Genomic DNA, 57,671 nt, shown 5'->3' with positions numbered 1-57,671 from the left:
CGTCGGCACCCGTCGCGCCGTACGGCGCTGCGCCCTTCGGGGCGGAGTCCTCGCACCACGGCGGACCCGGCGCAACTGCCCGCGCAACGACATGAGGTCGGCATGGGATCGCAGCAGTCTCACGGCACCGGAGCGGGCAGAGGCCCGGTCAGGCTCGCCCTCCGCCACTATCTTCGGGAGCTGACCCGCCAGCGTGCGCTCTCCGTCCCCGCGCTCGCACTCCCGGCCCTGGGCAACATCGGTATCACCTACGTCGCACCCCTGGTCGTGGCCAAGCTGGTCGGCCGGATCGCCGAGGACGGTGCCCTGGGCATCCGTGAGGCGCTCCCGTACGTCGGAGTGTTCGCGGGGGTGCTGCTCCTGGCGGAAGCCATGTGGCGGGCGGGGCTGCACTGCCTCAACCGCGTCGACGCGCGTGGCATCGAGCACCTCTACGTCACCGGCATGGACGAACTCTTCGCCAAGGACGCCTCGTTCTTCCAGGACAACTTCGCGGGGTCGCTGACCAAGCGGGTGCTGAGTTTCGCCTCCCGCTTCGAGGAGTTCGTCGATACCCTCACCTTCAACGTCGTCGGAAGTCTCGCCCCGCTGCTGTTCGGCACGGTGATCCTCTGGAGCTACGACCCCCTGCTGGTGGCCGGCCTGCTGACGATGATCACGCTGACCGCCGTCTGCGCGGCGCCCCTCATCCGCCGCCGCCAGAAGCTGGTCAACCGGCGCGAGGAGGCGATCGCCCGGGTCTCGGGCCATGTCTCCGACGCCCTGATGAACATGGACACCGTGCGGGCCTTCGGGGCCGAGGAGCGTGAGGCCGCCGAACACCGGTCGCGGGTCGCGGAGTCCCGGCGGCTGACGCTGCGCTCGTGGGACTACGGCAACCTCCGGATCGACACCCTGGTCGCCCCGCTGTCCGTGCTCACCAACGCGCTGGGGCTGCTCCTCGCCGTGAGCATCGGCGCCGGTGGCGGCAGCGTGGAGGCGATCGTTGTCGCCTTCACGTACTACACCGGGTCGACCCGCATCATGTTCGAGTTCAACCAGATCTACCGGCGCCTGGAGAGCTCGATGACGGAGGCCGCGCAGTTCACCGAACTGCTCCTCGCCTCCCCCACGGTGCTCGACCCGGCGACGCCCGAGCCGCTGGCCCCGGGCTCCGCCGACGTCCGCTTCGAGAACGTCACCTTCGCCCACGACGGGGGCGACCCGATCTTCGACGGCCTCGAACTGGACGTGCCGAGCGGGGCGAGGATCGGTCTCGTCGGACGGTCCGGCGGCGGCAAGACCACCCTGACCCGGCTGCTGCTGCGGATGGCCGACGTCCGCTCCGGGCGCATCCTGATCGGGGGGCAGGACATCAGCAGGCTGCGCCAGTCCGACCTGCGGAGCCTCATCGCGTACGTCCCGCAGGAACCGGCCATGTTCCACCGCACCTTGCGGGAGAACATCCAGTTCGCCCGCCCTGACGCCACCGACGCCGAGGTGCGGGCCGCCGCGGACGCGGCGCACGTCACCGAGTTCGCCGACCTGCTCCCGGCGGGCTTCGACACGATGGTCGGGGAACGGGGCGTCAAGCTCTCCGGCGGGCAGCGCCAGCGGGTGGCCCTGGCCAGGGCGATCCTGCGCGACGCGCCGATCCTGCTGCTGGACGAGGCGACCAGCGCGCTGGACTCGGAGAGCGAGACCCTCGTCCAACAGGCCCTGTGGCAGCTGATGGAGGGCCGCACCGCGCTGGTCGTCGCGCACCGGCTGAGCACGGTCGCGGCCATGGACCACCTCATCGTGCTCGACCACGGCCGCATCGTGGAACAGGGCACGCACCAGGAGCTCCTGCGCACCGACGGGGCCTACGCCAAGCTCTGGCACCACCAGTCCGGCGGCTTCCTCGTCGACACCGCCAACGGCGCGCCCGCCGCCGCGTCCGAGCGGTGACGGTGAGGCCACCCGGCGCGCATCGTGCCGGGTGGCCACGCCATGGCCGTACGGAGCCTTCCGGTGCCCCGTGCCAGGCGGGAGGCGTCCCAGCGACGCTCCGGATCATTGACATTCCGGACGATCAGCTTGAGACTCGATCGCATGTACGAGGTCCAGCCCCTTCCCAGCGAGCGCTGTCCCCGTCTCCTCCGCGCGTCGAGCGCCGGGTGTTGATCTTCACTCCACCCCTCGCCCCGCTGCTTCCGTACACCCGCACCTGATCCTGCCACGGCCTCATGTGCCGTACGGGCACGGCGGGTTGCCGTCCGGCCCGCACCGGCCGACGCCCTTCCCACCCTCGTCCCGGCCTGCCCAGCTCCGGCGCGCGGGCCTGCCAGCGATCGGAAGAGACGATGAGTCCGAAGTTCCTCTGGTACATCCCCAACACCGTCGAGCCGGGCCACCGGGGCGACGACACCACCACCGGCTGGGGGTCCGTCGAGTACTCGACCGACCTCGCCCGTGCGGCGGAGGCGCACGGCTGGAGCGGCGCTCTCCTCGGTACCGGCTGGGGTCGTCCCGACACCTTCACCGTGGCCACGGCGCTGGCCGCGCGCACCACGACGTTCGAGCCCCTGATCGCCGTCCGCCCCGGCTACTGGCAGCCGGCCCACCTCGCGAGCGCCGCCGCCACCCTCGACCAGCTCAGCCGCGGGCGGGTCCTGTTCAACATCGTGAGCGGGCTGGACAACCTGGACGCGTACGGCGACACGAACGTCGATCCGGCCCGAAGGTACGCCCGCACACAGGAGTTCCTACATCTCCTGCGGCGCCTGTGGACCGAGGAGTCCGTCACCTTCGACGGGGAGTACTTCCGGGTCACCGGCTCCACGGTCGCCCCACGCCCGTACGCGACCGCGGGGAGGGCGCATCCCACGCTCTACTTCGGCGGCGCCTCGCCGGCCGCCGAACAGGTGGCGGCGGCCGAGGCGGACGTCCAGCTCTTCTGGGGCGAGCCTCTCGACGGGGTGGCCGAACGCATCGACCGGCTCAAGGCGCTGAGCGAGCGGGTGGACCGCCGGCACGAGCCGCTGGAATTCGGACTGCGGATCACCACGCTGGTGCGCGACACCACCGAGGAGGCCTGGCGGGCGGCGGAGGAGAAGGTCGCCGCGATGGCGACCGCCGACGGGGCCGCCTGGACGGCCAACGGCCGGACGGCGGTCGGACAACGACGGCTCTTCGCCCTGGCGGCGCGGGGCGAGGTGCTCGACACCTGCCTCTACACCACTCCGGGCACCCTCGGGGCCGGCGGAGCGGCGACCACCTGGCTGGTCGGCTCCCCCACCGATGTCGCCGCGGCCCTGGAGAACTACCGCAAGCTCGGCATCACCCACTTCGTCCTCTCCGACACCCCGTACAAGCAGGAGATCGCCCGCGTCGGCGACCAGCTGCTCCCCCTGCTGCGCGAACCGTCCGCCTGACGGCCCGCGCCCGCCCCGTCCCACCGATCCCGCCCTGAAAGGGAGCACCACCATGACGACCTACCGGACCCTCGGCCGTACGGGTGTGAAGGTCAGTCCGCTGACCCTCGGCGCCATGAACTTCGGCGCCTGGGCCAACCGCGACCACGACGACGCCGTCAAGATCATCCATCAGGCCCTGGACTCGGGTATCAACGTCATCGACACCGCGGACGTCTACTCGCGGGGCGAGAACGAGGAGATCGTCGGCAGGGCCCTGGCCGACGGCCGCCGCGACGACGTGTTCCTGGCGACCAAGTTCCACGGCCAGGTGGACGACAACCCTCACCACCAGGGCAACTCGCGCCGCTGGATCCTCCAGGCCGTCGAGAACAGCCTGCGGCGCCTGGGCACCGACCACATCGACCTGTACCAGGTCCACCGGCCCGACCCCACCACCGACTTCGAGGAGACGCTCGGCGCCCTCGACGACCTCGTGCACCAGGGGAAGATCCGCTACTTCGGCACGACCACCTTCGAGCCCCACCAGCTCGTCGAGGGACAGTGGGCCGCCGAGCGCCTCCGTCTGCAACGCCCCGTCACCGAGCAGCCCCCGTACTCCCTGCTGGCCCGGGCGGCGGAGCGCGCCGTACTGCCCGTCGCCGAGCGGTACGGACTCGGCGTGCTGCCCTGGAGTCCGCTGGCCGGCGGCTGGCTGTCCGGCCGGTACCGCACGGGGGACCCGGCGCACGCCGAGTCCAGCCGTCTGGCACGTCAGCCGCACCGCCACGACCCCGCGCTGGAAGCCAACCGGCGTAAGCGCGAGGCGGCGGAGCAGTTCGGGGAACTCGCGGACCAGGCGGGCCTGTCCCTGATCCATCTGGCGCTGGCGTTCGTCCTGGAGCACCCGGCCGTCTCGACCGTGATCATCGGCCCGCGTACGCAGGAGCACCTGGCGAGCCAGCTCGGTGCCGCGGACGTACGTCTGTCACGGGACGTGCTGGACCGGATCGACGAGATCGTGGCCCCGGGAGTCACGATCAGCCCGGCCGACGAGGGCTACCGGCCCCCGTCCCTGACCGACGCGTCCACGCGTCGCCGCGGGACTTCCGGCCGCTGACCAGGCCTTCGGGGGCGTGCCGGACCGCACGGCGCGGCGGTGTGACACGCCCCTGCCCACTCCCCGCGCGCATCGGGCTCACCCGGGCCGGGCATGCGAACATGACCGGGCTGCGTACGGATACCGGCCCGGGCGCCGCCCGTCCGTCCCCGGCACGGGCACCCGGTGCAAGAGCTCGTCGATCGCAACAGGAGTGGAACACCGCCATGCCCACCACCCCCTCGTCCGGACCCACCGCACAGATCGGCGTCACCGGACTCGCCGTCATGGGCAGCAATCTCGCCCGTAACTTCGCCCGTCACGGCCACACCGTCGCCGTCCACAACCGCACCGCGGCCCGCACCCGGGCGCTCGTCGACACGTACGGCGAGGAGGGCGACTTCGTCCCCGCCGAGACCAGCGAGGAGTTCGTCGCCTCCCTGGAGAAGCCTCGCCGTATCGTCATCATGGTCAAGGCCGGTGAGGCGACGGACGCCGTCATCGAGGAGTTCGCCGCGCTCCTGGAGGACGGCGACGTCCTCATCGACGGCGGCAACGCGCACTTCGAGGACACCCGCCGCCGCGAGAAGGCCATGCGGGAGCGGGGCATCCACTTCGTCGGCACCGGGATCTCCGGGGGCGAGGAGGGGGCGCTGAACGGGCCGAGCATGATGCCCGGCGGATCGGCGGAGTCCTACACCTCGCTGGGGCCTCTCCTGGAGAGCATCGCCGCCAAGGCCGACGACGGAGCGCCCTGCTGCACCCACATCGGGCCGGACGGCGCGGGGCACTTCGTGAAGATGGTGCACAACGGCATCGAGTACGCCGACATGCAGCTCATCGGAGAGGCGTACCAGCTGCTGCGCGACGTGGCCGGCTACTCCCCCGCTCAGATCGCGGACGTCTTCCGCACGTGGAACACCGGGCGCCTGGACTCCTACCTCATCGAGATCACCGCCGAGGTGCTCTCGCACGTCGACGAGGCGACCGGGAAGCCGTTCGTGGACGTCGTGCTCGACCAGGCGGAGCAGAAGGGGACCGGCCGCTGGACCGTGCAGATCGCCCTCGACCTGGGCGTCCCCGTCTCCGGTATCGCCGAGGCCGTCTTCGCGCGCTCCGTCTCCGGCCACTCCGACCTCCGTGACGCCTCACGCCACCTGGCCGGTCCGACCGCCCGGGCACTCGGCGCGGACGAGGCGGCGGCCTTCGCCGACCAGGTCGAACAGGCGCTGTACGCCTCGAAGATCGTCGCCTACACCCAGGGCTTCCACGAGATCGCGGCCGGCAGCGAGCAGTACGACTGGAACATCGACCTGGGCAAGGTCGCCGCGATCTGGCGCGGCGGATGCATCATCCGGGCCGCGTTCCTCGACCGGATCACCAGCGCCTACGAGGCCCAGCCCCACATGCCGAGCCTCCTCGCCGACAAGAGCTTCGCGGAGGAGATCGCCGCCGCCCAGGACGACTGGCGCTCCGTGATCGCCACCGCCGTCACCCAGGGCGTCCCCACCCCGGCCTTCGCCGCCACGCTCGCCTACTACGACTCGCTGCGCGCCGAACGTCTCCCCGCCGCCCTCACCCAGGGCCAGCGCGACTACTTCGGCGCACACACCTACCACCGCACCGACCGCGAGGGCACGTTCCACACCCTCTGGGGCGGCGACAGGACCGAGATCGAGAGCTGACCGGCTGCCCCCGACGAAAGCCGGACGTCGTACCGGTGGCGGTGCCGTCCTGACGGGAAGCCGCGGGTGCGACGCCCGGTCGCCCCCGGTGTGGATGATGTGCTCACCGCGGCCCGGATCGGGCCGACGCATCCCGGCCCGGGCGCAGAACCGGCCGGCGTCGGCACGCCGCTCAGGCGTGGGCGGCACCGCAGCGGTCGGGAGTGAGGAGATAGGCGATCGCCATGTCGCCGAGCTCCTCCGCGTACCGGCTCCGGGCCGCCTCACCGGTGACCGGGTCGGGCCGCAGAGAGTTGTGGAAGCAGGCGCCCAGGATCGCGCGGGCCACGGTGTCCAGCGCCGCTTCAGGGTGGGAGCGCCGGATCTCGTGGGCGTAAGGGGACGCGGCTTCGAGCAGAAGCCGGTGGATCTTGAGGATGGTGTGTGCCCCGCGGTCCAGCGCACTGATCCCGCGCACCCGCAAGAGCTCGGGGAAGAGGTTGTTGGTGTCGGCGAACGACTGGAGCAACGCGTACGCGTAGGCATCGACAACTCCGGAGAGTGACGGCTCGGCCGCACTCAACCGCTCGGCGACGTACTCCTCACGCCGTTCCAGCATCCGCTCGGTCAGGGCGGCGACGAGTTGGTCCTTGCCCTCGAAGCGGCGGTAGATCGAGCCGACGGCAACGCCGGCGCGTTTCGCGACACCGGTGATCGTCATTTCCTCCAGGCCCGCCGAGGAGGCGATCTCCTCGGCGGCCTCCAGCACGCGAGCCAGCGTCTCGGCGCTGCGCGCCTGCCGGGGTTGCCGGTAGTGCGAGCGGGGGGTCGGCTCATCGGTCATGCCCCGCATCGTATCGGCGGCGGCCAGGACGGAAGCCCTTGACAGACGATGCGCCGCACTGGGTAGTCTCAATAATGCGAACATGAATTCACATTCGCATTATATGGAGGTTCGAGAATGACCGACTGCCAGACTTCGCCGCCCGTCGCCGTCACCCTCACCTCGGGGCCGGCCGGCCCCGGGAGCATCGACGACTTCGAGCTGTTCTACGCGCGCCGTGTCCTGCACCGCTTCAGGACGCGGCTGGGACGCCAGGGCCTGCTGGACCTCCTGGCAGCGGACATCGCAGAGGGCAACGCCTTCCTGCGGGAGAGCGCGCGCGCCTCCGACGGCGGCTTCACGGGCGGCACGACGGTGCTGACGACGCGGGGGCTGACGTCGGGCGAGTTCCTGGCCTGGATGGACAAGGCATTCGCAGCCGACGAGAACGAACTCCTCGCGGGGCACCCCGAGCACTACGTCATGGCCCCCGAGGCCGACGGATCGTTCCACGTGGTGGAGAACATCGGCCCCTATGTCTGCTCCTTCTTCATGAGCGGCTGGGGTACGGACGCGATGGCCTGGGCCACGGAGGCGGAGGAGCTCCTCCCGGAGGCCGAGTTCCCGCACAAGATGTCCTCGAACCTGTTCCTCGCCGACGGCACGGTCGTCGGGCGGGCGCTGACCCAGTTCGGTGACACCGCCGACGGCTTCACCGCGAGCCTCACGGTCCATGTGCCCGCCTCCTGCCCGGAGGAAGTGCTGGAGCACCACCTCCGGCACTACGCCGTCGAGTTCCGCAACTGGATCCTCGCCGCCGCAGCGGCTCGCGTCTGAGGGCTGAGGGGCTGCGGGGCTGCGGGGCCGACGGACTTCGTCGGCCACCGAAGCACCGCCCCCACACTAGGTTCCGCCCTGGTCCCTCGGGACGGCAGCGAGGTAGGCGAGAACCGCTCCCGATGTCTCGTGGTGCCGGCCGAGGACCAGAAGGTCCGGCCCCGAAGGCGATCCGTGCAAGGGGCGGTAGGCAAGGCCCGGAAGGGCGATGCGCTCAGTCGCGGTGGGGACGAGAGCCACCCCCGCACCGGCAGAGGCGAGAGCGAGGACTCCGAGGGTGCTGCCGACCAGACGGACCCTGGAGCGATCCTCCTCGAAGTCGGGCCAGAGCCGGGAGAGAACGGTCTCGTCCTCCTCGTGGCTCGCGAAGACGATGAGGTCGTGGGCGGTCAGCTCGGCGGTGGTCACCGCGGCGGCGGATGCCAGCTCGTGGTCGGAACGCACGGCGACGGACAGCGGAGTCGGCGCGCGAGGGGTGACGCGCAGGCCGCCGATGTCACCGAGACCGAGGTCGGGGCAGTAGCCGATGTCGAGTGCGCCGTCGCGCACCCCCTGGATCTGGGCCGCGGGCGGAAGCTCGGTCAGAGTGAGTCCGACCCGGGGGTGCGCCTGGGCGAAGGCGCTCAGGTCGTCCGAGAGGACGCCTTGCAGGACGGCGACGCCGGAGAAGCCGATCCGCACCGCCCCCGTCTCACCTCGCACGGACTGCCGAGCGACCTCCAGGGCGCGGCCGGCCTGCGCCAGGGCACGGCGGGCCTCGGGAAGCAGCAGCTCACCGGCCTCGGTCAGCTCGACGCGTCGGCTTGTCCGGGTGAACAGGCGTCCGCCCACCTCACGCTCCAGAGCCTGCACCTGAGCGCTGAGGGTGGACTGGGTGACGTGCAGCAGGGCAGAGGCCCGGAGAACACACGATGCACGCCGCGGTGGCCAAGGCCTCCGCCGCCCGGACGGCCACGGTGAGCCCCGGTTTCGGCGCGTCCTACGCTCCGGCGAGCGGCCTGCCCTACAGCCCGTCGGCCGAGGTTCTGGAGGACCTGGACGTGGGCCGGCTCGCCGCCATGGACGCCGACGGCATCGATATGCAGGTGCTGTCCAACCTCACCACCCAGTACCTGCCTGCCGCTGTGGCACCGGAGCTGGTCCGCGACGTCAACGACCGCCTCGCGGCTGCCTGCAGGCGCCACCCCGACCGCTTCGCCGCCTTCGCCTCCCTGCCCACCACCGCCGCCGGACACGCACCGGGCGAACTCCGGCGCGCGGTGGAGGAACTGGGCTTCGTCGGCGCCCTCATCCACGGCCGCACCGACGACGAGTTCCTCTCCGCGGAGCGATTCGACCCGATCCTGCGCACCGCCGCCGAACTCCGCGTGCCCATCTATCTCCACCCCGCCCCGCCGACCCGCGTCACGGCTGCCGACAGCTACGAAGCCGGCCTGGACGAGGTCGTCGCCACCCGGTTCGCGACCGCGGGCTGGGGCTGGCACAACGAATCCGGCATCCACTTCGTCCATCTGGTGCTCAGTGGCGTGTTCGACCGCTATCCCGAGTTGCAGTTCATCCTCGGGCACTGGGGCGAGGCGGTCCCCTGGTACGTCGATCGTCTCGACGAAGCCCTGCCGCGCAAGGCCACCGGCCTCGACCGCACCATCGGCGAGTACGTCCGCCAGAACGTCTACTACACGCCCAGCGGCATGTTCACCGCCCCTCACCTGCGCTTCTGTACCGATCTTCTCGGCACGGAGCGCATGATGTACTCGGTCGACCACCCCTTCGTCGGCCATGCCGGCGCCCGTGCCTTTCTTGCCGACTCCGGCCTTCCCGAGGACGCCCGGCACGACATCGCCCACCGCAACGCCGAACGCCTCCTGCGCCTGTGAGGGAGGCCGGCGGCGCGGACTGGACGGGCGACGACACCCGCACGTCGGTCGTGGCCCTCACAGCGTTCCGGCCGCGGGGGCGCAGGTACCGCATCCCCCTCGCCGCAGGTACTCACGACAAGGTCACCGCTTGACGCCTGCCCGGCTCCGGCCGTACGCCGCGAGCGTGCGGAAGGCGGCTTTGGGCTCCCACGGCAGGCCCGGGTACGCGGTGCCGGTGCGGCCGCCGTCGAGGACCTTGACCACGCCGAAGGACGCCTTGTCGAAGTCGCGGTCGTCGTCGGCGGGCGCGTGCGGGAGGTCGTAGCGGGCGAAGGTGTTCACGAAGGCCGCGTCGACGGCGGACTCCTCGAAGGTGTCGATGAGTTCGCGCAGGTAGTCGGCCTGCTCCTGTTCGTCCCGCTCGACGGGGGCGGTGAGCCGCACCGGACGGGCGCGCTCGTCCCACGCGACGACGGCGTCCCCCCGGCCACCGACGTCGGCGGCCCCCCGGTAGGTGGTGCAGCCGAATTCGGTGACGGCGGCCGGCTTCCCGTGTGCGGTCAGTGCCCGCAGGCCGTCGGCGAGCCGGTCGGCGGTCTGCGCGTCGCGGTAGCCGGCGTCGGTGGCGACCAGGTCGAACGGCGTCCAGTCGACGCCCTCGAAGGGCAGTGAGGCGTACCCGACCCGGCCGCCGAACCGGGCTCGCACCGCGGCGACCGCCGTGCCGAGGAAGGCGTTGACCTGGGCGGGGAGCCCGGGCAGCGCGGCCCGCAGCCGCTGCGGGTCGGTGAGGACGGCGGCGCGTTCCTCGAACGTGTCGCCGGGGAGCAGGCCGACGGTGAAGAGGGAGATCTCCGAGCCGGTGAGGAAGACGACCTCGGCACCCTCACGTCGCAGCCGTTCGGCGCGTTCGGCGCCGTCGGTGAGGAAGTCGAGGAGTTCTCCGGTGGTGAGTCCGTTGGTGAACGGCGAATACCACACCTCCAGTCCGGCGTCGGCCGCGTGACGCGCGGCCGTCTCCAGCCGGTCGCGGTCGCCGCCGGTGACGCGCACCGCGTCGCAGCCCAGCTCGTCGCGGATGATCCGCATCTCGCGGCGGACGACGCCGGGGTCGAAGGATTCTCGGGTGGTGCTTCCCGGGGTTCCCGTGGGTCCCGGGGTTCCCGCTGTGGTGAAGCCGGTGTCGTACGTGATGCCGAAGGTACGCATGACGGGTGCTCTCCTCACACTTTTACGGTACGCGTCGTACCGTATGCGGTACGAACCGTACCCTGTACTGGCCCCGGAGTGGGATGCGACGGGATACCGGAACGTACGATGCGTGCCGTGGATCCATTCCGGTGGAGCGAGAGAGGACAGCCGGTGGCGCAAGCGCGGGAAACGCCACGGACCCCGGTGACGCGGCGTCGCGGGGCCGAACTGGAGGAGGCCATCCTGCGAGCGGCCGCCGAGGTGCTGAAGGAGTCCGGCGTACCGGCCCTGACGATGGACGAGGTGGCCCGGCGGGCCGGGACGAACAAGAACGCGCTGTACCGGCGGTGGCCCAACCGCGTCGCGCTCGGGGTGGCGGCGTACCGCCGGCTGGCCGCGGCGGGGACCGCGCTTCCGGACACCGGCTCGCTGCGCGGCGACACCCTGGAGATGCTGCGGCGCGCGAACAGCACCTGGTCATCGCCGTACGGGGAGATCCTGCGCGGCCTGATCGCGGCGGCCGGCAGCGCTCCGGAGCTGCTGGCCGAGCTGCGCGACCCGGCCGCCGAGAGCGCGCACGAGGCGGCCTGGCTGACCGTGCTCGGCCGTGCGGTGGGGCGCGGGGAGGCCGCCCCCGAGGCGCTGCACCCCCGGGTCGCCTACACGCCCATGGCGCTGCTGCGCAACGAGTACGTGATGCTCGGCGTCCCGGCCGTGCCCGACACCGTCCTCGTCGAGATCGTCGACGAGGTCTTCCTGCCCCTGGTCCGTGGCCGGGGCCCGCACGGGCCCGCCTCCGGCTGATTCCTGGCCGAGCGTCTGATTCCTGGCCGTGCGTCGCCCGGCCGGGCCGGGCCCGGGTGCGGCAGGGGGCGTGGTGTGGATTAGTGGCAGGGAGCCCTGTCCACCGTCCACGGAGTGCGCGCATGTCCGAGGCCGTACCGGATCCCGTTGTGGTCCAGCCCGTCGTGGCACCGCTGACCAGTGCCGCGGTGGTGCTGGTCGCGACGATCGAGCCGGGCGGCGAACCGGCCGTACGTGAGGTGCTGCCCGATCTGGCGGCGTTCGCGCGGTCGATCGGCTTCCGGGTGCCGAGCGCCGGTCTCGCCTGTGTGACGGGCTTCGGCTCCGAGGCCTGGGACCGGCTGTTCGCGGGTCCGCGGCCGGCTCTCCTCCACCCGTTCCAGGAACTGCGGGGCCCCGTCCACCACGCCCCGGCCACTCCGGGCGACCTGCTGTTCCATGTACGCGCCGAACGGATGGACGTCTGCTACGAGTGGGCGTCCCAGCTCCTCGGACGGCTCGGCGGTGCGGTGAAGGTGGTCGACGAGGTCCATGGATTCCGCTACTTCGACCACCGCGACCTGCTCGGTTTCGTCGACGGCACGGAGAACCCGGTGGGCGACGACGCCAGGGCGGCGGCCATCGTCGGACCGGAGGACCCGGCCTTCGAGGGCGGCAGTTACGTCGTCGTGCAGAAGTACCTGCACGATCTGGCGGGCTGGAACAGGCTGAGCACCGAGGAGCAGGAACGGGTCATCGGACGTACCAAGTTCACGGACATGGAGCTCGCCGACGACGTCAAGCCGGCCGACTCCCACATCGCCCTGAACACCGTCACCGGCGACGACGGCACCGAACGCGACATCCTGCGCGCCAACATGCCCTTCGGCAGCTTCGAACAGGGCGAGTTCGGGACGTACTTCATCGGCTACGCGGCCGATCCCACGGTCACCGAAGAGATGCTCCGCAACATGTTCCTGGGGAACCCGCCCGGCACCCACGACCGCATTCTCGACTTCTCCACCGCGATCACCGGCACGCTCTTCCACGCCCCCAGCGCCGACTTCCTCGACGCCCCTCCGCCGCCGCCCTCCCCCGCCGGGACCACAGCCGTCCCGGAGCCGCAGCCCACGGAGCAGCGCTCCACGGCCGCACCTGCACCGGTGGTCCGCGACGGTTCGCTGCGTATCGGCAGCCTGCAAGAAAGCGGCCCGCGATGAACAACCTGCACCGCGAACTCGCCCCCGTCACCGACTCCGCCTGGGAGCAGATCGAGGAGGAGGCCAGACGCACCTTCAGCCGGCACGTGGCGGGCCGCCGGGTCGTGGACGTCAGCGACCCGCAGGGACCGGAGCTGTCGGCGATCGGCGACGGGCATCTGCGCGACATCGACCCGCCCACCCCCGATGTGATCGCCCGGGCCCGGACGGCGAGGCCGGTCATCGAGTGGCGGGTGCCGTTCACGGTGACCAGGGCGGCCGTCGACGACGTGGAACGCGGCTCCGAGGACAGCGACTGGCAGCCGGTCAAGGACGCGGCCCGCACCTGTGCGTTCGCCGAGGACATGGCGGTCATCGACGGGTACGCGGCGGCCGGCATCACGGGTCTGCGGGACGGTTCCTCGCACGCCCCGCTGCCGCTGCCGGCGGACGCGCGGGACTATCCGACGGCGGTGAGCCAGGCGCTGACCCGGCTGCGCCTCGCGGGGGTCGACGGGCCCTACCGGCTGCTGCTGGGCGCGGACGCGTTCACCGAGGCCACCGAGACCTCCGACCACGGCTATCCGGTGGCCACCCATCTGGCACGGCAGCTCGACGAGCCCATCCTGTGGGCGCCCGCCGTCGCCGGAGGGCTCCTGCTGTCCACCCGTGGCGGCGACTTCGAGCTGTGCCTGGGCCAGGACCTGTCCATCGGCTATCTGGACCACGACGCGACCAGCATCAGGCTCTACTTCCACCAGGCGTTCACCTTCCGGATGCTGACACCGGAGGCCGTGGTCCCGCTCATCGCCTGAAGCACCGACCTGCGAGGCTCCCATCGACGACACCCACCCCACACCGCCCCCGGGCGCCCCGGACGCTCCCGGCCTCCGCCCACCGCGTACCGCCAGATTCGCCGAGGCGCTGCGCCTCGCCGTGGCGGACGGCCTGCTGGGTGAGGAGCGCCCCCTCGCCGGGTTCCTGGACGCTGACGGGATCCGCGAGAGCGCAGAAGCGCTGCGGGAGGCGTTCGCAGCCGAGCCGGGCGTTCGGGTGCTGCACACCTTCGCCGCGAAGGCCGCGTCGCTGGTCCCGGTCCTGCGGCTGCTGGCCGACTGCGGCATGGGGTGCGAGGTGGCGGGCCCGGGAGAGCTGAGGCTCGCGGTCGAGGCGGGCTTCGCCCCGGCGCGGATCGTCCTGGACTCCCCCGCCAAGACCCGGGACGAACTCCGGCTGGCCCTGGCGCTCGGTATCGCCGTGAACGCGGACAGCTTCGGCGAGATCCGCCGTATCGAGGGACTCCGCTCGCCCGGCTCGGCCTCCGTGCTGGGGCTGAGGGTGAACCCGCAGGTGGGAAGCGGTTCGATCGACGCCATGAGCACGGCGACGGCCACTTCGAAGTTCGGTGTGGCCCTGCGCGACCCCGGCGCCCGCGACCGGGTCGTGCGGACCTTCGTGGAGCGTCCCTGGCTGACCCGGCTGCACGCCCACGTCGGCTCCCAGGGGTGCTCGCTGGAACTCATCGCCTCGGGCATCGCCGAGACGTACCGGCTGGCCGAGGAGATCAACGCGGTGCTGGGCACACGGCGGGTCACCGGGATCGACATCGGCGGCGGGCTGCCGGTCAACTTCGACGACGACGAGACCCGCCCCGCCTTCGCGGAGTACGTGGCGGCGCTCCGCGCGGCGGCGCCGGGCCTCTTCGACGGGCGCTACGACCTGGTCACCGAGTTCGGCAGGTCCCTGCTCGCCAAGAACGGCTTCATCGGGGCGCGGGTCGAGTACACGAAGGACGCGGGCGGCCGCCGCATCGCGCTCACCCACGCGGGGGCCCAGATCGCCACCCGTACCGTCTTCATGCCCGACGCCTGGCCGCTCCGGATCGGTGCGTTCGACGGCGAGGGCCGCCCCCGCGGCGGACCGCCGATGGTCCAGGACATCGCGGGGCCGTGCTGCTTCGCGGGGGACGTCGTGGCCCATGCCCGGGAGCTGCCCGAGCTGCGGGAGGGCGACTTCGTCGTCCTGTACGACACGGGGGCGTACTACTTCTCCACCCCCTGGGCCTACAACAGCCTGCCCCGGCCGGCCGTGTACGGCTTCGCGGGGGAAACCGGCGGCCTGCGCTTCGCCCCGGTGCGCGAGGCGCAGTCACTGGACTCGGTGGCGGCGGAGAGCGGACTGCGCCACGCCGACGCCCTGACGGGACTGCACGGCCGGCCGTAGGAACCCGGCGTCAGCCGGTCGGCTGCGGCGAGGGCTCCGGCTCGGGCACCGGTTCGGGGTTGGGGTTCGGCGGCTGCGGGATCGGGTCGGGCGCGGGACCGGGAGGCACAGGGCCCGGCGGCACGGGCGGCGGGGAGGGCACCGGTGTCGGCGGTCCCGGTACGGGCGGGGGCGTCGGCACGGGTACGGGGTCGGGACTGGGGTGTGTCATCTCGGTCCTCCTGGTGCGACGGACGGGACGAGTGGATCTCTCTCCACCGTCTCCCCGTGCGGCTTCCCTCGCCTGCCGAGTCCATACGTACACACGGTGACTCCTGGCCCGGAGGCCCTGGCGACCCCGGCGGCCTCAGACGGCCTCAGGACAGCTCGGGATGCGAGCCGAGCTGCCGCTCGGCTTCCCGCACCAGCTCCTCGGGGGCCTTCGGCGCCTGATCGGGGTGGCGCTCGGCCCAGGCGGCGAGGTACGGGCAGAGCGGGACGACGGGAACCCCCTGGCGGGCCGCCATCGCGTAGAACTCACGCGCGAGGGCGCCGGCGATGCCCTTGCCCTCGTGCTCCGGCCGGACGACGGTGTGCACCCCGACGAGGGCGCCGGGCGCGGGATCCATCACGAAGTACGCGATGGTCCCGGCGACCGAGCCGCCCTCGTCGTGGGCCACCAGTTCGCCGTGCTCCCGGTCGTCCCTGATCTCCACTGCGGTGTGCTCCTCTGTCATGGCGGGACTCCCTCGTACGGCGAAACTTCCGGGCGGATCAGCCCCGCGCGGGAACGGCCTGCGGACTGCGCTCGGTACGCGAGCCCGGCACGGGCGCCGAGGCGTCGGCCCCCAGGGCCACGATGCGGTTGGCCGCGTCCACGTGCACGACACTCGGCACGAGGGCCCGCGCCTCGGCGTCGTCTACCTGGGCGTAGCTGATGAGAATGACCAGGTCACCGGGGTGCACCAGGTGAGCGGCGGCGCCGTTGATCCCGATGACGCCGGAACCGCGTTCGCCCTCGATGACGTAGGTCTCCAGGCGGGCCCCGTTGTCGATGTCCACGATGTGCACGAGCTCGCCGGGCAGCAGGTCAGCGGCGTCCATCAGATCGGCGTCGATCGTCACGGAGCCGACATAGTGCAGGTCGGCCTGGGTCACGGTGGCTCGGTGGATCTTCGACTTGAACATGGTGCGCATCATCGAGGAACTCCTGGATTTTGGCTTCCTGCCTGCGTTTTTGCAGGTCAAGTGCTGTTTCCATACTCTACAACGATTCGCGTGCGCGGGCAGCTGTCCTCCGCGTCTTCCCGCCGCACCTGCCGCCTGCGCATAATCCAGGACCGCCGCGCCTTGAACCGTCGAAGGGCAAAGGCCGATCAGATGGAGCTGATGGAACAGATGACGTCCCAACCGGTCTCTGCGGCAGCCGCCGGCACGTGGATGCTCGGTGACCGCGAGGTCAACCGGATCGGCTTCGGCGCCATGCGCCTGACCGGCAGCGCCGCTTTCCACCAGGGCACCCCCAGAATCCGCAGCCAGGCGCTCGACACGCTGCGCCGCGCGGTCGAGCTCGGCGTCAACCACATCGACACCGCGGCGTTCTACTTCTCCCGGCTGCGCTCCGCCAATGAGCTGATCAACTCGGCGCTGGCGCCCTATCCGGACGACCTCGTCATCGCCACCAAGGTCGGCCCGGCCAGGGACGCCGGCGGCGAGTGGGCCACCTCGGCCCGGCCCGACCAACTGCGCGGCCAGGTCGAGGAGAATCTGCGCCAGCTCGGCCGCGACCACCTCGACCTGGTCAACCTGCGCCTCATGGGCCAGGACTCCATCAGCGAGCATTTCGGCGCCCTTGCGGAACTGCGCGACGCCGGGCTCGTCCGCAACCTCGGCATCTCCAGCGCCCGACCGGAACACCTGGCCCAGGCCCAGGAGATCGCACCGGTGGTCTGCGTCCAGAACCGCTACGGCCTCGACGCATCCGGCGGAAGTGACATGCTCCGGGCATGCGCAGAGCACGGCATCGCCTTCGTGCCCTTCTTCTCCATCGCCGGTCAGGGACGCGAGTCCGGAGCCGTCCGGGCCGAGCACGACGAGGTCCGAGCTGTGGCCCACGCGCACGGCGTCTCACCCGCGCGGGTCCGCCTGGCATGGATTCTGCAGCAGGGCGCCCATGTGCTGGCCATCCCCGGAACGGGCGACCCGGAGCACCTCGTCGACAACGTGGCGGCGGGCGCGCTCCGGCTCACGGCGGAGGAACTCCAGCTCCTCGACTCGATCGGCCGCCCCGGATCCTGAACCCGGCACGTCACTCCTGATGGAGCAAGCCCCAGCCGCACGTGATCGGGGAGACACGCCCTGAGTCATCCGTGCGGGTCGTGAGCGGCGGCGATCTCCCGGAACAACTCCATGACGGCTCTGGCGCGGGCGGTATGCCTCATGCCCTTCACGGACGCCAGCTTGACCTCCAGCGGCGGGCTGTCGTCGCGTAGCTCCAGTTCGGCGATCTCGCCGCCTCCGTAGGTCTGGCCGGTGGCCGGCCGCTGGTTCAGGACGGAGTAGCCGAGGCCGCGGGCGACGAGGGAGCGCACGGTCTCGTAGCTCCGGGTGCGGTAGCGCACGTCGGGTGCGGTGCCGGTGGCGGCCACCAGGGAGCGGAAGTAGTCCCGGCTGTGCGGCAGGTCGAGCAGGACGAGGGGTTCCGCCGACAGTTCGGCCAGCGCCACCGTGTCCCGGCCGGCCAGGGGGTGGTCTGCCGGGACGATGACGTAGGCGGGGGCGCGGGCGATGGTCTCGCTGGACAGGTCGGTCTCGGGGGCGAGGCCGAGGTCATAGGTGAGGGCGAAGTCGATGCGCCCGGCACCCAGGGCCTGGACCAGCTGGTCCGTCTCCGCCTCCACCACCTCGATCTCGATGCCCGGATACTGCCTGGTGCACTCGCTGAACAGCGGCGGCAGGTAGTACGGGGCCAGGGTCACGAAGCAGCCGATCGTCACCGGCCCGGAGAAGGTCTCGCCCTCTCCCTGGGCCTCCCGTTCGATCTCCCGGGCCCGGGCCAACAGCTCCCGTGCCTGCTGCTGGACCCTCTCACCCGCGGGAGTCAGGGTCAGTCCTCTGCCCCTTCGCCGGATGAAGAGCTGCACCCGTAGGTCGCGCTCCAGGTTGAAGATGGCCGCCGAGACCGCGGACTGCGCGATGTGCAGTTCCAGTGATGCCTCCGTGACCGAGCCGCGCTCGGCCGCGACCAGGAAGTATCGGAGCTGAACCAGTGTGAAGCCCACCGGTGACGTCATACGGGCCCCTCGCGCCTGCTGTTCCATTCCCGGGCCCCCCGACCCTATGCGGAAGTCGCCCGGTGGCGCTCGACGGGCGCGTCAGGCACGTCCTCGGGGCGCAACAGGGCGGAGCCCGCGGTCTCCTTCAGGGACAGGGCGGCCACGAGGCCGACTGCGGCGAACAGCATGAGGTAAGGGCCGGGGACCAGGGTGCTGCCGGTCGTGGAGATGAGCACGGTCATCAGGTAGGGCACGGTGCCGGCGAACAGGGCGGCGGTGAGGTTGTAGGCGATGGACAGACCGCTCTGCCGGGTGCGGGTGGGGAAGATCTCCGCCGACCACACCGCGTAGGTGCCGAGGATGGCGGCCAGGATCGCGCCGAGCAGCAGACCGGCGATCCACGTGCCGGTGAGTCCTGTCCGCATGAGGAGAAACGCCGGGGTGGAGAGGAGGAAGAGGGCCGCCGTGGCCGTGACGAACACCGGTTTGCGCCCCACCCGGTCGGACAGCCTGCCGAACAGCGGCACCAGCGCCAGGCCGAGGAGCGAGATGACGGTGGACAGCAGGGCGGCGCTGTCGGCGGAGTGCCCCAGGTGGTCGGTCTGGTAAGTGACCAGGTACGTCAGCACGGCGTAGAAGGGCACGTGCATCGCCGTCATCAGACCCGCCGCCTGGAGCAGCTGCCTCTTGTGGGTGCGCAGCAGTTCCCGCACGGGGCTGCGCGGGACCGTGCCGCCCGCCTCGAGCGCCCGGTACTCGGGGGTGTCCTCGATCTTGTTGCGGATGATGTAGCCGATGATCCCCAGCGGGGCGGCAACCAGGAAGGGGATGCGCCAGCCCCAGGAGGCCAGTTGGTCGTCGCTGAGCCCCGTCGACAGCAGCAGGAAGACGAACGAGCCGGCGAGGAAGCCGAGCAGGGAGCCGACTTCGAGCCAGCTCACGCCGAAGCCGCGCCGGCGCCGCGGCGCGCTCTCGGCGAGGAAGCTGGCCGCGCTGCCGAACTCACCGCCCGCGGCGAACCCCTGGATCAGACGCAGCGTGACCAGCAGCACCGGAGCGGCGACCCCGATCGTGCCGTAACCGGGCAGCAGGCCGATGGCCAGGGTGGCACCGGACATCATGAAGATGACCAGCGACAGGGTGCGCTTGCGGCCGATCCGGTCGCCGAGCGGTCCGAACACCATGGCGCCGATCGGCCGGATGCCGAACGAGACGGCGAACACGCCGAACACGGCGAGCAGCCCGGTGGTGCCGTCGTCGGACGGGAAGAACACGTCCGCGACGGTACTGGCGAGATAGGCGTAGGCAGCCCAGTCGAACCAGTGCACGAAGACGCCGACGGCTCCGGCCGCGACACTTCTGCGCAGGGTGACGGCGTCGGTGGCCGCCTCTGTCTCGTTCGCCGTGACAACGGGGGAACGGTCTGGCATGCGCGTCTCCTTGGAGCGGTGGGTGGAAGAAGCCGGAACTGTGCGGGTGCCGTCGACTTCGTGCCCTCAGAGGGCGGGTGGCCCGGTCAGGGACGCGGGACTGATCAGGGTCCGGAGTTCCACCTCGGTCAGCAGCGCGCGCTCGCGTACGAGGTCGAGCGCCGCTCGGGACGAACCGGCCTGACGGGCGGGGAGGTTGGTCTCGCCGAACCCGGCCTGCGGTCCCGAGGACAGCAGACGGACGTCGTTGCGGGCCTTGGAGAGTTTCACCGCGACGCGCTTGAGCACCCCGGAGAGTTGTACGAATACTCCGACGTCCTGCGTGGCCTCGATGAGGTCGGGTGCGGACACCGGGGTCGGGATTCGGGTCAGCCGGCGCGGCTGCTCCACCGCGCGCTCGCGGTAGCCCGGGCGGGCGTCGCGGCCGGTTCCGATCGCCCGACCGCCCAGGTCGAGTTCGTGCGGGAGCAGCCTCGCCTCCGTGGGGCGCAGTTCGTCCTCGGCGAGGGTCGCGGCGAATGCCCCGAACTCCTGGCCCAGCGTCATGGGCACGGCGTCCTCCAACCGGGTGCGGTTCGTCTTCAGCACGTCGGCGAACTCGTCCGCCTTTCCGCCGAAGGCCTCCCGCAGGCGGGCCAGGGCGGCGAGGGTCCGGTCGCCGCTCCGCGCGGCTTCGTGCCGGCTGTCCGTCGTCAGGGACATCGGGTTTCTCCGGTTCGTCGAGGTGCGGGGAAGCCACCGGGCGATGGAGCCGTCCCTGGCGTCCGGCCGGGGCGCGCGGTCACGACTGCGAGCGGTCCCGTCATGCCGCCGCTCCCCCACCCGGGACACCGCGGTCGATACCGGTCCAGGCGAGTGCCACGGCGGCGTCGAGCAGGGCCCGTCGGGCGGCGCCGCCCACGCAGTGTGCGGCGAACTCGCGCTGGTGGTTGGTGGCGGGCAGCGAACCGATGCCGATGTAGGGGTGGATGGCGGGCACCACCTGGGAGACGTTGCCCATGTCGGTGGAGGCACGGTTCATCCGGGCAGCCTGGCCGGCCGGCGCGAACTCCCGCCCCAGGGCGCGGGCGTTGGCGCGGTAGTGCCCGAGCGCGGTCTCGTCCGCCCGGAACTCCGCGTACGGCTTGCTCTCCGGCTCGATGTGGAGCTCGCAGCCGGTCGCCAGGGCGCCCGCCTCGAAGGCCCGCATGACGCGCGGCTCCAGCTCGGCGAGTTCGGCGAGCGTCTCGGCGCGGACGTACCAGCGTCCGGCCGCCCGTTCCGGGATGGCGTTCGGTGCGTCCCCGGCGTGTGTCACCACGCCGTGCACGCGCGCCGATCCCGGCAGTTGCTGGCGCAGCAGTCCGATGGCGACCTGGGCCACGGTGAAGGCGTCGGCCGCGTTGATCCCGCTCTCCGGGTAGGCGGCGGCGTGGGCCGACCTGCCGGTGTAGGAGATCTTGGAGTGGCTGACGGCGAACGGGCGTGCCTCGGCGACGTCGACCGGCGCCGGATGCACCATCATCGCCAGGTCGACCCCGGCGAAGGCACCCCGGTCCAGCATCTCGATCTTGCCGCCGCCGCCCTCCTCCGCCGGGGTGCCGTAGACCTCTACGGTGAGTCCCGCGTCATCGGCCACGGCGGCCAGGCCGAGTGCGGCGCCCACGGAGCTCGCCGCGATCAGGTTGTGCCCGCACGCGTGCCCGAGGCCGGGCAGTGCGTCGTATTCGGCGCACAGCGCGATCCGGGTGGGCCCGCTGCCGAAGCGGGCGTGGAACGCCGTGTCGAGGCCCAGGTAGGAGGAGGTGACGTCGAAACCGGCGCGGTCCAGAAGCTGGGGCACGGTGGCGGCGGCCCGGTGTTCCTCCCACGCGGTCTCCGGGTCGGCGTGCAGCCGCTCCGAGAGCTCGATCAATCCCTCGGCGTGGCGGTCGACCGCCTGTCGCGCGGCCTCCTTCAGCGTGCCCATCACAGATCGCCCGGTACGCCGTAGGAGGGGGCGGAGGCCGGATCGAGACCGCGGCACACGTAGTCGTCGCGCTGCGGCAGCCAGACGCCGACGAGGTCGGCGAGCCGCTCGATGGGGTCCTCGGCCCAGTCCACACGCAGGTCCGTCACCCGCCAGCCCACGTCCCCGACGACCGCGAGCCCCGCCGAGTACACGGGCCCCTCCTCGCCGCCGGCGGCGAGGGCGGCTCGCATGGCGGTGATCAGCCGCTCCTCCAGTTCGCCCGTGGCCGCGGCGTACGCGTCGAGGAGGACGGCCGGGATGTGCTCGCCACTCAGCATGTTGCCTGCCGCGACCGCGCCGTCCGTCGCGGCCGAGGCGTGCGTGCCGAGGGTGTGCGGGCCGCTGTGGGCGAAGCCGGGCCCGGAGCGGCCCAGCACGGTCAGCTGCCGGTAGGCGATGTCGTCCGCCGCCTCGGTGACCTCGGTGAGGGCCCGATGGGCGTCACCGTGCTCGGCCAGCCGCTCCAACAGACTCGTGCCGAGCGTGGGGTCGGTGATGTTCTGCGAGGCCGCCGCGCCGACACCGGGCCGCAGATGGGCGACGCGGGCGAAGACGGCGGGGCTGGAGGAGCTGGCCGCCATACCGAACCGGTCGCCGTCGCGTACGACGAGGGAGAAGGTCATGCCGGGTCCTCCTCGGAAGCCGCGGGGATCACGGCGATGGCGTCGATCTCGCACAGCCACTCCGGGCGGGCCAGAGCGGAGACCACCAGGCCGGTGGAGATGGGGTGGACGCCCTTGGTCCAGCGGCCGACCGTGCGGTAGACCGCCTCGCGGTAGCGCGGGTCGATCAGATAGATGGTCAGCTTGACCAGGTGCTCCATGCGGCTGCCCGCTTCCTCGAGGAGCATCCTGATGTTCGCCATGGCCTGTTCGGCCTGCGCCTCGACGTCGCCGATGCCGACCGATTCGCTGGTGTCGAGGTCCTGGCCGATCTGTCCGCGCACGTAGACGGTGTGGCCGGCGACGACGGCCTGGCAGAGGTCGTTGTCGAGGCTCTGCTCGGGATACGTGTCACGGGTGTTGAACGGACGGATGCGGGTGTGCCCGCCGGTGACGATGGGGGCCTTCACCTGGCGGCCCTCGCTCGTGGAAGTCATCAGCTGCTCCTCAGCTCTGCTGGGTCACCGGCGCGGCGCCGGACTGTCCGGTGCTGCCGTGGGAGAGGTAGCCACGCTGGGTGGCTATGTGGTCGGCGACGTAGCGGGCGTCGTGCCAGACACCCCAGATGAAGCTCGATCCGCGGCGGGACAGCCAGGGCAGGCCGAGGAAGTAGACGCCCGGCTCGGCGGACACGCCACGGCGCTGCACCGGCCGCCCCTTCTCGTCGAAGGTGTCGGCATCGAGCCAGCCGTAGTCGGCGGCGAATCCCGTCGCCCAGACGATCGAGGTCACGCCTGCCCCGGTCAGGTCGAGCTCCGACCGCGGTTCGGTCACGCACGCCGGGTCCGGCCCCAGGACATGTGCCTGGGGCTCCTCCGGCAGATCGAGTCCGTTGCGCTCGACGTACGCGTCGGCCGCCCGAAGGAGCTCCAGGTACTTCTCATCACCGGCCGCGATGTTCGTGGCGAGGTCCGGCGCGAAGCGCAGCACTCCGTCGTCGTAGGACGTGGTCAGGCCGACCAGCTCGATGCCGCCGGCGGCGAGGGCGCGGAAGTCCACGGTGTGACCGCCGCGGGCGCCGCTGACCGCGATGGTGACGTGTTCCGCGCCCTGGGGCGGCGTCTCCGCGTCCCAGCGGCCCAGCACACCGAGCCACCAGCAGAAGTCACGCCCGCGGTACTCCCGCGGCGGACGGTCGTGAGGCCCGACGGAGAGGAGGACACGCCGCCCCGACCGGCGCAGCTCGTCGGCGATCTGGACCCCCGAGGAACCGGCACCCACGACCAGGACCGCGCCCTCGGGCAGCTGCTCCGGGTTGCGGTACCCACTGGAGTGGATCTGGACGGGCACGGCACCGTCGGGGACGATGGGCGGAATCACCGGTCGCTGGAAGGGCCCGGTCGCCGCCACCACGAAGCGGGCGTCGATCGGACCCTGTGACGTCTCGACCCGGAACCCGGATCGGCCGGTGTGCCGGCGCACCGAGATCACCTCGACACCGGTGCGGACCGGGGCGCCGATCTTCTCGGCGTACGCCTCGAAGTAGGCGGCGACCTGTTCCTTCGAGGCGAAGGCATCGGGAGCGACGTCGGAGAATTCCAGGCCCGGGAACCGGTCGTGCCAGGCCGGACCGTTCGCGACCAGGGAATCCCATCGCTCCGAACGCCACCGCTCGGCGATCCGATGACGCTCCAGCACGATGTGCGGCACACCGCCGGCGCCCAGGTGCTCACTCATCGCCACGCCGGCCTGTCCCGCTCCGACGACGACGACTTCAGTCTCTTCACTCACCGTTCAGCCTCCACTAGGGCGGTAGTCCATCGGGGTGTCACATCGACAGGGCTACCGCTGCGAACATCTTTGGACGTGGCCGAAATTCTGTCCAACAGATGTTTCCGCTGAAGGTGATCTGTTTTTCAGAACGCGAGGCGCAGAAGGCCGTCGCCAACAACTCCCGTACGGTCCTCTTCACATGGAGCCAGCGGGAGACCACGAGTCCCGGGACCGCGGCGAGTTCCGCCGCGGTGGCGGCTCCGGCAGCGATGAGCACGGCGAGGCGCGGGCATGGGCCGGCGCACGTGCTCGCCGCGCGCCAACCTCGTGCGCGGTCGGTCAGGAGCCGTCCCGCACCATGCCCCGCTACGGAAGACGACAGAGAACTGATCAGATGACCCGTGCCTGATCGGATATGGTTTCCACGGAAGGCACTGTGCGGGCAGGGCCTCGGGACACCGGATTCGATCACAGGAGGAGTTCCGATGGCATCTCCGGCCGAACGACGTCGTTGGCGCATCCTCGATGTGGTACGCGAGACCGGTCCCATCAGGGTCGTGGAACTCGCCGAGCGTCTCGACATCCCGGCGGTCACCGTCCGGCGCGACGTCGCCGTCCTCGCCGACGAGGGAAAGGTCCAGCGGACCCACGGCTCCGTGGCCCTCGCCCCGGGCGCCTCCGGCGGGCAGTCCGCAGGCCAGGGCCGGGTGATAGGCATGCTGGTGCCCACGGTCGGCCAGTACTTCGACGAAGTGATCGCCGGGGCCAAGGCCGCGGCGACCGCGGCAGGGGCCAGGCTGGTCCTGGGCATCGCGCCGTACGGCACCGGCAATGACCGCGCCCAGGTCGAGCGGCTGCTGGAGGCGGAGGTCGACGGGCTGCTCCTCACGCCGGGCTGGACTCCCGACGGTGGGCTGGAGGGCGACGACTGGCTGGGCGAACTGCCCGTCCCCGCCACCTTGGTGGAACGCCGCGCAGCACCACTGAGCGCAGCGGCACAGCTGGACGCGGTCTGCTCCGACCACCGCCACGGTGTCCTGTTGGCCCTGCGCCGGTTCGTCGCGCTCGGACACGATGCGGTGCTGCTCGCCGCCCGAGCCGACACCCGCACCGCCTGTGAGGTGCGCGCGGGTTATGAGGAGGCCACCGGGCAGCTCGGACTGCCGACGCTGCCCGTGATCGACGTGTCCAGCCCCGGGGTGTCCCGCTCACCTGCGGCCGACGCGGACCTGGCCGCCCGGATCGCCGGAGCCGCACGCGAGGGCGTGCGGGCCGTGGTCGTGCACAACGACCAGGACGCCCTGCAACTGCCGTCGCTCCTGCGTACGCACGGTCTGGCGGTGCCCGAGGACGTCGCGGTCATCGCCTACGACGACGTGTACGCGTCGTTGTCGGAGCCGCCGCTGACGGCAGTGGCTCCGCCGAAGAAGGCGGTCGGCTCGGGCGCCCTGGATCTTCTGCTGCGGCGGCTCGATGCCGACGACTCCATGCCCGTCCACCGGATCGAGTTGCTGCCCACCCTCGAACTGCGCAAATCCTGCGGCGGGCCGGCCTAGCCGTTCCATGGCCGCCCGCATGCCGGGCCCCGGTGCCCGGCATGCCGTATCGGTCCTGCGCGGAGGGCGCACGGCCGCGCGAACCCTCAGGGGCGGGGCGGATCTGATCGAATAATCAGCCGGACAGAGCGGCACCCGCTCCCGTTCTCCCGGCGCTTCTTCCGGGGCCTGGAATGTATAGGGCGACCTCCGGGGGGCGACGGTTCGGGCACCCGCACGTCAGCCATCGATCATTTAGATCATTTGATCGAAAGGTATTGACTTCGATCGCCGGGCGACTCAGGATGGCGCTCATCTCAGCGTGACCTCGCAGCGCCCGGTCGGACGCCGGTGCTCGCGACCTCTCCAAGGAGCCGCGCCATGCCTTCCTCTTCGCTTCCCCGTCTCAGAACGTACGGTTCGGGCCTCGTCGCCGCCGCGACCGCACTGTGCCTCGCCACCCTCTCCGCCTGCGGCTCGGGCGACGACACCGGCACCTCGGCCGGGCAGGGACCTACCACCATCACGTTCTGGGGCTGGGCCAAGGGAACGAAGGAGACCGTGGACGCCTTCAACGCCTCCCAGAAGGACATCCACGTGAACTTCCAGGAGATACCGTCCGGCAACGCCGGCGGCTACGCCAAGATCTCCAACGCCGTGAAAGCGGGCAACGCCCCCGACGTCTTCAACGTCGAGTACCCGCAGCTGCCCGACTTCGTCAGCCGCGGCGCGGTCCAGGACATCAGCGAACACGTGCACGACGACCTGAAGAGCAAGTACCTGCCGCAGGCCATGCGGATGACCACGTTGGGCGGCTCCACCTGGGCCCTCCCGCTGGACGTCGCTCCGCAGACCTTCTACTACCGCAAGGACATCTTCGAGAAGGCGAAGATCACAACCCCGCCGAAGACCTGGGACGAGTTCCGGGCCGCCGCGGAGAAGATCAAGAAGACCGACTCCAGAGCACGCATCGCCACCTTCTTCCCCGACGACCCGAGCACCTTCGAGGCCATGGCCTGGCAGGCCGGCGCGCAGTGGTTCAAGCCGGGGAAGGACTCCTGGAAGGTCTCCTTCCAGGACGAGGCCACCAACAAGTCCTCCGCCTACTGGCAGAAGCTGATCGACGACGACCTGGTGGAGTACGCCCCCTCCTTCTCCCAGCAGTGGACGGCCTCCCTGCAGAAGGGACAGACCGTCGGCTACCTGGGCGCGAGCTGGGGAGCCGGCGTGCTGGGCGGCACGATCCCCGAACAGGGCGGCAAGTGGGCCGCCGCGCCGATGCCGACGTTTGACGGGACGCCGGCGAGCGGCATGCTCGGCGGGACCACGTTCGCCGTGTCCAAGGACAGCGAGAAGACCGAGGCGGCGGTGGAGTTCGCCGAGTGGGCGACCACCACCGAGGACGGCTTCAAGGCACGCATCGCCACAGGCACGTCCTCGGCCTACCCCGCCTCCCCCGGCCTCGTGCCGGTCGCCAGGAGCGCCTTCAAGAGCACCCTCTTCGGTGACCAGGACCTGTACGGCCTCTACGCGGACGCCGCGAAGTCCATCGGGGCCGACTGGACCTGGGGCCCCGTCATGGGCACCACCAACAACTCCCTCAAGGACGCCTTCTCGAAGGTCCACAACGGCAACGGCGACATCACGGCCGCGGTCCGCAACGCCGAAACCGCCACGACGAAGGAGCTGGAGAGCCGCGGGATCAAGGTGACCGGCTGATGGCCACCCCCGCGCCGCTGAAGGCCGACTCCCCGGCCGCCCGCCCCGCGCCCCGGCGGCAGCGGGCGCGGCCGGGGGCCCCGGCCCTCCTCCTGCTCCCCTTCTTCCTCCTCTTCACCGCCTGCACGCTGATCCCCATCGGGAACGCGATCTATCTCAGCCTCTACAGCGAGAAGCGATCCGGGCTCGGCTTCGGCGGCGTGGAGCGCGTCTTCAGCGGCCTCGGCAATTACACGGCCGCCCTGGGCGACCCCTCCTTCCGCGACGGCTTCCTCAACCTCGCCCTGTACTGCCTGCTCTACATCCCCCTGATGGTCGGCCTGTCGCTGCTGCTCGCCCTGCTGCTCGACTCGACCCTCGCCCGGGCCAAGCGCTTCTTCCAGCTGGCACTCTTCCTTCCGCACGCGGTGCCCGGCATCATCGCGGCCCTGATCTGGATGTACCTCTACACGCCGGGGGTCAGCCCCGTGGTCGATGCCCTGGACTCGGCCGGCGTCCAGGCCGACATCCTGGGCACTCCCGTACCGGCCGTGGTCAACATCGCGCTGTGGGAGTGGACGGGCTACAACCTGATCATCTTCTTCGCAGCGCTCCAGGCCATCCCGCGCGAGGTGCTGGAGGCGTCCGTCGTCGACGGCGCCGGCCCGCTGCGCACCGCCCTGAACATCAAGCTGCCGCTGATCCGGCCGTCGTTGGCCATGGTCGGCCTCTTCACCGTGATCGGCTCACTGCAACTGTTCACCGAACCCATGATCCTGCACGGTGCCGCCCCCGGCGTCGTCACCACCTGGACACCCAACATGTACGCCTACACCGCGGCCTTCGAGCGCGACGACTACGGCCTGGCCGCCGCCGCCTCCGTCCTGCTCGCGCTGGCGGCCGCCGCCCTCTCCTACCTGGTCACCCGGTTCTCCGGCGGCCGCTCCACCGAGCCGAAGGGAGCCGAGGCATGAGCACCGTCGCTCCCGTGAGGCCTCAACACCGTCGAGGTCGCACCGCTCCCCCGGCGCTGGACACCGGGCGGCGCCACTGGTCGATGTCGAAAACCGCCGTCAACGGCGTCCTCGTCCTGGCCGCGCTCTACATGCTCCTCCCTCTGCTGTGGCTGCTGACGGCCGCGGCGAAGAACACCGGCGACCTGATCGGCGGCCGTACCCTGACGCCCGGCCGCTGGCACCTGGGCCAGAACCTCGCCGACCTGGCGGCCACCGGGGACGGGGTCTACTTCCGCTGGTACCTGAACTCACTGCTGTACGCGGGGGTCGGCGCCGCGCTCTGCGCCTTTGTCTGCGTCGCCGCCGGCTATGCCTTCCACGTCTATCGCTTCCCCGCCAAGGAGCCGCTGTTCGGCCTGGTCCTGTTGGGGGTGCTCGTGCCGACGACGGCGCTCGCGCTGCCGATGTACCTGCTCGCCTCGAAGGTGGGAATCGTCAACAGCTTCTGGGCCGTCTTCCTACCGTCGTTGGTCAATCCGTTCGGCGTGTATCTCGCCCGGGTCTTCTGCGGCGGGTACGTGCCCGGGGAGGTGCTGGAGGCGTCCCGGATGGACGGTGCCGGGGAGCTGCGCACCTTCTGGTCGATCGGGCTGCGGATGGTGATGCCCGGCTTCGTCACCATCTTCCTGTTCCAGTTCACCGCGATCTGGAACAACTTCTTCCTGCCTCTGGTGATGCTCTCGGACAGCAAGCTCTTCCCGGTGAGCCTCGGGCTCTACTCCTGGAACACCCAGACCCGCTCGTTCCCCGAGTACTACCCACTCGTGGTGACCGGTTCGCTGCTCGCGGTCGTCCCCCTGGTCGTCGCCTTCATCGGGCTGCAGCGATTCTGGAAGGCGGGCATGACGGCCGGAGCCGTCAAGTAGCACCCCTTCCTCCCCGACCGTCTCCACGCCCGACCTCACCCGGGAGAACCCGTGCACCATCCCGCCCCCGTCACCGACGCCTCCTCGGCTCCGGTGCCCGGCCGCCGGCCGCGGGCCCTGCTCGCCATGCACGCCGGTCTGGCCTCGAAGCTGATCGACGCCCCGACGATGCGCCGGCTGACCGAACTCTCGGATCTCGACCCGGACCTGGTCGCCGACGACTTCACCGCACCTGCGGCCTCCGCGGCACTGAGCGAGGCCGAGGTCCTCATCAGTTGCTGGGGATGCCCGCCCCTGACCGAGGAAGTCCTCGCCCGGGCACCCCGCCTGCGGGTGGTCGTCCACGCCGCCGGGTCCGTCAAGCACCACATCACCGATGCCTGCTGGCGCCGGGGCATCGCCGTCACCTCGGCGGCCTCGGCCAACGCCGTGCCCGTCGCGGAGTACACCGTCGCCTTCGTCCTCCTGGCCGGCAAGGATCTGCTGCGCATCCGGGATGACTACCGCCGCCGCCGAGCCGACCACGACTGGCAGTCGGCCTACGCCACCGCCGGGAACCACCGCCGCACCGTGGGCGTCGTGGGGGCGTCCCGGATAGGACGCCGGGTCCTGGAACTGCTACGGCCGTACGATCTGGACCTGCTGCTGTACGACCCGTACCTGCTGCCGGGCGAGGCTGAACGGCTGGGTGCGACGGCCGTCGGCCTCGACGAACTCTGCCGCAGAAGTGACGTGGTGAGCGTGCATGCTCCCGAACTGCCCACGACACGCCACCTGGTCAGTCGCGAGCGGCTGGCGTCGATGCGCAACGGGACGACGCTGATCAACACGTCCCGTGGCTCGCTGGTCGACCAGGAGGCGCTCACCGAGGAACTGGTGTCGGGGCGGATCGACGCGGTTCTCGACGTGACCGTCCCCGAGGTGCTGCCGCCCGACTCCCCGCTCTACGGCCTGCCCAACGTGGTACTGACCCCCCACGTCGCCGGTTCTCTGGGCACGGAGCTCCACCGCATGGCCGCGTCGGCCGCCGACGAGCTGGAGCGCTACGTGACCGGTCGGCCTTTCGCCCACCTCGTCTCCGCCGATGAATGGGAACGGTCGGCCTGACCGTCTCTCCGAGACGCGTCGCGGGAGAAATCCATGGCCGGACCCCTCCCCCGACGCGTGTCGGGTCCGCGGCCGTAACCCATCGACGAAGGACACACCTCGTGCCACTGCCTCCCGAAGACAGACAGCTGAGCCCGCATACCGGCTGGACCAGGGAGCATTGGGAGGTGACGGCCGACGAGCTCCTCGCCGCCGTCCGCCCGTACGCGAGCCCGGGCCACGCGCTCATCAACCTTCCCGGCGACCGTCCCAGCTGGTCCGGTCGCCGCTCCGACGGGCTCGAGGGCTTCGCCCGGACCTTCCTGCCCGCCGCCCTGCGCATCGCGGGCGCCGCCGGTGCCGACCCGCACGGTCTGCTGGAGGGGTACGCCTCCGGACTCGACGCGGGCACACGCACGCCCACGTCCGAGCGCGACCTCGCGAACGGCGACCGGGAGTCCTGGCCGCCGATCACCGATCGCGGCCAGGCCATGGTGGAGGCCGCCTCCATCGCCTTCGCACTCCGCCTCACCCGGCCCTGGCTGTGGGACCACCTTGACGGGCCTGTCCGGGAGCGGGTGGGACGCTGGCTCGCGGACGCCTTGCACCGGGCCCCCAACGACAACAACTGGCACCTCTTCCCGCTCTCCGTCGGCGGCTTCCTCGCCGAGGTCGCCATCGAGGAGAAGGACGCACAAGCGGCGGTCCGCCGGGGCCTGGAGAGCATCGACCGCTTCTACCTCGGCGGTGGTTGGTACACCGACGGACGGCCCCGCGCCTTCGACCACTACAACGGCTGGGCCCTCCACCTCTATCCGGTCCTCCACGCCCACCTCTCCGCCGACCGGGATCTGCTGGCCGAGTACGGAAGCCGGCTCGCCACCCACCTCGCCGGGTACGCGCACACCTTCGGCGGTGACGGAGCACCCGTCCACCAGGGCCGTTCGCTCACCTACCGCTTCGCCGCCACGGCAGCCCTGTGGGCCGGAGCGCTCACCGGACACACCCCGCTCCCTCCCGGCGCCACCCGCCGCCTGGCCTCCGGGGCGCTGCGCTACTTCCTCGACCGCGGAGCCCTCGACCCGAACGGGCTCCTCACCCTCGGCTGGCACGGACCCGAACCACGCCTGGTGCAGCCGTACTCCGGCCCCGCTTCCCCCTACTGGGCGGGCAGCGCCTTCCTCGGGCTGCTCCTGCCCCCGGACCACCCGGTCTGGAGCGAGACGGAGCGTCCGGCTCCGGCCGAGATCCGCGACACCGTGATCGCGCTGCCCCAGCCCGGATGGCTGCTGCAGTCCACCGCTGACGACGGCCTCGTCCGCCTCCACAACCACGGCAGCGACGATCAGCCCGCCGACGCGGTACTGCCGGACAACCCGCACTACGCCCGCCTGGCCCACTCCACCGCCACCGGCCCCACCCACGGGGGGATCGCCGACAACCACCTCGCCCTCCTCGTCGACGGACAGCCCACCGAACGCGGTCGCATCGGTTTCCTCGGAGCCGGAGACGGCTGGGCCGCCTCCACCTGGCACCCTCGCGCCGGGGGCCGGGAACTCCCCGGCGTCACGGTCACCTCGCTCACCCTTGCCCACGGCCCGGACGACGTTCGCGTCCACCTGGTCACCGGGGCCACCTCCGGCACCCCCGTGCGACACGGCGGCTGGGCGGTCGCCGGCGCGGAGACGGAGGCGGGCCCCGCCGCGTCCGCCCACGCCGACGGGCGGCTGAGCAGCGAACTTCGCGATCTGCACGGCTTCTCCGCCGCCGGGACCACGGCCGTCCCCGGAGGCACCGCCTACGGCTCCAGCGCCCTCCTGCCCTTCCTGACCGGAACTCTGCCCGGTGACAACGCGCTGCTCGCCTGTGCCGGCCGGCTGACCGGCACCGACGTGCTTCGTCCTCTCGACGTGCTCGGCTTCGACGCCGAGCCGGGTAGAACCTGGCGGTTGAGCATCCGCTGGCCGGACGGATCGACCCGATGCGTGTACATCGCCCCCGGAACGGTTTCCCTCGATCCGGAGGGCTGGAGAACCCGCCCCGAGTCTCACTCACCGATCATTTGATCAATATTCCGTTGCATTGAGCGAATGTATTGACCTGATCAAGTGCGGCCTCTAATTTTCAGGCCACCCGCTCCAGGAGGTATGCGCATGGGAACCAGAGTCACCGTCACCGGAAAGCGCACAGCCCGCCGGCTGCTCATCGCCGCGTCCGTCGCACTCGTCGGCACCGCCCTCGTCCCGGGCCAGCCGGCTCTCGCCGCCGACTCCACCACCTACGTCGACTGCTCGCGCACCAGCGCGGGCAACGGCACCCGGCCCAGCCCCTTCAACAGCGTCGCTCAGGCCAACAGCAAGACCTACGGGCCGGGTGACACGCTCGCCTTCGCGTCCGGGACCACCTGTACGGGCGCGCTCGCCCCGAAGGGCAGCGGCACCACGGGCCGGCCCATCACGCTCACCCGCTACGGCACGGGCGGTCTGCCCGTCCTGAACGGCAACGCCGGCACGGACGCCGTCTCCCTGACCGACCAGGACCACTGGACGATCAGCCACCTCAAGATCACCAACCCGGCCGCCTCTCTCGCCCGGCGCACCGGCCTGCGGATCTCGGCCACCGACGGCAAGGCCCACACCGGATTCGACATCGGGAACCTCGTCATCGACCGCGTCGCCGGCCAGACCGACAAGAGCGGTTCCCTCACCGAGGACTACGTGCAGTCCGGAGCCATCGTCACCGGTGCGACCGGCACGGACTCCACCCTCAACGAGGTGTACGTGCACCACAACACCGTCAGCAACACCGGTGGTGGCGGCCTGAAGATCCGTACCGGTTCCATGGCCGACAAGGGCGCCGACATCCTCGTCGAACACAACACCGTCAAGGACGTCGGCGGCGACGGCATCATCGTCAGCTACGCGAACTCCCCGATGATCCAGTACAACGCCGCCTCCGGCGTGGGCAACGGCGTGTACCCCTTCTCCGGCGGCAACTTCGCCGGGATCTGGGTGCTCGGTGACCACAATCCGACCATCCAGAAGAACGCCGTACACGACATCACCAGGATGTCCGTCGCCGACAGCCAGGCGTTCGACTGCGACTGGGGCAACACCGGCTACTGCACCGTTCAGTACAACTACAGCCGCGACAACATCGGCGGCTTCTTCCTCGACTGCGACGGCTGCGGCACCATCGGCGGCGCCAAGCAGATCATCCGCTACAACATCTCCGAGAACGACTGCCGGATGAGCAGCAACAGCGCCGGCCGGTCGGCGCTGCACATGTACAACAACGTCCTCTACTGCACGGACAAGAAGTTCGCCGTCACCCTTCCCGACGAGAGCGTCGTCGAGAACAACATCTTCGTCGGCACGTCCGACTCCCGACTGCCCACCGCGTCCGGGATCCAGTGGAACTGGAACGTCTTCCAGGGCGTACCCAGGCCCACGTCCAACGGCATCGCCGGCGACCCGCGCTTCGTCGCTCCGGGCACCGGCGGCAACACGATTCACGAGGTGGACGGCTACAAGCTGAAGTCCACCTCGCCCGCCCTCGGCAACGGCGCCGTCATCACGGACAACGGCGGCCGTGACTACTGGGCCAACGCGGTCTCGGCGACCACCAAGCCCAACCGGGGCGCCTATCAGGGTCCGGGTCTGTAGTTCCCACCAGCCAAGCAGCAGTCACCCCTACCCCTCAGAGCCCGAGGAGTGTCATGCCCAAACCAAACCGACGCGGTTTCATCGCCCTGTCCGCGGCGGCGGCAGCAGCCGCCGCCGGGGTGAGCAGGACCCAGGCGGACCGGGCGGCCGCCGCCGAGCCCCCGACGGCCACATCCGATGCGGCGGCCGCGACCGGCACGCTCAAGGACGCGAAACACATCGTGATCCTCATGCAGGAGAACCGCAGCTTCGACCACTACTTCGGGCTGCTCAAAGGCGTCCGGGGCTTCTCCGACCGCAGCACCGTCGAGATGGCGGGCGGCCACAGCGTCTTCGATCAGCCGAACGGAGCCGGCCGCCACTACCCCTGGCAGCTCAGCGCGACCAAGGCATCCGGCGGCTCCGACCCCGAACGCCTCGCCCAGTGCAGCGGGGACCTCGCCCACGACTGGACGAGCCAGCACGGGGCCTGGAATCACGGCAGGATGGATGCCTGGGTCTCCGCCAAGGGCCTGCGCTCCCTGGGTTACCTGACTCGCGACGACATCCCCTTCCACTACGCCCTCGCCGACACCTGGACCATCTGCGACGCCTACCACGCCTCCGGCCTGACCGCTACCGGCCCGAACCGCACATATCTGTGGAGCGGAAAGATCAGCAAGTCGTCCAAGGACGGCGGCAGCGCGTCCGGACTGACCTGGCAGACCTACGCCGAGGCGTTGGAGAAGGCCGGCGTCAGCTGGAAGGTCTACCAGTCGACGGACAACTACAGCGACAACGGGCTCGCCTACTTCGCGCAGTTCACCTCCGCGCCGAGCAGCAGCCCCTTGAGAAGCAGGGGCATGTCCACGGTCCCCCGTGGCACCACCGAGCCCGGCGATGTCGCCGCCGACATCTGCGACGCCCTCACCTCCGACGTACGGGCGGGCACACTGCCACAGGTGTCATGGATCGTCCCCGACCAGAACTACTCCGAACACCCCATGGCCACACCTGCCAACGGCGCCCACTTCGTCCACATGGTCATCAACGCCCTCAACGCGGACCCTGACGTCTTCAACTCCACCATTCTCTTCCTCAACTACGACGAGAACGACGGCTTCTTCGACCACGTGCCGCCTCCTGCCCCGCCTGCCGACACGGCTGACGAGTTCATCGACGGGACCAGCATCGGCCTCGGCTTCCGCGTGCCGCTGATCGCGATCTCCCCCTGGAGCCGTGGCGGATACGTCAACTCCCAGACCAGTGACCACACATCGGTTCTGCGCTTCCTGGAGAAGTGGACGGCCGCGATCGGCAAACCGGCCACCTGCCCCCACATCAGCGCCTGGAGACGCGCGGTCTGCGGCGACCTCACCAGCATGTTCGGCTTCACAAGCCCGGTCTACGGCCTGCCCGCCCTGCCGGCAACCACCACCACCGTCGACATCAGCCAGTGCAGCGGCCTGCCCAATCCGGCACCGGTCGACAACGAACTGCCCGCCCAGGAGGCAGGTACCCGCAAAGCACGGGCGTTGCCCTACCAGCCCACAGCCGACCTGACCGCCTTCACCACCTCCGGAGGGTCCGTCAAGGCCAACATCAGGATGGCCAACGGTGGCACAGCCACCTGCCACTTCGCCGCCTACACCAACGGCGCTCAGCGCTCGGGAGGCCCCTGGCAGTACACGGTCACCGCAGGCGGCAGTGCCACCGACTTCTACAACTGCGGTCCCGGCTTCGGCGACGGTCTCTACGACCTCACCGTCATCGGCCCCAACCGGTTCATGCGCCGCTTCAAGGGCAACGCCACCAAGGCCGGCAAGGACCTTCTCGTCGCCGCCTCCGTCGTCACCGTCTCCGGGGACGTCAAGCTCCGTTTCACACTGACCAACAACACCGCAGCCGCCGCGACGTTCACCATCCAGGCGAATGCCTACCGCACCGGCGGGCCCTGGACATACACCGTGCCGACCGGCAAATCCCTCACCGACGACTTCTCGGCCCTCACCTACGGCTCCGGCTGGTACGACCACACCGTCACCGCTTCTTCGGACGCCACCTGGTCACAGCGCTTCGTCGGCCACCTGGAGAACGGCCGGCCCAGCATCAGCGGCTGACACACCTCAAAACAGACTGCTGAATCACGCTTTTCGGGGCGCGGGCGTGCACAGCCGGGCGGCCATCTCATCGGCCGGTACGTCGGGCGCGGCCGGCTCCCGGACCCCGTGGAACAGAACCGGCACGGGTCGATGGACGTCCTCGCCTTCGGCGGGCGGATCTCTTCGGAGCGGCCCCCACCACCCTGGCCATGAGGAACGGACGAGAAGGGGCGACACCGCCGTGGGAGGCGTCTTCATCAACTACCGCAGGAGTGCGCGCGCCACACCTGCGGTACACCGGCTGCGTGAACAGCTCGGCCGCCACTTCGGCGACGCGCAGGTCTTCCTCGACACGTCGTCGATGCTGCCGGGCAACCGCTACCCGGACGACCTCAGACGTCGAGTGCACGAAAGCGAGGTTCTGCTCGTCACCATCCCGGAGGGCTGGCTGGAAGCGCGGGACCCCTCGGGCGAGCGATACCTCGACCGAGCGGGCGACTGGGTGCGGCACGAGATCGAGCTGGCGCTCGCCGCCGGGAAGACCGTGATCCCCCTGCTCCTCGACGCCGCGGAGCCGCCGCCGCCCGAGCTGCTTCCCACGTCGATCCGCGACCTCTCCCTGCGACAGGCGCATCGCGCCACCGAGGACGGATGGGACGAGGCCGTCGAGGAGCTGGTCGCCACGCTGGAGACGCTGGTGGCACCGGAGTGGGCACCGATCCCCTCCGAGGAGCAGCCGCCCCGACGGCTCGGCCGGCTGCTCGGCTGGGCCACCGGCCTCCTCGCCGCCGCGCTCTGCGTCCTCGTGCCGTGGGCCGCGACGGCCGCCCCGGGACCGGGCGACGACCCCGCCGCCCTGCTGCTGGCCCTCGCGTCCCTCGGGCTGATGAGCCTCGTCCTGGGCGCCGTGCTGCTGTCCTGCGGCCCCCTGCGCCGCTCCGTCCAGGCGTGGGAACGTGATTTGCAGGAGGCCACACAGGAGCACTACCTCCGGGCAACCTATCCGGTGCCGGTCTTCCTCCTGTTGTTCGCAGCGGCCGTCGTGATCCAGGCGTGGGGGCGGAGTCCCGGGTTCTCCGTCGTACTGATGCTGGGCACGTGCGTCGCCGTCGGCCCGATGGCGGCCCGCTTCGTGCGCTCCCTCAAGAAGGACCGCGAACGGTGGGTGCATTGGCCGGAGGCAATGCCCGCGACGGCTCCGGTGGCGGTGGTGCGGCGGGAGATCGCCCGGCTCGACGTACGTACGCAAGGGTGGAACGCGCCGATCCGGCGGGAGCAGCGGGACCGGGCACGGTTCGCGCTCGGAGAGCTGGCGGAAGCGGTGGCGGCTCAGGGACGAGCGGCGGAACGCGGACGGTTGCGGTGGCTCCGTGAGGCGCAGCCCTGGGCCTTCAGCGGGTACGTCCTGTGGCTGGCGCTCACCGTCGCCCTCACGCTCGCCTGGACCCTGCCCCTCGGAGGCGGGCTCGAAGGCTGGGACCGGGCACGGCTGTACGCGGCCCCCGTGGCCGCCGGCGCCGTGGGCTTCGGGCTGGCCTGGACGACCATGGAGTGCGCGTACCGGTACCAGCGGCGACAGCGCCGGATGTTCCACACGGAGGCGGCGCGACGGCTCGCGCTGCTGGAGGCACGAGTCGACACGCTGAGTTCCCCGTCCCGTACGCGGCTGGTGGCGGAGGGTAGAGGCCGGAGTGGCGGTTCAGAGGTTGACATCACTCGCTCACGTCCCGTCCGGTGGTGCCGGACGGGACGTGGCGAAGCGGACCGGTGCCTGGAAGCGGGCGCGTCGGGCCGCTCGGCGGAATGTGGTGAGTACGGCGGGCCCGGCCAGCATGACGCAGACAGCGTTGGTGACGGCCCGCCCGGTGTCCCAGCCGAGGGAGGTCGCGAGGTCGAAGGCCAGGTAGCGGTGCCACTGCTCGGTGAACGGCAGGCCGGGAAGGTAGGCGATGGAGCTGTTGGGGTCGAGCGAGAACGGCCAGAACGACAGGTTCAGCAGGAAGCCGAAGAGGTAGCCCGAGACCGATCCGTAGACGGCGAGCATCAGGACCTCGCGGCGGCCGGTCGCGCGGGGCAGGAACCCGGCGAGCATGCCCACGAAGGCGCAGCCGAACATCTGGTACGGCATCCACGGCCCGACGCCACCCGTGATCAGCGCGGACGTGAAGAGTGAGGTGCAGCCGAGGACGAACCCGAAGCCGGGCCCGTAGACGCGCCCTGCCAGGACGAGGACGAAGAAGACGGTCTCGATGCCCGCGGTCCCGGCACCCAGAGGGCGCAGGGCCGCGTTGACGGCGGAGAGCACGCCGAGCATGGCCAGGGCCTTGGAGTTGATGCCTCCTTCCGCGATCTCGGAGAGCACCACGCAGAGCACGAGGACGAGAAGGACTCCGAAGATGAGGGGCGGCGCGTAGTTCGAGCCGAACTTTCCGGGTGCGACGACGAAGGGCCAGAAGAACGCCACGAGCCCCACGAAGGCCGCCAGCGCGATCACGAGCGAGACGCGGACGCTGAGCCGGACAGCGGTCGCGGCGTCGATGCTCATGTCCGGTCCTCGGCGTCGGCCGTTGCGAGCGCCGTGGATGCCTGTTCCACGGTGAGGAAGGGCAAGGGTGCCAGAATCTTCGCGGTCTGCGGCGCGAAGACGGGTGAGGCGACGATGACTTCGGTGGTCGGCCCGTCCGCCACGATGTCACCTTCGGCCATGACGACGACCCTGTCCGCGGTGCGTGCCACGAACTCGACGTCGTGTGTGGAGATGACGACCGTACGGCGTTCCTCGGCCAGGGCGGCGACGATCTCCGTCAGCGCTGCCTTGGCTCGGTAGTCGAGCCCCCGGGTCGGTTCGTCGAGCAGGACGACCTGGGGGGCGGCGGCCAGCTGGATCGCGAGGACGAGCGAGAGTTTCTGGCCTTCGGAGAGATCCCGGGGATGGGTTGCGTCGGCGATACCGGGGGCGAGCCGGTCGAGGATCTCTCGCGCGTACGGGGTTCCGCTCCCGTCGGCCGACTCGCTGTCCGCCTGGTCGAGTTCCTGCTTGACGCTCTCGAGGTAGAGGAGGTCGGCAGGGGTCTGGGGGACAAGTCCGACGAGCCGGCGAGCGTGCGCCGCAGGCAGATCATGGGGATCGTTCGCTGCCACCGTCCCGGCGCCCGTGACGCGCACACGTCCGGCGCTGCGCGGGCCGGAACCCTGCAACGCCCACAGCAGCGAGGATTTGCCTGAGCCGTTGCGGCCCATCAGTGCCGTGATCTCACCGCCGCGCAGATCGAGATCGACCTCGCGGACGGCGGGGACGCCGTGGTAGCTGACGGTGATGCCGTTCGCGGTGAGCAGTGTGGGGCCGTCTGCCGGGCGGGCCGGGTGTACCTGGGCCGGAATCGCACCGGCCAGCCTCGCGCGGAGCGGTGCCGCCGCTCTGCGGGCGTCACGGATGGACAGGGGCAGCGGGTGCCAGTCGGCGGTACGGGCGAGTTCCACGATCGGCGGGGCGATGGAGGAGGTCGCGAGGATCTCGGCGGGAGGCCCGTGCACGACGCGGCCGTCGCCGGGCAGGTGGACCACGCGGTCGGCGTACTGGACAACGCGTTCGAGGCGGTGCTCGGCCATGAGGACGGTGACACCCAGGTCGTGGACGAGCCGGGTGACGGCCGCCAGGACCTCGTCCGCGGCGGTCGGATCCAGAGCGGACGTGGGTTCGTCGAGAACGAGGACGCGCGGATGCGCGGTGAGGACCGCTCCGATCGCCACGCGCTGTTGCTGGCCACCCGAGAGCTCGTGCAGCGCACGGTGGCGGAGGTCGGCGAGGCCCAGCAGGTCCAAGGTCTCCTCGACCCGTTTACGCATGACCGCAGGAGGGATCGCCAACTGCTCCATCGTGTAAGCGAGTTCTTCCTCGACCGTGTCGGTCACGAAGCCGTCGAGGGGATCCTGCCCGACCACGCCGACGGCATCGGCCAGCTCCCGGGGCGGATGGTGGGCGGTGTCCCGGCCGTCCACGGTGACGCGGCCGTAGAGGGTTCCGCCGGTGAAGTGGGGTACCAGACCGTTGACGGCCCCCAGAAGCGTCGACTTGCCGGCTCCGGTGTGACCGACGACGAGACAGAGCTCCCCCTCCTCGACGGTGAGGTCGACCTCGATGAGGGCGGGTCGGGCCGCATCGTCGTACTGGACGGTGACCTGGTCGAAGGTGATCACGTGGTTTCGGCTTTCTCGACGCGTGGCTTCGGGATGACAGCCGGGCGTGGCTGCGCGAGGGGCGGGGCGAGGACGCCGGCGGTTCCGGCGAGCAGGATCGCGAGGGTCGGCACCAGTGGCAGGGTGGGCCAGGTCAGCGGGTAGATGGACGGGTTCAGCTCTGCCGCGTCGTATCCCATGTTGCTGAAGAGCAGCACGGCGGAGAGCACTCCTGCCCCGGCGACGGCCCATTCCGGCACCAACCATGGGTCCGGCCGGTAGGTGGTACGGGTGACCCTGCGTCCCCCCAGGCGCAGTCCGGCCACACACAGGACGGCGCCGGCCGCCATGGCCGGAAAGCCGAGGAACGCGGGCGTGGTCGCGTCGAGCAGTCCGTAGACCCCGGCACAGAGCCCGCACATGCCCAGGAGCATGAGCGCGCCGGTGACACGCCGGGAACGTGGGGTGGCGGTGCCCCCACGTCCGTAGCCCCGTGAGTCCATCCCGGCCGCCAGTCGCAGAGATCGTTCGAGGGCATCCTCGAGGACGGGCACCACGATTCCGCGCAGGGCCTTGAGACCCTTGCTGCGACCGGCGCGGAGTCTGCGCGCGCGGGCGACACGCTGCACGCTCTGGACGAGCTGGGGGGCGACGCTGATCGCGACGGTGACGGCGACGCCGAGTTCGTGCAGGGCACCGGGCAGGACACGCAGGGCGCGTTTGGGGTTGGCGAGGGTGTTCGCGGCTCCGATGCAGCAGAGCATGCAGGCCAGACGCAGGCCGTCGGTGGCAGCCGAGAGCAGTGCCTCCAGCGAGACCGGGCCGCCCAGTTGGATACCCGCGTACCAGTCGGGCGTCGGTAGGTGGGGCAGGGAGAAGAGGAAGTGGTCGTGGGGGGTGACGCCGGTGGCGAAGATCGCGCGGAAGACGACACGGATCGCGACGACCGTGAGCGCCAGGTAGAGGTAGTACGTGAAGCCCCGCGCCCAAGGAGCCGCCGTACGGCGTGCGGTGACGACGTATCCGAGGACCGCGAGCACGAGGAACAGCAGCAGCGGGTTGTTGGTGCGGCTGACAGCCGTGGCCAGTGCCAGCGCCCAGATCCACCAGGCGACCGGATGCAGGGTTCGGGGCAGCCGACGGCCGCCCGTGTCCGGCGCGGTTCCGGACACGGGCGTGATCGCCGTGGGAGTGGTCCGTGACACCCGGCTACTCCGGCCGGCGACGGGCCGCGTATACGCCCGCTCCGCCGACCAGCACGATCAGCGCACCGCCGATCACCACCGGCAGCACGGAACCGGCGTCGTGCCGGGCGTCCGCCGCGGGGGCGGCATCGACCACCTCGGTACCGGACCCCGGGGTTTCCGTCCCGGGAGTGGCGACGGTGCTCGGGGAGGGGCTGGGGCTGGGTGACACGGAGGCCGATGCACCGGGTGACGGGCTGTTCGACGGCTTCGGCGAGGCGGAGGCCGACTTCGACGGTGCGGGAGTCGTCCGTTCGGGAGCCTTCGGACCCGTGTCCGTGCCGGGTGGCAGCGCGGGCGCCCGCTCGGTCGAGGCAGGCTTCCCCACGTCGCCCTCGGGCTGGGTGTTGTGGGCGCGCAGTTGGTCCGGGGTGATCTGGGGGCGCCCCTTGGTGCCGCCGATGTCGGTGCCGCCGAAGATCCACAGGTCGACACTGCCGGGCTTCGGCTTGTAGAGCATGGCGCCCAGCTGGCTGTACTCCCAGTCGTTCGCCCCGGGATCGGCGTGCCAGTACGACCAGTAGGCGGAGGCCGGCGGCGTCAGGACGCAGTCGTCCTGCTGGGGCGTCGGGTACTGCTTGCCGTTCGTGTGGCCGCTGTATCCGATGCGGCAGATGAAGGCCGGTCCGTCGTGTCCGGTGCCGGTGGTCCGCCAGCCGCCCTGGTTGAGGAGTTCGTAGCCGGTCGTGGGTGTGGAACCGCAGGAGCGGTAGACGGGGCCGCCCCAGTGGCTGAAGTCGACGGCGAGGACGACTCCGGAAGTGGTGGTGCACCGGCCCATGGCCTGCGGATCCGCTGCCACGGGCGGCGCCGTGGCCGTCAGCACGCCGGCCGACAGCAGGAGCGCGGCCGCCGCCCGCACGGCTCTGCGCCAGAAGGGGGTCCTCATATCCGTCCCCTTGCTGCGGCCCGGCGACGCGTCACGACGACTGTGCGCCACCCCGCGGCGACGAGCAGGGCTGCGACGGCGGCGAGTGCCCAGACCTGCGTGCCGGTCGAGGCCAGCGCTCCCCCGCCGGAGCCATCGGCGTCGACGATGCCGCTTGTGCCGCCGGCGGTGTCGCCCGGGGTGATGATCGTCGGGGTGGAGGCGCCGAGGCTGGGCGTGGGCTGCGGGGTCGTGCCGGTCAGGCTGCGCTCCAACGTGCCGAAGGAGATGCCCGTTGTTCCGCTGACCGCCTGGGTGGAGGCCCGCAGATCGGATCCGCGCTGACCTTCGGCGGCCACGTTGAAACCGCCGTCGGTGTTCTGCTGGCCCGCGAGGAATTTCCGGGCCTTGGCTATCTCCGAGGCGTACCGCTTCGCGTCCAGCGAGAGCCCTTGGACCGCGAGGGCCGCGGAGTTGACCGAGTTGCCGGCCGCGCCGGGGAAACCGCCGTCGGGCAACTGCTGGCCGGCGATCCAGATCAGAGCCTTGTCGACCGCCTTGTCCGCCGTCGTGCCTCCGGCCAGATCCAGGGCCATCGCCGCGATGGCGGTGGAGTCGACGTCGGAGTCGCCCGTAGCGGGGATCAGGCTGGGCCACGCACCGCTGTCGTGCTGCAGGCTCTCCAGATAGGTGACCGGCTCGCGCGCCGCGGCCTTCTCGTCGGCCCGCAACTGGGCCATGACCGCCAGGGACTGGCCGAACACCGACGGGGCGTACGTGTAGGCGCCCTTGGCAGCGCAGCTGCGGTCCGGAGCCTCACTCGGTCCGGAGCACACGGACTTCTCCAGAGCGGCGATCAAGTCCTTGCCCCCGAAGTCACGTGGGTCCCGGCCCACGACCTCGGCGAGCAGTGCGGCCTTGCCGATGGATCCGCCGAGCGCGTACTCGGTTCCGGTCCCCGTCCAGTCCTGGAGGGTCCTGCCGTCACCGTCCTTGCCGCCCTTGTCGAGGAAGTCGACGACGCCTCGGAGTTTGTCGTTGTTCAGGCCGGTGGAGGCGAGTGCGTAGGCGCCGTCGATGGTGAGTCCGAAGTCCGCGCGGGCGGAGCCAGGACCTGCCGTGTAGTACTGCCCCTGCTTCAGATTGGCGCCGTTGGTGAGGTAGGCGACGCCCTTCTTCAGGTCGGGGCCTTCACCAGCGGGCGGGGTGGGATCGTCCGTGGGGGCCGCCGTCGTCGGCGGGTCGGTCGCGTCCGGCTTCTTCGTGGTCAGTCGGGCGAGGTTGGTGCCCGCCCCGGCGAGGACAGCGGGCCCCGTCGCGTAGAGGGCCGGATCGGTGGCACCTTCCTCGACGCCGAAGCCGCCCCCTTCCCGTTGCTCTCGGGAAAGCCAGGAGACCGCCGCATCGGCGTGCGCGGTGTCGCCGAGAGTGCGGAGCGCCTGTGCGGCGTACGCGGTGGCATGGATGCTTCCGGTGGGGGCGCCGGTGTATCCGGGGAACGATCCGTTCTCGCCCTGAGCCTTGTTCAGGTACGTCCGGGCCTTGGCCACAGCCGCTTCCTGCCCGCCCGCCTCGTGCAGGACGAGGGCCACGAGTCCGGTGGTGGCGGGGTCGCCGTCGCAGTTCTCGCCGGGACGGATCAGGATGCTGGTGACCCCGCCGTCGTCGCACTGCAGCTGGGTCAGCCGCTCCACCGTCTCCGACGGGGGTACGACACCGGCGCGAAGCAGGGCGAGCACGGCCAGCGCCTGACCGTCTCCGTAGGCGGCGTTACGGAAGTCGCCCTTGGCGGTGCACCCCGGAGTCGGTTGACCCGCGTCGGGACCCGCGGCGCAGACGTTGCCCAGGAGGCCGGCTATCAGATCGTGGCCGCCGGAGTCCCGGGGGTCGGCCTCCGTGACTTCGGCCGCGAGCGCGAGCCGGGCGGCCGCCGTCACGTCGGGTGCCTGGTCCGTCCCCGCCGGGAAGGCGTAGTCCGTGGTGTGAGCGGCGAGGAAGGCGGTGACCTTGTCGAGGGTGGCGCTGTCGCCGCCCGCGGCGGCGAGTGCGTAGGCCGCCTCGGTGGTCAACAGGTAGTTGGGCGTGTCGGCACCTTCGTCGACGACGCGTTCGCCGTCCTCGAGTGCGCTGCCGACCCAGGCGGCCGCGGCTGCCACATCGATCTCCCCGGGCGGGACCGTGGGCGTGTTCCCGGGGCCCGGGGTCTCGGTGCCGCCGCCCGCGCGTACCTCGTCGGGGGTGAAGGTCGGCTTGCCCGTGGTCCCGCCGATGTCCGTGCCGCCGAACACCCAGGCGTCGACGTCACCGTCCTTGGGCTTGCGGTCCATGGCGCCGTACTGGCTGTACGTCCACGTGTTCCGGCCCGGCGCGGCGAGCCAGTAGGACCAGTAGGCCGTCGCCGGCGGGGTGAGCACGCAGGATTCCCTGTCCTGCGTGGGGTACTGCGTGCCGGAGCCGAGACCGATGCGGCAGATGAAGGCCGGTCCGTCGTGCTGGGTGCCCTCGGTGGTGAACCCCGCCTCGTGGAGGAGTTCGTAACCGGTCGTCGGCGTCGTGTCGCAGCCGCGCTCGATCTTGCCGCCGAAGGGACCGAAGTCGACGGCGACGATTGCCCCCTTGGTGGCCGTGCAGTCCCCGACGGGGTCGGCGGAGGCCGGCGTGACGGTGACGAGTGCCACGCACATGGCAAGCAACAGGGATGTCACGGATATCAGGGTCAGGAGCGCTCTGGCACGCGCCTGCCGGTCTCTTCGCTGCTGTGCGGTCCCCACCGCGGCCCCCTCGCTCGGTCTCCGTGGGGACGTGAACGTGGCTGATGAGCCCTCACCCCGGGGATCGTCACGGGTGGAGCCGGTCGACCACGCCGTAGTCCGCGACGGCGTTTCTCGCTGCAGATCAGGCCCCAGGTAATCCGGCTCGCCCGGCGGATGCCGGGCCTACGGTTGCGGGTCAGCGCCGGATTTCGACCGGCTTCCCCTGGAACTCAGTGTTTGACAGCCGGATTGGAGCACGCGGGTTCACATGGCGTCAAGACGTTGTAACGCAGCGCACAGCGGGCGTCGTACGGGACTGCTGGCAGGACCGGAACTCCTGAGGTAGCGTCCTGGGCTGCCACATGGGGGAACCCGGTGAGAGCCCGGGGCTGACGCGCAGCGGTGTGGGACGGCAGAGGGCCGTCCCGAGCCCGAATGCCCATGGCGGCGGTGCACCACAGGAAGCCGGTCCACGCGTTCGGGCGGCGGCCTTGCCCCCTGCTGCCAACACCTCGGCGGGAGAACGGGCCTGGTCGATGCGCCCCTCATCATCCCAGGAGCACGCCATGCCCCGTACGTTGATCTCCCCACGTCTCGTGTTCACGGCAACCGTCTCCCTCGGGGCCCTCTGCTTGAGCGCCCTGCCGGCCGCGGCCACCGCCACGCCGGCCCAGATGGCCACGTCGAAGGCCAACGGCGTCGCCTACCTCAAGTCCCTCCAGGCCGCTGACGGTTCGTACGCCGGCGCCGGGCTCTCCAACGAGTGGGCGTTCAGCGCGCTCGCCTCCGCCGGGACCGCTGCCGTCGACGTCACACCGGGCGGCGACACCACGAAGAACGCGAGATCCGTCTACCGCGCCCTGCTGGCGACAGCGGCCTGGCCCTCGGCCACACCGGTCGTCACCGACCATGAACGCGCCACCCTCAACGCCTACGCGGCGGGCATTGATCCGGCCCGTGTCTCGGCGTCCCGCAACCTGATCGCCGACATCTACGGGTACTGGCAGACGGCCGAGCCCGGCTACTTCGGCCCCTCGGCGAACTTCAACGGGACCGTCTTCGCCGCGCTCTCCCTGGGCGGCGCGAAGACCCAGGCGGGGGGAGAGCGGATTCCGCAATCCCTACGCGACTCACTGATCACCCGGATCCGCGCCAACCAGCACGACGACGGCGGCTGGAACTACAGCAAGGCGGAGGGCGACCCGGCTCAGCTCGCCGCAACCAGCGACGTCGACATGACGGGTGCCGCGATGGCCGCGCTCTGCGTCTCCGGTGTTCCGAACACCGATACCGACATCACCCAGGCCAAGGCGTTCCTCAAGAGCAAGCTGGTACCGACCAGCGGCGCGTTCAACGCCATGTTCGGCGTGAACACCGATTCCAACGGCTGGGCCGTGTCCGGCCTGAACGCCTGCGGTATCAACCCGCAGACGGGCGACTTCCTCACCTCGGCGGGCAAGACACCCGTCGACTTCCTCATCGCCCAGCAGTTCAACCCCGGCGGCGGCTTCAAGTACCTGCCCGGCGACACCACCCCGTCCGCCTACGCGTCGATCGACGGCCTGCGCGCGGTCGCCGGGGGCGGCTTCACCGCGACTCCCCCGAACCCCTCGACCGGTGGGGCACCGCGCTGGGTCGCCCAGAACACCTTCACCGCCGGCACCGCCACCGAGCTGGCGGTCACGGTGGACGACGGCGCGGGCAGCCTGAAGGTCTGCTCGGTCGCATTCGCCCCCACCGGCGCCACGACCACCCTGGGCGCCGTCCTCGATTCGGCCACGACCGCGGCCACCCCGACCGGCTGCGTGAGCAGCGTGTCCCCCACCACCGGAACGGGCACGATCTCCGCTCTCAACGGCAAGGCCAACAGCGGCTCGAACACCTGGAAGGTCAGCGTCGACGGGTCGGCCTTCACCGGAGCCACCCGCGGCAAGGTGATCAACGCGGGCGACACCGTCGCCCTGCGCTGGGGTGCCTGACCTCCATGGATCGACGCGCTGATTGACGGGCCGTCCGAGTGCTCCGAGCCCGGGAGCTTGAACCGGGGCCGCACCGCGGGTCGGCCATCGGACGGCCGTCGTCAGGGTTGCCGGTGGAGCAGTCGGGTTTCAGCCTGCGAAACAGCAATCCCCGCACTTCGTGCCGATCGGGGTGCGGTAGTACAGGCAGCAGCTCCGACGGCGGAAGGAAAGGTCCGGTCCCACGTGCCCCGTACCCGCGAGCCGTCCCATGCCGAGCAGGTCGGTCACGAGTTCGCCGAGCGGGGCACGCAGATGCGGGTGGGCCGAGAGCAGCACTCCGCCGGAACCGGCCAGTGCGGACGCGGCGTTCCCGTCGAGCAGGCGTGGGGCGACCTTGACGTGCAGGCCGGAGCGCAGAGCGTCGAGGTGGTGCATCACCTCGACGTACAGACTCCCCGCCCTGTCGGACAGCGACTCGGCGTACCAGCCGGCGGGCTCGGGCAGCCTGAGCTCCGAACCGTCCTCGGCGCGCTGCAAGGCGCGCAGGTCCGGCACGATTCCATGAAGCAGCACGCAGGCGAGCACCGGGGACCAGAGGCGGGCGGCGTATCCGAGGTGCGCGATGGAGACCCCGACGCGCACCTCGGTGGTGCGGTATCGGTCGGATACGGCGGTGGCCAGGTCGGTGAAGCCGCGGCCGTAGAAGTGGTCCACAGGACGCCAGCCCTTGTCGCACCCTCCGACCCGCAGCGCGAAGAAGCCGCCGATGGCCGCCACGTCGTCCAGAGCCACTGCCACAGCGGGCCCGGGTGCTCGAACAGGTTCCTTCATGGGGCCGGCCTCCCTGCGCGATGCCGTCTCGGGGAAGGGCACAGGAGCAGTGCCCGTGGCGAAAGTGGACTGGACGGGTGCATACCGAGGGGAGTGACGCCCTAGGGTCTTTCGTTTGGATCAGGCCGGATCAGGGAGCGGGGTCTGGTGCGTGCAGCTGCAAGGCGGAGGAGGGAGTCAACGCGGAGCGTTGCCGACTGACGACAACGCCGCAGATGTGCGTGCCAGACCCCGCGAGCCCGGCATGATCCAAACGAGAGGCCCTAGGAGACCGCGCGGCGCTGAGGCGGCATGCAGGCGTACAGGTCGAGTATCTCGGGCTTCGGAGCGATGCCCGGACCACCGGCGCGTACCCAGGCCGCTATGTCCTCTGTCGCTCGGGGATCGTTGACCAGCCCCAGCCATACCGGCCTGCCGCCGGCTGCCCGGCCGGCGGCGGAAGGCTGCACCACGACGACGTTGGCCTGGTCGCACACGTCGAGACAGGCAGAGACGCGTACGGGTGCCTCCGAGCGTAGACGCGCGGTCTGCGCCGCGTGATCGATTCCACTCACCTTGGCGGTCCCGCAGCAACAATCGCGGCAGACGACGATCCGGCAGGGCACCGGGGCGGCTGCCCTCCCTGCCCCCACTACGTCGTCCAGGGGTCCTTCATCAAGCTCTTCAGGCATGCTGAACGGCCTCTCTCCGGGGAAATCCGCCCCGGCATCCATCGAGGAGGCGACCGCGTGAGTCTCCTGGCTCTCGGGTCAACGCTCGCCCCGTCCTTCCCACCCGCGTGGGGCAGTGGAGTTGCCGGGATCCGCTCGCCGATCACAGTGGCGGGACCGCGCCGGATTCTCACCGGCTTCCTCGGACCGCCGTCGCCCTGTCACCGGCCATCATCGCATCCGCCGGACACCCGTGGCCGTGGCCGGGCCCGTAGCATCGGGCCCGGAGCCGGTGGCCCTGACCACAGACGTCCGAAGGTGACCCGCCTCCTTCACGACCGGGAGCCCTCACCCGCTCGTCCCTCGCCATCCGGGCGCGGTCAGCGTCCGGGCCGATACGGCCGGGAGAAGCTGCCGGTTTGTCCACGCCACGCGGCGGTGTCGGCGTTTCGGCCATGTCCCGTCCGGAGCCGCTCCAAGCCGGACCAGGGATCCCACCGCTGCAAGGTCCCTGATGCAGGAGATACCGGGCTTCCCACGACGACCGAATGACGTGTGTTCGATACCGCATCCGTGTCGTTGGACCTCACGACTCTGCCGCAGTGACCGCCCCAGGAGGGAACGATGACCTCGGCCATTACGCGGGACCAGCCGCCACGACCGCCGCGAGGGACCACGCCGGACGACGAACCGCAGGAGGCCGGTGTTCGAGGGGATGCACCGTGAGCTGACCCGAACGACCCGCCTCCACTCATCCCGCTCCACACCCCTCCGAGGTAGCCCCATGCCGTTGTCGCACGACCACATCCGCACCACCGTCGAGACATACCTCGCTCGCCACCCTCATGAGCGCGAGCGGCTCGGCGGCCTCCTGGACGCCCTGGACCGGACCGGCGACGACATCGCCGGCCGCTCCACCTTCACCGGACACGTCACCTGCGGCGCGATCGTCGTCGATCCGCTCGGCCGCGTCCTGCACGTGCTGCACCTGGCGAGCGGGAAGATCCTCACCCCCGGCGGACACACCGAGCCCGCCGACGATTCCCTGGCAGCGGCAGCGCTGCGAGAGCTGCACGAGGAGACCGGGATCCCTCCCCAGGCCGTCACGCCGTGGCCCGATCACGAACGTGTGCCGTTCGACATCGATATCCACGACATCGACGCCCATCCAGGCAAAGGCGAACCCGGCCACCAGCACTTCGACTTCCGATTCCTCTTCCGTCTGCTCAGCCCGGACGGAACGCCGGTGGTGCCGCAGGAAGAAGAGGTCGGCGGCATCGAGTGGCGACCTGCGGACATGGCGGCCTCCCCCTCCCTGCGCCAGAAGCTGCTCAAGCTCCCTCTCCAAGCCGGACCGGAGACGGCCAACGCCTCCGCCCTGATCTACAACGACCGCGGCGAGTACCTGCTCCACCTGCGCGACTACTTCCCCGGCCGGATCTGGGAGCCGGGCGTGTGGTCCCTGCTCGGCGGTGGCCGAGAGCCCCAGGACGCCACCCTGGAACACACCGTGCGGCGCGAACTGGCCGAGGAAGCCGGCCTCGGCATCCCCGACCTGACCCCGTTCGGCATCGAGTACGCCTCCGACGACACCGGCACTACCGTGCCCATCAGCGTCTACGCCGGCCGCTGGAACGGCGACCCGCGCGAACTCCGCCTGAACGAAGGGGTGATGCTTGCCTGGTTCGCCCCCTCGGACCTCCACCGCCTGCGCATCTCGGACACCACGAGCAACCTTGTACGGCGCCACGCCGCGAGCCTTCCGGCGGCGCGGAGCCGACCCGGACCCGAGGATCGCCCGGCTTCGCCGCGCGGCACGGTCCCCCACATCATCGGCGTCCACCTCTACCTGGAGCGGCCCGACGGTACGGTGCTGCTCGGGCTGCGCCACCCCGACTCCGCGTTCGCACCGTCCAACTGGCACGCCCTGGCCGGCCACTGCGAGCAGGAGAACGCCATCGCCTGCCTGATCAGGGAGGCCCAGGAGGAAGCGGGCCTGCACATCGAACGTCAGGACGTCGAGCTCGTCCACGTCGTCCACCACATCGGCAAGCCCAGGAACCCACCCCGCATGGGCCTGTTCTTCCGCGCCCGGAAGTGGAGCGGCGAGCCGGAGCTACGCGAGCCGGACAAGTGCACCCAGTGGAGATTCTGGGACCCTGCCGCCCTCCCCGATGACCTCGTGCCCTATACCCGGCTGGCCATCGCCAAGATCCAGAACGGTGAGCTGTACAGCGAGACGGGCTGGCCCGCATGACCACCACACCGACCGGCTCACCCCGTCGCGTGCGCGCCGCGCCGGCGGCAGGCCGTCCGGACACCCGCCTCGTCGTGATCCGCGGCAACTCGGCGTCGGGCAAGTCGAGTGTCGCCCAGGGCCTGCGAGAGCACGGCGGCCGCGGTGTGGCGATCGTGAGCCAGGACGTGATCCGCCGCAACGTGCTCAGGGAACACGACACCGCGCGCGGCGCCAACATCGCCCTGCTGAGCCGGATCGCACGCGAAGCCCTGAACGCCGGCTTTCACGTCGTACTCGAAGGGATCCTGTACGCCGACCGCTACAGCCACATGATCACATCCCTGGTACGTGACCATCGCGGCGTCTCCAGCTGCTACTACCTGGACGTGCCACTGGAGGCGACGTTGGTCCGGCACGCGTCGAAGGCGGATGCCGCGTACCTGGAGCAAGTCACCGACAGTCACCTCACCTCCTGGTATCGCGAGCTGGATCTGCTGCCCGGCACTCCGGAAACCGTGATCCCGGCCGACAGCACCCTGCGGGACACCGTCGCGCGCATCCTGCGCGAGACCGGGCTCGCCTCTGCCTCCTCCTCCATCTCACCGCCGCAGTGCCTGCCATCACAGGGGGGATCGGCGAGCGGTCCGGTGTTGATGTCCGATCCGCGGGTCGCCGCGATCCCGGTGCGCGAGTGCGGGGAGCCACTCGTCGACGTGCGCGACCACAGCTTCCGTGTCGATCCTCGCAAGCAGGATCCGTCGGGCGCGTTCGCCCACGTTCGCGAGGGCGTCCTGCCCCGGCTGGAGCACGCCCGTTCGCTCCTGCCTGCCGGCACCGACCTGTTGTTCATCGAGGGTTACCGGCCGCCGGCCCTCCAGAAGCGCTACTTCACCGAGTACCGGGACGAGCTGGCCGCCGCTCAGCCCGGCTGGACCGCTGGGCAGCTGTACCAGGCCGCCAGCCGGTACGTATCCCCGCCGGAGATCGCGCCCCACTCGGCGGGCGCGGCCGTGGACGTCACCCTCGTCGACCAGGACGGCCACGAACTCGACCTCGGCACCCGCGTCAATGCCTCCCCCGAGGAGAGCGAGGGGGCCTGCTTCACTCACGCCCTCGACCTGAGCGATCACGCTCGCCACCACCGCGCTCTGCTGCTCGACGCCATGGAGGGCGCGGGCTTTACGAACTACGGAACGGAGTTCTGGCACTTCTCGGTAGCGGACAGGTACGACGCGCTGATGCGGCAGGAGCCGCAGGCGCGGTACGGCCCGATCGGGCTGCCCTAGACCGCCTTGTCCACCTCCTCGCCGGCCGCGCCGATCCGGACTCGACACAGCAGCGCGGCCACCACTCCCCCGAGCGGACCATCGACCGGCTCAAGAACTCCCGCGCGCTCGCGACCCGTTACGGCAAGAGGTCCACCCCTGGCAGTGACTTCCCCTGATGGGCTTGTCCTGTGGTGCGTTGACCGAGGATCGGGCTTTCCCTACGGTGACCGCTATGGGACATGACGTTGCCCGCCTCCATCACATCGGCCACATCGTGGAGGACATGACGCAGGCGATCAGCCTGTACGAGCGGCTGGGCTTCGTCGTACCACCGCCCAGTTGTCCGGCGATGCCCCGACGTGAAGGCGCGGCGCCCGAACCCTTCGGAGCCGCCAACACCCACGCCGACTTCGCGGGGTCCTTCCTCGAACTTGCGACCTGCGTGAAGGACGGCGACGCGGAGCGCCTGCCCGCCGGCACGCGTCTCGTTCCCCTGGAAGCGCCGGCGGAGGTCCTGCCCGTGCTTGTGGAACGGATCGGTGAAACCAGCGCCAACCTGGTGAAGTGGCTGAACCGCTTCCAGGGACTGCACATTCTCATGTTCTCCTCGCCCGCCATCGACGAGGCAGCCGCGCGGCTGAGCGCCGCCGGCGTCCTGCACGGCGGGGTCAACACGGTGCGGCGGCCCACGCCCCGGGGCGCCGAAGTCCCGGTGGAGACCGTCCGTTACCTGGAGATCGACGGTGACGAGCCCGGTGTCGGGCCGGGCGCGGTCGCGGAGGGACGGGTGGGTGTCGTCGCGGACCTGGTCCCCGGCATCCAAGGTGCGCGCCGCCTCGACCACCCCAACGGCGCCGTCGAGCTCGTCGGGGCGATGCTGTGCGTTGCCGACCTGGAGATGGCCGCGGTCCAGCGGCGGTATGAGGCGTACCTCGGCCGGCCGGCACGGCAGGAGGGGCCCGCCCAGGTCTTCGACCTCGACGGTGCCGCCCTGACGCTCGTGTCCGACTCGGATCTGGCGGCCCTCCTGCCGGGCGAGCGGCCCCTCGCGCTCCCGGCGCTCGTCGGATACACCGTCGCCGTACGCGACCTCGCCGTCACCCGCGCCCTGCTGCGCCGTAACGGACTTCCCCTGCGCGAGACGCCGTCCGGCGAGCTGTTCGTACCGGCCGACGCCGCTCTCGGTACCGCTGTCGTCTTCCGTCCCACGACTCGGTCAACGGCGGGTCAGCGCTCCACCGCCCGGTGCGCCGGGCCGGGCCGGGACCTGGTCGGGCGGCCCGCCGGTCAGCCCCGGTCCGTCAGTGCCTTCAGGAACCGGGCGGCCACCGGTCCCGCGTCGGCGCCGCCGGAACCGCCGTCCTCCAGCATCACGCACCACGCCAGGTCGCTGCCGCCCTGGTAGCCGATCATCCACGCGTGGGTGCGCGGCGGCTTCTCGTCACCGAACTCCGCCGTCCCGGTCTTGGCGTGCGGCTCGCCGGGAATCCCCGTCAGGGCGCTGCCCGCCCCGTACGTCACCGTCGCGCGCATCATGTCGCGCAGATCCTCGGTCACCGCCGTGTCGAGACGCGCCGTCGCCTCGTGCTTCTTCTTGACCGCCTCGGGCACCAGAACCGGTTGCCTGAACGTTCCCTCCTTGACCGTCGCCGCGATCGAGGCCATCACCAGCGGCGACGCCTGCACACGCGCCTGGCCGATGGTGGACGCCGCCAGATCGTTGTCCGAGGTGGTCACCGGCACCGAGCCGTCGTACGTCGAGTCGCCCACGTCCCAGACCCCGCCGATCCCGAAGGCCTCCGCCGCCTGGTGCAGCGCCGAGCCGCCCACCTTGGCGCGGTTCTCCACGAACATGGTGTTGCAGGACTTCGCGAACGAGTCCTTGAACGTCGATCCCGCGGGCAGGGTGAACTGGTTCTGGTTCTCGAAGCGCTGGCCGTCGACATGGGCGAACTTGGGGCACCGGACGACGTCGGACGGCTTCATTCCGGCCTTCAGCATCGCCGCCGCCGTCACCACCTTGAACGTCGACCCGGGCGGGTACTGCCCGGCCAGGGCCCGGTTCAGCCCTCCCGCCGGGCGGCTGGAGACGGCGAGCAGATTGCCGGTCGAGGGCTCCAGCGCGACCAGCGCCGCGTTCACCTTCACCTCCGCCATCGCCGCCGCCGCGGCGCTCTGCACCTCGGGGTCGATGGTCGTCCGTACGGGCTTCCCGGGCTTCGCGGAGCTCTTGGTCAGGGAGGTGACCGCCTGGCCGGACTGCCGGTCGGCGACCACCACCTCGCTGGTGGCGGCGCCGTCTCCGCCCCGTAACTGCTTGTCGTAGCGCGCCTCGAGGCCGAAGGTGCCCTTCCCCTTCTCGTCGACGGAACCACGCAGGGACGCCGCTTCGAGGTCGTCGCCGTTCTTGTCGAGCACAGCCGCCCGTCCGGCCACCGTCTTCAGCGCGAGGGTCTGCCCGGGCTTCAGATCGGGATGGACCATCGGCGAGCCGAACTCCACGGTCCACTTCCGGTCCTTCTGTACCAGGGTCGCCTCGGACTCGTAGTGGAAGACACCGACCGAGGGCACGGTGAAGCGCGCGGCGTACGGGACGGTCACCTCTCCCGCCTCGTTCTTCTCCCCGTCGCCCGCCGAGATCTCTGCCTTGGTGGGCTTCAGGTTCGTCATCACCGAGGTCAGCAGCGATTCGGCGTTCTCCGGCGAGTCGGACAGTGCCGCGGCCTCGGCGGCCTTGCCCGCCGCCCACGCGTCGAGGAACGACTGGAGCTGCTCCGTCGCGGCCGCCACCTCGGAGTCCCGCTCCGTCCCGGACCAGGCCGTGTAGCCCCACCAGCCCGCGCCGGCGGCCAGGAGGACGGCCACGGCCACGGCCAGCACCGGCGCTCTTCGGGACCCGCGACGTCCCGAGCGGTCATGACGTGCCATCTGCTGCAAGGTGGGGTCCGACACTTGGCGTTGTCTCCTCGTCCGCTGCGGATACCTCTCCCATGACCGGACCGCCTCCGGCCACCTCTCCGACACGCTAGCCGCTGCTCCGGGAACCGGGGCGCAGGGAAGAGCCGCGGAAGAGTGAGCCGAGAGACGGTCCGCGCGGCGGCACGGAGGACGGGCCGGTGGCATCCCTCGCGGGAAGCCGCCAGCCCGTCCTCGGCAGTGGGGCGGATCAGGCGCGCGGTGTGAAGGCGACCACGTCGCCCGCGCGTTCCCCGCCGGAGAGCTGACCGTAGGAGTCGGTGCGGATGTAGACGCGGTGCAGCCAGCGGTCCGCGCCGTCCCAGCGCGGGGTGAAGGGGGTGCGGGCATGGGTCGTACGGAAGTTGTCGATGATCAGGACGTCACCGGGTATCAGGTGGACGGCCTCGGTGACCTCGTCGAGCGCCTTGGAGAGCGACTCCACGGCCTCGACGTCCCGCGGGTCCTCGGGAGCCAGCAGTTCCCGGTCGTAGCCGAGCAGCGGGTCGGACGGGTCACCGTAGAGCGGCTTCACCTGGGCGATCGCGCCCGGATCCTCGACGCCTCCGCGGAAGGCCACGTCCACGCAGCAGGGGACCTTGTTGTCGAAGAGGTGGCTGCGGAAGCCGTCCGGGACCAGCGGAAGTGCCTTGCGGATCGACCCGACCAGGGTCGCCGCCCTGCGCTCGTGGTCGGCCCGGGAGCAGGCGAGCATCACGTAGTTGGGCTGAAGACGGTGGTAGGCCATCTCCGTGTGGAACTCGAGCAGCGTCTCGGAGGTCTCCGAGGACAGGTGGTGGGCCCCCGGCGACGGGTAGACGTCGTGGTAGACGGTGCCGCTGCGCAGCTCCTGGTATCCGGTGTGGAGACCGAGCCGGCGTCCGACGACGCCCAGCATCGCCTCCATGGTGAGGAGCGGGCGCTCCACCGGTGCGGGTGTCGATTCGGGAGTGCGGGGCAGCTGGTCCTCGGGCTCCACGGGCAGTCCGCGCAGCAGCAGGTAACCGTCCTCGTTGCCTGAGGCGTTGAACGTGTCCAGCGCTTCGGCGATCGAGGCCGGCAGGTCGCCCGACGCCGCCTTCGCGGCCTCCAGGAATGCCGGGAGATCCGCGCGCGGCACCGCGGGCAGGCGTGAGGCGAGCTCAAGGAGTTCGTCCCGCAGTTCGGAGCAGTCGATAACGGTCACGCTTCGTTCCTTCCCTTGATGTGAGCACGTGCGTACTGGTAGAGCAGTTCCGCGCCTATCTCGGTCGCCAGGACGGAGGTGATCCCGGCGTGGTCGTAGAGGGGTGAGACCTCCATGACGTCGAAGCCGACCGGACGGAGCTCGCCGACGCAGCGCAGGAGGGCCAGGACCTCACGGGACGACAGCCCGCCGGGCGCGGGCGTGCCGGTGCCGGGGGCGAAGGCCGGGTCGCAGACGTCGACGTCGACGGACACGTAGACGGGGCGGTCGCCGATGAGTTCCTGGACGAGGGCGTGCGTGCCGGCGACGCCGGTCTCGACGAACTCGTCGGTGGTGACGACCCGCACCCCCTTGTCGCGCGCGTAGTCCAGGGAGTCGGGGCGGGGGTTGTGGCCGCGTATCCCGATCTGCACCATGCGCTGTGGGTCGATCAGCCCTTCGTCGATGCCGTGCCGGAAGGGTGTGCCGTGGTGGAACTCGCCCCCGTAGAAGGCGGGGTTGGTGTCGGAGTGCGCGTCGAGGTGGACCACGGCGACGGGACCGTGCTGCTCGGCCACGGCACGCAGGGCCGCCAGGGTGAGGGAGTGGTCGCCTCCCAGCATGAGGAAGGCCGCGTTGTCCTGGAGGAGGCCGCGCAGATGACGGTGTGCCGTCTCCATCGCGATGTGCATGTTGAAGGGCGTGAGGTCGATGTCCCCGGCGTCCACGCAGTCGATCAGCTCGAAGGTGCCCGGCCCCCGGTCGATGCCCACTCCATGGATCAGACCGGACTCGTTACGGATGGCGCGCGGCCCGAAACGGGCTCCCGGCCGGTAGCTGGTGCCGCCGTCGTAGGGTGCGCCGATGACCACGACGTCGCGGCCACTGGGCTGCGGGTCGTGCGGAAGACGCATGAACGTGGGGATCTGTGCGTAACGGGGTGAGACCGTGGTGTCGACACGTTCCACGACGTCATCCCTCCTGTCGGTAGGGTCGCTGACGGCAGGGGCGGGGGCCGGGGAGGGTCACTGGGACTCCTTCAGCCGTGCGGACACCCGGTGCACGGTGTCGGTGGTGCTCACCTCGGCGGGGGGCACGCCCTCGACGGCCACCAGGTCGAAGATCTCCGTCACCACCAGGGACTTGGCGCGGTGGACCTCGGCCTCCGGTACCCCGGCGTCGATCAGCAGGAGGCTGAAGGACGACGTCGTCCCCGAGCCCTCGTGCACACCGAGCTTCGGACGGGTGACGGTCTCGTGGGGCAGCAGGGCGCTCATGGCCTCCCTCAGGACCCACTTGTCGCGGCCGTGCCGTCGCTTGAGACCGGCCTCCAGCGGCACCAGGAGGTCCAGGACCTCGCGGTCCCAGTACGGGTGGGTCGACCAGTGGCCCTGGACGCCGGAGAGGACCGGGGTCATCTCGTTGAGTCCGTCGAAGGTGGCCATGTCGTACGCCACTGCCGTGTCCAGCTGGGGAAGCCGGTCCTCGCGGTGCATCCCGGCGAGCGGGATGT

The 57,671-nt window shown here is 70.8% G+C and carries 46 protein-coding genes, 1 pseudogene and 2 riboswitches (1 of these 49 only partly in view); of the genes and pseudogenes, 24 read left to right on the top strand and 23 right to left on the bottom strand.

The window, feature by feature from the left end:
• The first annotated feature begins 102 nt into the window (after positions 1-102).
• The 4 genes from ACZ607_RS18745 (at position 103) to gndA (ending at position 6,158) form a co-directional block, all read left to right on the top strand.
• Entirely contained in the window at positions 103-1,929 is a 1,827-nt protein-coding gene (locus tag ACZ607_RS18745; protein WP_469735854.1) for an ABC transporter ATP-binding protein, read from the top strand.
• Between the two features lie 395 nt (positions 1,930-2,324).
• Positions 2,325-3,395: an LLM class flavin-dependent oxidoreductase gene (locus ACZ607_RS18740; RefSeq protein ID WP_469735852.1), complete on the top strand. Its 1,071-nt coding sequence runs from the start codon at positions 2,325-2,327 to the stop codon at positions 3,393-3,395.
• 52 nt (positions 3,396-3,447) lie between these two features.
• Positions 3,448-4,494, top strand: a complete 1,047-nt coding sequence (locus ACZ607_RS18735) for an aldo/keto reductase (RefSeq protein ID WP_469735850.1) — start codon at positions 3,448-3,450, stop codon at positions 4,492-4,494.
• A 206-nt stretch (positions 4,495-4,700) separates the two neighbouring features.
• Positions 4,701-6,158 (top strand): NADP-dependent phosphogluconate dehydrogenase, encoded by a 1,458-nt coding sequence (gene gndA / locus ACZ607_RS18730; protein ID WP_469735848.1) that lies wholly within the window; start codon positions 4,701-4,703, stop codon positions 6,156-6,158.
• A 172-nt stretch (positions 6,159-6,330) separates the two neighbouring features.
• On the opposite strand, the gene ACZ607_RS18725 is transcribed toward gndA, so the two are convergent.
• Positions 6,331-6,981, bottom strand: a complete 651-nt coding sequence (locus ACZ607_RS18725; RefSeq protein WP_469735846.1) for a TetR/AcrR family transcriptional regulator — start codon at positions 6,979-6,981, stop codon at positions 6,331-6,333.
• A gap of 117 nt (positions 6,982-7,098) precedes the next feature.
• Between ACZ607_RS18725 and ACZ607_RS18720 the strand changes: the two genes are divergently transcribed.
• Positions 7,099-7,797 carry a hypothetical protein gene (locus ACZ607_RS18720; protein ID WP_469735844.1) on the top strand — a complete coding sequence of 233 codons (699 nt, stop codon included), beginning with the start codon at positions 7,099-7,101 and terminating at the stop codon, positions 7,795-7,797.
• A gap of 66 nt (positions 7,798-7,863) precedes the next feature.
• On the opposite strand, the gene ACZ607_RS18715 is transcribed toward ACZ607_RS18720, so the two are convergent.
• A complete protein-coding gene (locus ACZ607_RS18715) occupies positions 7,864-8,685 on the bottom strand; it encodes a LysR substrate-binding domain-containing protein (RefSeq protein ID WP_469736616.1) in 822 nt (273 codons plus the stop codon).
• Positions 8,686-8,708: 23 nt separating this feature from the next.
• Here ACZ607_RS18715 and ACZ607_RS18710 point away from each other — a divergent pair, with 23 nt between their 5' ends.
• A complete protein-coding gene (locus tag ACZ607_RS18710; RefSeq protein WP_469735842.1) occupies positions 8,709-9,674 on the top strand; it encodes an amidohydrolase family protein in 966 nt (321 codons plus the stop codon).
• A gap of 123 nt (positions 9,675-9,797) precedes the next feature.
• Here the strand turns inward: ACZ607_RS18710 and ACZ607_RS18705 are convergent, their stop codons facing one another.
• Positions 9,798-10,865 (bottom strand): hypothetical protein, encoded by a 1,068-nt coding sequence (locus tag ACZ607_RS18705; protein WP_469735840.1) that lies wholly within the window; start codon positions 10,863-10,865, stop codon positions 9,798-9,800.
• Between the two features lie 186 nt (positions 10,866-11,051).
• Between ACZ607_RS18705 and ACZ607_RS18700 the strand changes: the two genes are divergently transcribed.
• From ACZ607_RS18700 to ACZ607_RS18685, 4 genes are all read left to right on the top strand, one after another.
• Positions 11,052-11,651, top strand: coding sequence for a TetR/AcrR family transcriptional regulator (locus tag ACZ607_RS18700; RefSeq protein WP_469735839.1), 600 nt, complete (start codon positions 11,052-11,054; stop codon positions 11,649-11,651).
• Between the two features lie 122 nt (positions 11,652-11,773).
• Positions 11,774-12,850, top strand: a complete 1,077-nt coding sequence (locus ACZ607_RS18695) for a Dyp-type peroxidase (protein ID WP_469735837.1) — start codon at positions 11,774-11,776, stop codon at positions 12,848-12,850.
• Positions 12,847-13,644: a family 1 encapsulin nanocompartment shell protein gene (locus ACZ607_RS18690; protein WP_469735835.1), complete on the top strand. Its 798-nt coding sequence runs from the start codon at positions 12,847-12,849 to the stop codon at positions 13,642-13,644. Before ACZ607_RS18695 ends, ACZ607_RS18690 begins: the two co-directional genes overlap by 4 nt.
• A gap of 121 nt (positions 13,645-13,765) precedes the next feature.
• Positions 13,766-15,052, top strand: a complete 1,287-nt coding sequence (locus ACZ607_RS18685) for a type III PLP-dependent enzyme domain-containing protein (RefSeq protein ID WP_469735833.1) — start codon at positions 13,766-13,768, stop codon at positions 15,050-15,052.
• 356 nt (positions 15,053-15,408) lie between these two features.
• Here ACZ607_RS18685 and ACZ607_RS18680 read toward each other — a convergent pair whose 3' ends face one another.
• Positions 15,409-15,768 carry a GNAT family N-acetyltransferase gene (locus tag ACZ607_RS18680; RefSeq protein WP_469735831.1) on the bottom strand — a complete coding sequence of 120 codons (360 nt, stop codon included), beginning with the start codon at positions 15,766-15,768 and terminating at the stop codon, positions 15,409-15,411.
• Positions 15,769-15,805: 37 nt separating this feature from the next.
• Positions 15,806-16,231, bottom strand: coding sequence for an aspartate 1-decarboxylase (gene panD, locus ACZ607_RS18675; protein ID WP_469735829.1), 426 nt, complete (start codon positions 16,229-16,231; stop codon positions 15,806-15,808).
• Positions 16,232-16,429: 198 nt separating this feature from the next.
• Here panD and ACZ607_RS18670 point away from each other — a divergent pair, with 198 nt between their 5' ends.
• Positions 16,430-17,329, top strand: coding sequence for an aldo/keto reductase (locus tag ACZ607_RS18670; protein ID WP_469735827.1), 900 nt, complete (start codon positions 16,430-16,432; stop codon positions 17,327-17,329).
• A gap of 65 nt (positions 17,330-17,394) precedes the next feature.
• Here the strand turns inward: ACZ607_RS18670 and ACZ607_RS18665 are convergent, their stop codons facing one another.
• From ACZ607_RS18665 to ACZ607_RS18635, 7 genes are all read right to left on the bottom strand, one after another.
• Positions 17,395-18,324 carry a LysR family transcriptional regulator gene (locus tag ACZ607_RS18665; protein ID WP_469735825.1) on the bottom strand — a complete coding sequence of 310 codons (930 nt, stop codon included), beginning with the start codon at positions 18,322-18,324 and terminating at the stop codon, positions 17,395-17,397.
• A 44-nt stretch (positions 18,325-18,368) separates the two neighbouring features.
• Positions 18,369-19,736, bottom strand: a complete 1,368-nt coding sequence (locus ACZ607_RS18660; protein ID WP_469735824.1) for an MFS transporter — start codon at positions 19,734-19,736, stop codon at positions 18,369-18,371.
• Positions 19,737-19,802: 66 nt separating this feature from the next.
• Positions 19,803-20,438 carry a lyase family protein gene (locus ACZ607_RS18655; RefSeq protein WP_469735822.1) on the bottom strand — a complete coding sequence of 212 codons (636 nt, stop codon included), beginning with the start codon at positions 20,436-20,438 and terminating at the stop codon, positions 19,803-19,805.
• A gap of 100 nt (positions 20,439-20,538) precedes the next feature.
• Positions 20,539-21,684 carry a M20 family metallopeptidase gene (locus ACZ607_RS18650; protein ID WP_469735820.1) on the bottom strand — a complete coding sequence of 382 codons (1,146 nt, stop codon included), beginning with the start codon at positions 21,682-21,684 and terminating at the stop codon, positions 20,539-20,541.
• Positions 21,684-22,349: a DUF1028 domain-containing protein gene (locus ACZ607_RS18645; protein ID WP_469735818.1), complete on the bottom strand. Its 666-nt coding sequence runs from the start codon at positions 22,347-22,349 to the stop codon at positions 21,684-21,686. Before ACZ607_RS18645 ends, ACZ607_RS18650 begins: the two co-directional genes overlap by 1 nt.
• On the bottom strand, positions 22,346-22,825 hold the full coding sequence (locus ACZ607_RS18640) for a RidA family protein (protein ID WP_469735816.1): 480 nt from the start codon (positions 22,823-22,825) through the stop codon (positions 22,346-22,348). Before ACZ607_RS18640 ends, ACZ607_RS18645 begins: the two co-directional genes overlap by 4 nt.
• A gap of 10 nt (positions 22,826-22,835) precedes the next feature.
• The gene (locus ACZ607_RS18635; RefSeq protein WP_469735815.1) at positions 22,836-24,119 is read right to left on the bottom strand and encodes a flavin-containing monooxygenase; all 1,284 of its coding nucleotides are present in this window, start codon (positions 24,117-24,119) and stop codon (positions 22,836-22,838) included.
• A gap of 467 nt (positions 24,120-24,586) precedes the next feature.
• Between ACZ607_RS18635 and ACZ607_RS18630 the strand changes: the two genes are divergently transcribed.
• The 9 genes and pseudogenes from ACZ607_RS18630 to ACZ607_RS18590 all read left to right on the top strand — a co-directional run.
• Entirely contained in the window at positions 24,587-25,657 is a 1,071-nt protein-coding gene (locus tag ACZ607_RS18630) for a substrate-binding domain-containing protein (protein WP_469735814.1), read from the top strand.
• 360 nt (positions 25,658-26,017) lie between these two features.
• Positions 26,018-27,355 carry an ABC transporter substrate-binding protein gene (locus tag ACZ607_RS18625; protein WP_469735811.1) on the top strand — a complete coding sequence of 446 codons (1,338 nt, stop codon included), beginning with the start codon at positions 26,018-26,020 and terminating at the stop codon, positions 27,353-27,355.
• The gene (locus ACZ607_RS18620; protein ID WP_469735809.1) at positions 27,355-28,308 is read left to right on the top strand and encodes a carbohydrate ABC transporter permease; all 954 of its coding nucleotides are present in this window, start codon (positions 27,355-27,357) and stop codon (positions 28,306-28,308) included. Before ACZ607_RS18625 ends, ACZ607_RS18620 begins: the two co-directional genes overlap by 1 nt.
• Complete coding sequence (locus ACZ607_RS18615) at positions 28,305-29,216, top strand: carbohydrate ABC transporter permease (protein WP_469735807.1); 912 nt, start codon at positions 28,305-28,307, stop codon at positions 29,214-29,216. The genes ACZ607_RS18620 and ACZ607_RS18615 overlap by 4 nt, the downstream gene beginning before the upstream one ends.
• 126 nt (positions 29,217-29,342) lie before the next feature.
• Positions 29,343-30,323, top strand: coding sequence for a hydroxyacid dehydrogenase (locus ACZ607_RS18610; protein ID WP_469736614.1), 981 nt, complete (start codon positions 29,343-29,345; stop codon positions 30,321-30,323).
• 101 nt (positions 30,324-30,424) lie between these two features.
• The gene (locus tag ACZ607_RS18605) at positions 30,425-32,368 is read left to right on the top strand and encodes a DUF2264 domain-containing protein (RefSeq protein ID WP_469735805.1); all 1,944 of its coding nucleotides are present in this window, start codon (positions 30,425-30,427) and stop codon (positions 32,366-32,368) included.
• Between the two features lie 87 nt (positions 32,369-32,455).
• The gene (locus ACZ607_RS18600) at positions 32,456-33,967 is read left to right on the top strand and encodes a right-handed parallel beta-helix repeat-containing protein (protein ID WP_469735803.1); all 1,512 of its coding nucleotides are present in this window, start codon (positions 32,456-32,458) and stop codon (positions 33,965-33,967) included.
• A gap of 53 nt (positions 33,968-34,020) precedes the next feature.
• Positions 34,021-36,066 carry a phosphocholine-specific phospholipase C gene (locus ACZ607_RS18595; protein WP_469735801.1) on the top strand — a complete coding sequence of 682 codons (2,046 nt, stop codon included), beginning with the start codon at positions 34,021-34,023 and terminating at the stop codon, positions 36,064-36,066.
• A gap of 46 nt (positions 36,067-36,112) precedes the next feature.
• A pseudogene (locus tag ACZ607_RS18590) lies at positions 36,113-36,712 on the top strand (toll/interleukin-1 receptor domain-containing protein); the annotation flags it as partial.
• A 1,056-nt stretch (positions 36,713-37,768) separates the two neighbouring features.
• Here the strand turns inward: ACZ607_RS18590 and ACZ607_RS18585 are convergent.
• The 5 genes from ACZ607_RS18585 to ACZ607_RS18565 are packed head-to-tail and all read right to left on the bottom strand — an operon-like array spanning position 37,769 to position 45,107.
• Positions 37,769-38,593 carry an ECF transporter S component family protein gene (locus ACZ607_RS18585; protein ID WP_469735799.1) on the bottom strand — a complete coding sequence of 275 codons (825 nt, stop codon included), beginning with the start codon at positions 38,591-38,593 and terminating at the stop codon, positions 37,769-37,771.
• Entirely contained in the window at positions 38,590-40,245 is a 1,656-nt protein-coding gene (locus tag ACZ607_RS18580; RefSeq protein ID WP_469735797.1) for an ABC transporter ATP-binding protein, read from the bottom strand. The genes ACZ607_RS18585 and ACZ607_RS18580 overlap by 4 nt, the downstream gene beginning before the upstream one ends.
• A complete protein-coding gene (locus tag ACZ607_RS18575) occupies positions 40,242-41,429 on the bottom strand; it encodes an energy-coupling factor transporter transmembrane component T (RefSeq protein WP_469735795.1) in 1,188 nt (395 codons plus the stop codon). The genes ACZ607_RS18580 and ACZ607_RS18575 overlap by 4 nt, the downstream gene beginning before the upstream one ends.
• Positions 41,430-41,433: 4 nt before the next feature.
• Positions 41,434-42,357, bottom strand: a complete 924-nt coding sequence (locus ACZ607_RS18570; protein ID WP_469735793.1) for a hypothetical protein — start codon at positions 42,355-42,357, stop codon at positions 41,434-41,436.
• Positions 42,354-45,107, bottom strand: a complete 2,754-nt coding sequence (locus tag ACZ607_RS18565) for a prenyltransferase/squalene oxidase repeat-containing protein (RefSeq protein ID WP_469735791.1) — start codon at positions 45,105-45,107, stop codon at positions 42,354-42,356. Before ACZ607_RS18565 ends, ACZ607_RS18570 begins: the two co-directional genes overlap by 4 nt.
• A gap of 347 nt (positions 45,108-45,454) precedes the next feature.
• Positions 45,455-45,530, top strand: a riboswitch (cobalamin riboswitch).
• A 125-nt stretch (positions 45,531-45,655) separates the two neighbouring features.
• On the opposite strand from ACZ607_RS18565, the gene ACZ607_RS18560 reads away from it, so the two are divergent.
• The gene (locus tag ACZ607_RS18560; RefSeq protein ID WP_469735789.1) at positions 45,656-47,068 is read left to right on the top strand and encodes a hypothetical protein; all 1,413 of its coding nucleotides are present in this window, start codon (positions 45,656-45,658) and stop codon (positions 47,066-47,068) included.
• 129 nt (positions 47,069-47,197) lie between these two features.
• Here the strand turns inward: ACZ607_RS18560 and ACZ607_RS18555 are convergent, their stop codons facing one another.
• Together ACZ607_RS18555 and ACZ607_RS18550 are read right to left on the bottom strand one after the other, a co-directional pair.
• Positions 47,198-47,881 carry a (2Fe-2S)-binding protein gene (locus ACZ607_RS18555; protein ID WP_469735788.1) on the bottom strand — a complete coding sequence of 228 codons (684 nt, stop codon included), beginning with the start codon at positions 47,879-47,881 and terminating at the stop codon, positions 47,198-47,200.
• 263 nt (positions 47,882-48,144) lie between these two features.
• Positions 48,145-48,552 (bottom strand): (2Fe-2S) ferredoxin domain-containing protein, encoded by a 408-nt coding sequence (locus ACZ607_RS18550; RefSeq protein ID WP_469735786.1) that lies wholly within the window; start codon positions 48,550-48,552, stop codon positions 48,145-48,147.
• A gap of 59 nt (positions 48,553-48,611) precedes the next feature.
• Positions 48,612-48,735: riboswitch (cobalamin riboswitch) on the bottom strand.
• 580 nt (positions 48,736-49,315) lie between these two features.
• Here ACZ607_RS18550 and ACZ607_RS18545 point away from each other — a divergent pair.
• From ACZ607_RS18545 to ACZ607_RS18535, 3 genes are all read left to right on the top strand, one after another.
• Positions 49,316-50,788: an NUDIX domain-containing protein gene (locus ACZ607_RS18545; RefSeq protein ID WP_469735784.1), complete on the top strand. Its 1,473-nt coding sequence runs from the start codon at positions 49,316-49,318 to the stop codon at positions 50,786-50,788.
• 29 nt (positions 50,789-50,817) lie between these two features.
• Positions 50,818-52,056 (top strand): M15 family metallopeptidase, encoded by a 1,239-nt coding sequence (locus ACZ607_RS18540; protein ID WP_469735783.1) that lies wholly within the window; start codon positions 50,818-50,820, stop codon positions 52,054-52,056.
• 214 nt (positions 52,057-52,270) lie between these two features.
• On the top strand, positions 52,271-53,443 hold the full coding sequence (locus ACZ607_RS18535) for a VOC family protein (RefSeq protein ID WP_469735781.1): 1,173 nt from the start codon (positions 52,271-52,273) through the stop codon (positions 53,441-53,443).
• Here ACZ607_RS18535 and ACZ607_RS18530 read toward each other — a convergent pair.
• From ACZ607_RS18530 to ACZ607_RS18515, 4 genes are all read right to left on the bottom strand, one after another.
• Entirely contained in the window at positions 53,326-54,990 is a 1,665-nt protein-coding gene (locus tag ACZ607_RS18530) for a penicillin-binding transpeptidase domain-containing protein (RefSeq protein ID WP_469735779.1), read from the bottom strand. The two genes, ACZ607_RS18535 and ACZ607_RS18530, sit on opposite strands and share 118 nt — an antisense overlap.
• A gap of 214 nt (positions 54,991-55,204) precedes the next feature.
• On the bottom strand, positions 55,205-56,179 hold the full coding sequence (cs1, locus tag ACZ607_RS18525) for a clavaminate synthase Cs1 (RefSeq protein WP_469735777.1): 975 nt from the start codon (positions 56,177-56,179) through the stop codon (positions 55,205-55,207).
• Positions 56,176-57,126, bottom strand: a complete 951-nt coding sequence (gene speB, locus ACZ607_RS18520) for an agmatinase (RefSeq protein WP_469735775.1) — start codon at positions 57,124-57,126, stop codon at positions 56,176-56,178. Before speB ends, cs1 begins: the two co-directional genes overlap by 4 nt.
• A 57-nt stretch (positions 57,127-57,183) precedes the next feature.
• Positions 57,184-57,671, bottom strand: the 3' end of a protein-coding gene (locus ACZ607_RS18515) for an asparagine synthase-related protein (RefSeq protein WP_469736612.1). 1,045 nt of this gene lie beyond the right edge of the window; 488 of the gene's 1,533 nt are visible here — the last part of the coding sequence; its start codon lies beyond the right edge, outside the window; the stop codon is at positions 57,184-57,186.

This window comes from Streptomyces sp. NPDC104381, from assembly GCF_055583745.1.
Note: the sequence above shows the minus strand (reverse complement) of the source record. Positions and strands in the feature narration are given on the sequence as shown.

Excerpts from the sequence above, each read along its gene's own strand:
- panD (WP_469735829.1), bottom strand. The coding sequence starts at position 16,231 with ATGATGCGCACCATGTTCAAGTCGAAGATCCACCGAGCCACCGTGACC.
- ACZ607_RS18640 (WP_469735816.1), bottom strand. The coding sequence starts at position 22,825 with ATGACTTCCACGAGCGAGGGCCGCCAGGTGAAGGCCCCCATCGTCACC.
- ACZ607_RS18695 (WP_469735837.1), top strand. The coding sequence starts at position 11,774 with ATGTCCGAGGCCGTACCGGATCCCGTTGTGGTCCAGCCCGTCGTGGCA.
- ACZ607_RS18670 (WP_469735827.1), top strand. The coding sequence starts at position 16,430 with ATGACGTCCCAACCGGTCTCTGCGGCAGCCGCCGGCACGTGGATGCTC.
- ACZ607_RS18705 (WP_469735840.1), bottom strand. The coding sequence starts at position 10,865 with ATGCGTACCTTCGGCATCACGTACGACACCGGCTTCACCACAGCGGGA.
- ACZ607_RS18595 (WP_469735801.1), top strand. The coding sequence starts at position 34,021 with ATGCCCAAACCAAACCGACGCGGTTTCATCGCCCTGTCCGCGGCGGCG.
- ACZ607_RS18680 (WP_469735831.1), bottom strand. The coding sequence starts at position 15,768 with ATGACAGAGGAGCACACCGCAGTGGAGATCAGGGACGACCGGGAGCAC.
- ACZ607_RS18690 (WP_469735835.1), top strand. The coding sequence starts at position 12,847 with ATGAACAACCTGCACCGCGAACTCGCCCCCGTCACCGACTCCGCCTGG.
- ACZ607_RS18740 (WP_469735852.1), top strand. The coding sequence starts at position 2,325 with ATGAGTCCGAAGTTCCTCTGGTACATCCCCAACACCGTCGAGCCGGGC.
- ACZ607_RS18615 (WP_469735807.1), top strand. The coding sequence starts at position 28,305 with ATGAGCACCGTCGCTCCCGTGAGGCCTCAACACCGTCGAGGTCGCACC.
- ACZ607_RS18610 (WP_469736614.1), top strand. The coding sequence starts at position 29,343 with ATGCACGCCGGTCTGGCCTCGAAGCTGATCGACGCCCCGACGATGCGC.
- gndA (WP_469735848.1), top strand. The coding sequence starts at position 4,701 with ATGCCCACCACCCCCTCGTCCGGACCCACCGCACAGATCGGCGTCACC.
- ACZ607_RS18645 (WP_469735818.1), bottom strand. The coding sequence starts at position 22,349 with ATGACCTTCTCCCTCGTCGTACGCGACGGCGACCGGTTCGGTATGGCG.
- ACZ607_RS18585 (WP_469735799.1), bottom strand. The coding sequence starts at position 38,593 with ATGAGCATCGACGCCGCGACCGCTGTCCGGCTCAGCGTCCGCGTCTCG.
- ACZ607_RS18600 (WP_469735803.1), top strand. The coding sequence starts at position 32,456 with ATGGGAACCAGAGTCACCGTCACCGGAAAGCGCACAGCCCGCCGGCTG.
- ACZ607_RS18735 (WP_469735850.1), top strand. The coding sequence starts at position 3,448 with ATGACGACCTACCGGACCCTCGGCCGTACGGGTGTGAAGGTCAGTCCG.
- ACZ607_RS18550 (WP_469735786.1), bottom strand. The coding sequence starts at position 48,552 with ATGCCTGAAGAGCTTGATGAAGGACCCCTGGACGACGTAGTGGGGGCA.
- ACZ607_RS18650 (WP_469735820.1), bottom strand. The coding sequence starts at position 21,684 with ATGGGCACGCTGAAGGAGGCCGCGCGACAGGCGGTCGACCGCCACGCC.
- ACZ607_RS18655 (WP_469735822.1), bottom strand. The coding sequence starts at position 20,438 with ATGTCCCTGACGACGGACAGCCGGCACGAAGCCGCGCGGAGCGGCGAC.
- ACZ607_RS18555 (WP_469735788.1), bottom strand. The coding sequence starts at position 47,881 with ATGAAGGAACCTGTTCGAGCACCCGGGCCCGCTGTGGCAGTGGCTCTG.
- ACZ607_RS18620 (WP_469735809.1), top strand. The coding sequence starts at position 27,355 with ATGGCCACCCCCGCGCCGCTGAAGGCCGACTCCCCGGCCGCCCGCCCC.
- ACZ607_RS18560 (WP_469735789.1), top strand. The coding sequence starts at position 45,656 with ATGCCCCGTACGTTGATCTCCCCACGTCTCGTGTTCACGGCAACCGTC.
- ACZ607_RS18630 (WP_469735814.1), top strand. The coding sequence starts at position 24,587 with ATGGCATCTCCGGCCGAACGACGTCGTTGGCGCATCCTCGATGTGGTA.
- ACZ607_RS18720 (WP_469735844.1), top strand. The coding sequence starts at position 7,099 with ATGACCGACTGCCAGACTTCGCCGCCCGTCGCCGTCACCCTCACCTCG.
- ACZ607_RS18545 (WP_469735784.1), top strand. The coding sequence starts at position 49,316 with ATGCCGTTGTCGCACGACCACATCCGCACCACCGTCGAGACATACCTC.
- ACZ607_RS18535 (WP_469735781.1), top strand. The coding sequence starts at position 52,271 with ATGGGACATGACGTTGCCCGCCTCCATCACATCGGCCACATCGTGGAG.
- ACZ607_RS18570 (WP_469735793.1), bottom strand. The coding sequence starts at position 42,357 with ATGAGGACCCCCTTCTGGCGCAGAGCCGTGCGGGCGGCGGCCGCGCTC.
- ACZ607_RS18710 (WP_469735842.1), top strand. The coding sequence starts at position 8,709 with ATGCACGCCGCGGTGGCCAAGGCCTCCGCCGCCCGGACGGCCACGGTG.
- ACZ607_RS18625 (WP_469735811.1), top strand. The coding sequence starts at position 26,018 with ATGCCTTCCTCTTCGCTTCCCCGTCTCAGAACGTACGGTTCGGGCCTC.
- ACZ607_RS18725 (WP_469735846.1), bottom strand. The coding sequence starts at position 6,981 with ATGACCGATGAGCCGACCCCCCGCTCGCACTACCGGCAACCCCGGCAG.
- ACZ607_RS18660 (WP_469735824.1), bottom strand. The coding sequence starts at position 19,736 with ATGCCAGACCGTTCCCCCGTTGTCACGGCGAACGAGACAGAGGCGGCC.
- ACZ607_RS18745 (WP_469735854.1), top strand. The coding sequence starts at position 103 with ATGGGATCGCAGCAGTCTCACGGCACCGGAGCGGGCAGAGGCCCGGTC.
- ACZ607_RS18665 (WP_469735825.1), bottom strand. The coding sequence starts at position 18,324 with ATGACGTCACCGGTGGGCTTCACACTGGTTCAGCTCCGATACTTCCTG.